The sequence below is a fragment of the Streptomyces sp. NPDC041108 genome, from assembly GCF_055592645.1.
This window is the reverse complement of sequence record NZ_JBVIYK010000006.1, coordinates 360762-416216: the sequence shown is the minus strand read 5'-3', so window position 1 is coordinate 416216 and position 55455 is coordinate 360762. Positions and strand designations below refer to the sequence as shown.

The 55455-nt window shown below is 72.3% G+C and carries 54 protein-coding genes and 1 pseudogene (2 of these 55 running past the window's edge); 18 read left to right on the top strand and 37 right to left on the bottom strand.

Going from position 1 to position 55455, the window contains the following annotated elements:
• Positions 1–1092, bottom strand: partial view of a S9 family peptidase gene (locus ACZ6BB_RS20035; protein WP_471616500.1) — the 5' portion only. It extends 735 nt beyond the left edge of the window; only the first 1092 of its 1827 coding nucleotides appear in the window; its start codon is at positions 1090–1092; the stop codon falls past the left edge of the window.
• A 130-nt stretch (positions 1093–1222) separates the two neighbouring features.
• On the opposite strand from ACZ6BB_RS20035, the gene ACZ6BB_RS20030 reads away from it, so the two are divergent.
• Together ACZ6BB_RS20030 and ACZ6BB_RS20025 are read left to right on the top strand one after the other, a co-directional pair.
• Positions 1223–1615 carry a nuclear transport factor 2 family protein gene (locus ACZ6BB_RS20030; RefSeq protein ID WP_471616499.1) on the top strand — a complete coding sequence of 131 codons (393 nt, stop codon included), beginning with the start codon at positions 1223–1225 and terminating at the stop codon, positions 1613–1615.
• Between the two features lie 75 nt (positions 1616–1690).
• Positions 1691–2515, top strand: a complete 825-nt coding sequence (locus ACZ6BB_RS20025; protein WP_471616498.1) for an SURF1 family protein — start codon at positions 1691–1693, stop codon at positions 2513–2515.
• A 124-nt stretch (positions 2516–2639) separates the two neighbouring features.
• Here the strand turns inward: ACZ6BB_RS20025 and ACZ6BB_RS20020 are convergent, their stop codons facing one another.
• The 4 genes from ACZ6BB_RS20020 to ACZ6BB_RS20005 form a co-directional block, all read right to left on the bottom strand.
• Positions 2640–3764, bottom strand: coding sequence for a hypothetical protein (locus ACZ6BB_RS20020; RefSeq protein ID WP_471616497.1), 1125 nt, complete (start codon positions 3762–3764; stop codon positions 2640–2642).
• A 635-nt stretch (positions 3765–4399) separates the two neighbouring features.
• Positions 4400–5077: a SigE family RNA polymerase sigma factor gene (locus ACZ6BB_RS20015; protein WP_471616496.1), complete on the bottom strand. Its 678-nt coding sequence runs from the start codon at positions 5075–5077 to the stop codon at positions 4400–4402.
• Between the two features lie 442 nt (positions 5078–5519).
• Positions 5520–6596 (bottom strand): aspartate-semialdehyde dehydrogenase, encoded by a 1077-nt coding sequence (locus tag ACZ6BB_RS20010; protein WP_471616495.1) that lies wholly within the window; start codon positions 6594–6596, stop codon positions 5520–5522.
• Between the two features lie 191 nt (positions 6597–6787).
• Positions 6788–8068 (bottom strand): aspartate kinase, encoded by a 1281-nt coding sequence (locus ACZ6BB_RS20005; RefSeq protein ID WP_005483785.1) that lies wholly within the window; start codon positions 8066–8068, stop codon positions 6788–6790.
• A 354-nt stretch (positions 8069–8422) separates the two neighbouring features.
• Between ACZ6BB_RS20005 and ACZ6BB_RS20000 the strand changes: the two genes are divergently transcribed.
• Together ACZ6BB_RS20000 and ACZ6BB_RS19995 are read left to right on the top strand one after the other, a co-directional pair.
• On the top strand, positions 8423–9136 hold the full coding sequence (locus ACZ6BB_RS20000; RefSeq protein WP_471616494.1) for a response regulator transcription factor: 714 nt from the start codon (positions 8423–8425) through the stop codon (positions 9134–9136).
• Positions 9133–10521 carry a sensor histidine kinase gene (locus tag ACZ6BB_RS19995; RefSeq protein WP_471616493.1) on the top strand — a complete coding sequence of 463 codons (1389 nt, stop codon included), beginning with the start codon at positions 9133–9135 and terminating at the stop codon, positions 10519–10521. Before ACZ6BB_RS20000 ends, ACZ6BB_RS19995 begins: the two co-directional genes overlap by 4 nt.
• Positions 10522–10602: 81 nt before the next feature.
• Here the strand turns inward: ACZ6BB_RS19995 and ACZ6BB_RS19990 are convergent, their stop codons facing one another.
• Both ACZ6BB_RS19990 and ACZ6BB_RS19985 read right to left on the bottom strand, forming a co-directional pair.
• Entirely contained in the window at positions 10603–11103 is a 501-nt protein-coding gene (locus ACZ6BB_RS19990) for an SgcJ/EcaC family oxidoreductase (protein WP_471616492.1), read from the bottom strand.
• A gap of 27 nt (positions 11104–11130) precedes the next feature.
• Positions 11131–11535 carry a hypothetical protein gene (locus ACZ6BB_RS19985; protein WP_471616491.1) on the bottom strand — a complete coding sequence of 135 codons (405 nt, stop codon included), beginning with the start codon at positions 11533–11535 and terminating at the stop codon, positions 11131–11133.
• Between ACZ6BB_RS19985 and ACZ6BB_RS19980 the strand changes: the two genes are divergently transcribed.
• Positions 11489–11938: a hypothetical protein gene (locus tag ACZ6BB_RS19980; protein ID WP_471616490.1), complete on the top strand. Its 450-nt coding sequence runs from the start codon at positions 11489–11491 to the stop codon at positions 11936–11938. The genes ACZ6BB_RS19985 and ACZ6BB_RS19980 overlap by 47 nt on opposite strands.
• The gene (locus tag ACZ6BB_RS19975) at positions 11916–12761 is read left to right on the top strand and encodes an alpha/beta fold hydrolase (RefSeq protein ID WP_471616489.1); all 846 of its coding nucleotides are present in this window, start codon (positions 11916–11918) and stop codon (positions 12759–12761) included. The genes ACZ6BB_RS19980 and ACZ6BB_RS19975 overlap by 23 nt, the downstream gene beginning before the upstream one ends.
• Here ACZ6BB_RS19975 and ACZ6BB_RS19970 read toward each other — a convergent pair.
• The 4 genes from ACZ6BB_RS19970 to ACZ6BB_RS19955 form a co-directional block, all read right to left on the bottom strand.
• Positions 12758–13693, bottom strand: a complete 936-nt coding sequence (locus ACZ6BB_RS19970) for a M56 family metallopeptidase (RefSeq protein WP_471616488.1) — start codon at positions 13691–13693, stop codon at positions 12758–12760. The genes ACZ6BB_RS19975 and ACZ6BB_RS19970 overlap by 4 nt on opposite strands.
• A 157-nt stretch (positions 13694–13850) precedes the next feature.
• Entirely contained in the window at positions 13851–14516 is a 666-nt protein-coding gene (locus ACZ6BB_RS19965) for a DUF5063 domain-containing protein (RefSeq protein WP_471616487.1), read from the bottom strand.
• A complete protein-coding gene (gene recR / locus ACZ6BB_RS19960; protein ID WP_471616486.1) occupies positions 14509–15108 on the bottom strand; it encodes a recombination mediator RecR in 600 nt (199 codons plus the stop codon). Before recR ends, ACZ6BB_RS19965 begins: the two co-directional genes overlap by 8 nt.
• Before the next feature lie 110 nt (positions 15109–15218).
• The gene (locus ACZ6BB_RS19955; protein ID WP_079082087.1) at positions 15219–15566 is read right to left on the bottom strand and encodes a YbaB/EbfC family nucleoid-associated protein; all 348 of its coding nucleotides are present in this window, start codon (positions 15564–15566) and stop codon (positions 15219–15221) included.
• Between the two features lie 275 nt (positions 15567–15841).
• Here ACZ6BB_RS19955 and ACZ6BB_RS19950 point away from each other — a divergent pair, with 275 nt between their 5' ends.
• Entirely contained in the window at positions 15842–16609 is a 768-nt protein-coding gene (locus ACZ6BB_RS19950; RefSeq protein WP_471616485.1) for an SLATT domain-containing protein, read from the top strand.
• Positions 16610–16837: 228 nt separating this feature from the next.
• On the opposite strand, the gene ACZ6BB_RS19945 is transcribed toward ACZ6BB_RS19950, so the two are convergent.
• From ACZ6BB_RS19945 to ACZ6BB_RS19935, 3 genes are all read right to left on the bottom strand, one after another.
• The gene (locus tag ACZ6BB_RS19945) at positions 16838–18985 is read right to left on the bottom strand and encodes a serine/threonine-protein kinase (protein WP_471616484.1); all 2148 of its coding nucleotides are present in this window, start codon (positions 18983–18985) and stop codon (positions 16838–16840) included.
• Between the two features lie 116 nt (positions 18986–19101).
• A complete protein-coding gene (locus ACZ6BB_RS19940; RefSeq protein ID WP_471616483.1) occupies positions 19102–19587 on the bottom strand; it encodes a MarR family winged helix-turn-helix transcriptional regulator in 486 nt (161 codons plus the stop codon).
• Positions 19584–20189: a DJ-1/PfpI family protein gene (locus ACZ6BB_RS19935; RefSeq protein ID WP_471616482.1), complete on the bottom strand. Its 606-nt coding sequence runs from the start codon at positions 20187–20189 to the stop codon at positions 19584–19586. The genes ACZ6BB_RS19940 and ACZ6BB_RS19935 overlap by 4 nt, the downstream gene beginning before the upstream one ends.
• 227 nt (positions 20190–20416) lie before the next feature.
• Between ACZ6BB_RS19935 and ACZ6BB_RS19930 the strand changes: the two genes are divergently transcribed.
• The 4 genes from ACZ6BB_RS19930 (at position 20417) to ACZ6BB_RS19915 (ending at position 25828) form a co-directional block, all read left to right on the top strand.
• Positions 20417–21772 (top strand): aminotransferase class III-fold pyridoxal phosphate-dependent enzyme, encoded by a 1356-nt coding sequence (locus ACZ6BB_RS19930; protein WP_471616481.1) that lies wholly within the window; start codon positions 20417–20419, stop codon positions 21770–21772.
• A 152-nt stretch (positions 21773–21924) separates the two neighbouring features.
• Entirely contained in the window at positions 21925–22629 is a 705-nt protein-coding gene (locus ACZ6BB_RS19925) for a GntR family transcriptional regulator (protein ID WP_471616480.1), read from the top strand.
• Entirely contained in the window at positions 22626–25079 is a 2454-nt protein-coding gene (locus ACZ6BB_RS19920; RefSeq protein WP_471616479.1) for a dolichyl-phosphate beta-glucosyltransferase, read from the top strand. Before ACZ6BB_RS19925 ends, ACZ6BB_RS19920 begins: the two co-directional genes overlap by 4 nt.
• A 98-nt stretch (positions 25080–25177) precedes the next feature.
• Entirely contained in the window at positions 25178–25828 is a 651-nt protein-coding gene (locus tag ACZ6BB_RS19915) for a hypothetical protein (RefSeq protein WP_013001876.1), read from the top strand.
• Between the two features lie 18 nt (positions 25829–25846).
• Here ACZ6BB_RS19915 and ACZ6BB_RS19910 read toward each other — a convergent pair whose 3' ends face one another.
• Positions 25847–26140 carry a DUF3303 family protein gene (locus ACZ6BB_RS19910; protein WP_471616478.1) on the bottom strand — a complete coding sequence of 98 codons (294 nt, stop codon included), beginning with the start codon at positions 26138–26140 and terminating at the stop codon, positions 25847–25849.
• A gap of 166 nt (positions 26141–26306) precedes the next feature.
• The gene (locus ACZ6BB_RS19905; protein ID WP_383884772.1) at positions 26307–27590 is read right to left on the bottom strand and encodes an adenylosuccinate synthase; all 1284 of its coding nucleotides are present in this window, start codon (positions 27588–27590) and stop codon (positions 26307–26309) included.
• 197 nt (positions 27591–27787) lie between these two features.
• Between ACZ6BB_RS19905 and ACZ6BB_RS19900 the strand changes: the two genes are divergently transcribed.
• A complete protein-coding gene (locus ACZ6BB_RS19900; protein WP_471616477.1) occupies positions 27788–28864 on the top strand; it encodes a diacylglycerol kinase family protein in 1077 nt (358 codons plus the stop codon).
• 122 nt (positions 28865–28986) lie between these two features.
• Here the strand turns inward: ACZ6BB_RS19900 and ACZ6BB_RS19895 are convergent, their stop codons facing one another.
• From ACZ6BB_RS19895 to ACZ6BB_RS19885, 3 genes are read right to left on the bottom strand one after another with little or no spacing between them, the layout of a single operon-like run.
• Complete coding sequence (locus ACZ6BB_RS19895) at positions 28987–29358, bottom strand: peptidase inhibitor family I36 protein (RefSeq protein WP_037702706.1); 372 nt, start codon at positions 29356–29358, stop codon at positions 28987–28989.
• Positions 29355–29936 (bottom strand): hypothetical protein, encoded by a 582-nt coding sequence (locus ACZ6BB_RS19890; RefSeq protein WP_471616476.1) that lies wholly within the window; start codon positions 29934–29936, stop codon positions 29355–29357. Before ACZ6BB_RS19890 ends, ACZ6BB_RS19895 begins: the two co-directional genes overlap by 4 nt.
• A 3-nt stretch (positions 29937–29939) precedes the next feature.
• On the bottom strand, positions 29940–30323 hold the full coding sequence (locus ACZ6BB_RS19885; protein ID WP_471616475.1) for a hypothetical protein: 384 nt from the start codon (positions 30321–30323) through the stop codon (positions 29940–29942).
• 599 nt (positions 30324–30922) lie between these two features.
• Here ACZ6BB_RS19885 and ACZ6BB_RS19880 point away from each other — a divergent pair.
• The 3 genes and pseudogenes from ACZ6BB_RS19880 to ACZ6BB_RS19870 all read left to right on the top strand — a co-directional run bounded on the left by ACZ6BB_RS19880 (position 30923) and on the right by ACZ6BB_RS19870 (position 32645).
• Positions 30923–31489, top strand: coding sequence for a hypothetical protein (locus ACZ6BB_RS19880; protein ID WP_471616474.1), 567 nt, complete (start codon positions 30923–30925; stop codon positions 31487–31489).
• Between the two features lie 196 nt (positions 31490–31685).
• Positions 31686–32062 (top strand): annotated as a pseudogene (locus ACZ6BB_RS19875) (YciI family protein); the annotation flags it as partial.
• Positions 32063–32192: 130 nt separating this feature from the next.
• Positions 32193–32645, top strand: a complete 453-nt coding sequence (locus tag ACZ6BB_RS19870) for a DNA-binding protein (RefSeq protein WP_471616473.1) — start codon at positions 32193–32195, stop codon at positions 32643–32645.
• 65 nt (positions 32646–32710) lie between these two features.
• On the opposite strand, the gene ACZ6BB_RS19865 is transcribed toward ACZ6BB_RS19870, so the two are convergent.
• Positions 32711–33292, bottom strand: a complete 582-nt coding sequence (locus ACZ6BB_RS19865) for a GbsR/MarR family transcriptional regulator (RefSeq protein WP_471616472.1) — start codon at positions 33290–33292, stop codon at positions 32711–32713.
• A 140-nt stretch (positions 33293–33432) separates the two neighbouring features.
• Between ACZ6BB_RS19865 and ACZ6BB_RS19860 the strand changes: the two genes are divergently transcribed.
• From ACZ6BB_RS19860 to ACZ6BB_RS19850, 3 genes are all read left to right on the top strand, one after another.
• Entirely contained in the window at positions 33433–34353 is a 921-nt protein-coding gene (locus tag ACZ6BB_RS19860; protein WP_471616471.1) for an ABC transporter ATP-binding protein, read from the top strand.
• Positions 34350–36065: an ABC transporter permease gene (locus ACZ6BB_RS19855; protein WP_471616470.1), complete on the top strand. Its 1716-nt coding sequence runs from the start codon at positions 34350–34352 to the stop codon at positions 36063–36065. Before ACZ6BB_RS19860 ends, ACZ6BB_RS19855 begins: the two co-directional genes overlap by 4 nt.
• A 296-nt stretch (positions 36066–36361) precedes the next feature.
• A complete protein-coding gene (locus ACZ6BB_RS19850) occupies positions 36362–36673 on the top strand; it encodes a hypothetical protein (protein WP_471616469.1) in 312 nt (103 codons plus the stop codon).
• Here ACZ6BB_RS19850 and ACZ6BB_RS19845 read toward each other — a convergent pair.
• The 17 genes from ACZ6BB_RS19845 to ACZ6BB_RS19765 all read right to left on the bottom strand — a co-directional run.
• Positions 36656–37873 (bottom strand): cytochrome P450, encoded by a 1218-nt coding sequence (locus tag ACZ6BB_RS19845; protein ID WP_471616468.1) that lies wholly within the window; start codon positions 37871–37873, stop codon positions 36656–36658. The genes ACZ6BB_RS19850 and ACZ6BB_RS19845 overlap by 18 nt on opposite strands.
• 81 nt (positions 37874–37954) lie before the next feature.
• Complete coding sequence (locus ACZ6BB_RS19840; RefSeq protein ID WP_471616467.1) at positions 37955–38620, bottom strand: response regulator; 666 nt, start codon at positions 38618–38620, stop codon at positions 37955–37957.
• Positions 38617–39969, bottom strand: a complete 1353-nt coding sequence (locus ACZ6BB_RS19835; protein WP_471616466.1) for a sensor histidine kinase — start codon at positions 39967–39969, stop codon at positions 38617–38619. Before ACZ6BB_RS19835 ends, ACZ6BB_RS19840 begins: the two co-directional genes overlap by 4 nt.
• A 125-nt stretch (positions 39970–40094) precedes the next feature.
• The gene (locus ACZ6BB_RS19830; protein ID WP_471616465.1) at positions 40095–40769 is read right to left on the bottom strand and encodes a response regulator; all 675 of its coding nucleotides are present in this window, start codon (positions 40767–40769) and stop codon (positions 40095–40097) included.
• Complete coding sequence (locus ACZ6BB_RS19825) at positions 40766–42130, bottom strand: sensor histidine kinase (RefSeq protein ID WP_471616464.1); 1365 nt, start codon at positions 42128–42130, stop codon at positions 40766–40768. The genes ACZ6BB_RS19830 and ACZ6BB_RS19825 overlap by 4 nt, the downstream gene beginning before the upstream one ends.
• A 10-nt stretch (positions 42131–42140) precedes the next feature.
• On the bottom strand, positions 42141–43466 hold the full coding sequence (locus ACZ6BB_RS19820; protein WP_471616463.1) for an acyltransferase family protein: 1326 nt from the start codon (positions 43464–43466) through the stop codon (positions 42141–42143).
• A complete protein-coding gene (locus tag ACZ6BB_RS19815) occupies positions 43459–44487 on the bottom strand; it encodes an alpha/beta hydrolase (protein WP_471616462.1) in 1029 nt (342 codons plus the stop codon). The genes ACZ6BB_RS19820 and ACZ6BB_RS19815 overlap by 8 nt, the downstream gene beginning before the upstream one ends.
• A 369-nt stretch (positions 44488–44856) precedes the next feature.
• Positions 44857–45798, bottom strand: coding sequence for an alpha/beta hydrolase (locus ACZ6BB_RS19810; protein WP_471616461.1), 942 nt, complete (start codon positions 45796–45798; stop codon positions 44857–44859).
• A gap of 577 nt (positions 45799–46375) precedes the next feature.
• On the bottom strand, positions 46376–47638 hold the full coding sequence (gene kynU, locus ACZ6BB_RS19805; protein WP_471616460.1) for a kynureninase: 1263 nt from the start codon (positions 47636–47638) through the stop codon (positions 46376–46378).
• Complete coding sequence (locus tag ACZ6BB_RS19800; RefSeq protein WP_471616459.1) at positions 47631–48476, bottom strand: tryptophan 2,3-dioxygenase family protein; 846 nt, start codon at positions 48474–48476, stop codon at positions 47631–47633. The genes kynU and ACZ6BB_RS19800 overlap by 8 nt, the downstream gene beginning before the upstream one ends.
• Before the next feature lie 232 nt (positions 48477–48708).
• Positions 48709–49122, bottom strand: coding sequence for a DUF3151 domain-containing protein (locus ACZ6BB_RS19795; protein ID WP_471616458.1), 414 nt, complete (start codon positions 49120–49122; stop codon positions 48709–48711).
• A gap of 238 nt (positions 49123–49360) precedes the next feature.
• Positions 49361–50833 (bottom strand): MFS transporter, encoded by a 1473-nt coding sequence (locus tag ACZ6BB_RS19790; protein ID WP_471616457.1) that lies wholly within the window; start codon positions 50831–50833, stop codon positions 49361–49363.
• A 221-nt stretch (positions 50834–51054) separates the two neighbouring features.
• Positions 51055–52077 carry a class II fructose-bisphosphate aldolase gene (gene fbaA / locus ACZ6BB_RS19785; RefSeq protein WP_319366426.1) on the bottom strand — a complete coding sequence of 341 codons (1023 nt, stop codon included), beginning with the start codon at positions 52075–52077 and terminating at the stop codon, positions 51055–51057.
• 167 nt (positions 52078–52244) lie between these two features.
• On the bottom strand, positions 52245–52799 hold the full coding sequence (gene pyrE, locus ACZ6BB_RS19780) for an orotate phosphoribosyltransferase (protein WP_013001905.1): 555 nt from the start codon (positions 52797–52799) through the stop codon (positions 52245–52247).
• A 94-nt stretch (positions 52800–52893) separates the two neighbouring features.
• The gene (locus tag ACZ6BB_RS19775) at positions 52894–53688 is read right to left on the bottom strand and encodes an aldose epimerase family protein (RefSeq protein WP_471616456.1); all 795 of its coding nucleotides are present in this window, start codon (positions 53686–53688) and stop codon (positions 52894–52896) included.
• Between the two features lie 56 nt (positions 53689–53744).
• A complete protein-coding gene (locus ACZ6BB_RS19770) occupies positions 53745–54617 on the bottom strand; it encodes an SRPBCC family protein (protein ID WP_471616455.1) in 873 nt (290 codons plus the stop codon).
• 169 nt (positions 54618–54786) lie between these two features.
• On the bottom strand, positions 54787–55455 hold the end of the coding sequence (locus ACZ6BB_RS19765) for a polyamine aminopropyltransferase (protein WP_471616454.1). 966 nt of this gene lie beyond the right edge of the window; 669 of the gene's 1635 nt are visible here — the last part of the coding sequence; the start codon falls outside the window, past its right edge; the stop codon is at positions 54787–54789.

Genomic DNA, 55455 nt, shown 5'->3' with positions numbered 1-55455 from the left:
GCCCGGTGTGTCCACCCAGACGTCCTCCACCGGCACCGAGCCGGGGGACTTCAGCCCCGGCGGGTCGAGGACGACCTCGCCCGTGGTGGAGCGGACGACCGGCGGCTCGGCGGCCGAGGACCACAGGTACTCGATGCTGCCGTCGGGGCGGGCCGTGGCCCCGGAGACGCTGCCGCGCGGCGTGTCCACCCGCTCCAGGGCACGGGACGCCAGGTCGTAGCGGAACAGCTCGCTGCGGGCCTCGAAGCTGTGGGCGACGAGCAGGGCGGAGCCGTCCGGATACCACTCGGCGCTCAGGTCGCCCTCCAGCCGGCCGGAGAGTCCGAGGTCGCTCTCCTCACCGGAGGCCACGTCCCAGACGAGGGGCTCCCAGCGGCCGACCCGCTGGTGGCCGATGAGCAGCCGGGTGTCACCGACCACGGGCGCGAAGCCCAGCACCTCCAGGCCCAGCTCGATCGTGCCGCCCTTGGTGTCGTCCAGCTCGGCGACCGTCGTGCCGTCCGGCCGGACCACGCGCAGTGCCGAGTGCATCGCGTCACCGTGCTCGGTGTGCTCGATCGCGATCAGCGAGCCGTCGTGCGAGAGGTCGCCGACACCGGCCGACTCGCGGTGGCGGTAGATCTCGACCGGGGCCTCTCCCTGCCGGGAGAGATGGATCGTGGAGCCGTCCTCGTCGGTGGAGCGGCCGACGACGGCCGTCCGGCCGTCGCGGCCGAGGGCCAGGCCCGCCGGGTACGACGGGTCCAGGCCCGGGGCACCCTCTTCGTCCGGGCCGCCGTGGAACGGCTGACGGCGCCAGACCCCGAACTCGTCGCCGTCCTTGTCGTCGAACCACCAGATCCACTCGCCGTCGGGCGAGAGCACGCCGTCCGTCGTGCCGTTGGCCCGGTTCGTGGCCTGGCGCTGCTCGCCGGTGGCGCGGTCCCACGCGTACAACTCGTACGTGCCCGTGGCGTTGGAGACGAACAGCGAGCGGTGTGGTGCGTCCTCCGCCCAGTCCGGAAGGGACACCCTCGGCGCCCGGAACCTCTTCTCCCAGTCGGGCATGGATCCGCTCTGCTGCTGCGGGGTGGCCCCGTTGCTCTCAGTCATGGCCCCATATTGCCCCGCCCGCACGACAATGTGCGGCCGAGGTCCCCAGCCTGTGGATAACTTCGCCCGCGGCCACGTGCGGCGGGGCTCGTCCGGGCCGGCTGTCAGTGGCCGGGTGCAGACTCGCCCCATGACCTCAACGACAGATGGTGCCGATCTCCGCCGGACCGTGGAGCGTTTCTGGGCCGCGGCCGAGGGCCGGGACTGGGCCGCGTTCGCCGGGACACTGGCCGAGGACGTGGTGTACGAGCTGCCTCAGACGCAGGAACGGATACGCGGCAGGGAGCGGTACGTGCGGTTCAACCGGGAGTATCCGGGCGACTGGCACGCGAGGATCGAGCGGATCGTCGCGGAGCCGGGGCAGGTCGTCAGCCGGGTGCACGTCACGGTCGGGCTGGAGGAGATGTACGCGATCTCCTTCTTCACCGGGGACGGTGACGGCCGGATAGCGGCCGTCACCGACTTCTGGCCCGAGCCGTACGAGCCGCCGGCCGGCCGTGAGCACCTCGTCGAGCGGTACTGAGGCCGGAGGACACAGGGCCCACGGGGGCCGACCCCGCAGCCGGGCGACCGGCGCGGGCACCGTACGGTGGAAGGCGTGTACCGGTTTCTGCTGACGCCCCGATGGTGGGGGATCAACGTCTTCGTGCTGCTCGCCATCCCCTTCTGCGTGTTCATGGGGTCGTGGCAGCTGAGCCGCTTCGAGGACCGGATGCAGGACCATCGTGCGGCGACCGAGCGGATCGACCCGGCGGACCGGGCCCCGGCGCGCCCGCTGGACGAGCTGCTGCCGGTGGACAAGGAGACCTCGGGCGAACTGGCCACCGTCACCGGACGGTACGGCGGGGAGCTCCTCGTGCCGAACCGCGAACTGGACGGCCGGAACGGCTTCTACGTGCTGACGCTGCTGCGCACCGACGACGGCAGGACGCTGCCCGTCGTACGGGGCTGGCTGCCCGGCACCGCGCGGGCCGACCGCGCCCCGGCGGCACCGTCCGGCGAGGTCACCGTCACCGGTTCGCTGCAGGCGTCCGAGACCCCGGGGTCGAACGGGGTGCCCCTCCAGGGCGGGCTTCCGGCCGGGCAGACGTCGGCGATCAGCGCGGCGACGCTGGTGAACCTCGTGCCGGACGACCTGTACGACGCCTGGATCACGCTGGACAAGGCCGACTCGGGGATGAAGGCCGTGCCCGCGACCGCCCCGCAGGGCACCGGCCTCGACCTCAAGGCATTCCAGAACCTCGGTTACACCGGCGAGTGGTTCGTCTTCGCCGGCTTCGTCGTCTTCATGTGGTTCCGTCTGGTCCGCCGCGAGGTCGAGTTCATCCGGGACGCGGAGCTGGGCCTGGTCCCGGACGCCGACCGGACGGGCGGGAGCGGGACGGACGAAGCCCTCGCCCGGGAAGCCGAGCCGGCCAAGTAGGGCCGGCGCCGCCCGTCACCCCGCACACCCGCCACCGGCCGACGAGCACCGCGCGGATCGGCGGTGCTCACCCGGTGCCGGTGCCTGCCGGCCCCTTCCCGTGACCGCGGCCGTGACCGCTCGGTCAGGCGCCTGCCATCAGGCCCGTGCGGTAGACCACGCCCGCGCAGGCGTTGCCGACGCCCGTGCTGAAGGTGGCGACGCCGCCCTCGGCGGTGTGCGAGACGAGGACGCTGCCGTCGACGACGCCGTCCTCGGTGAACAGCTGGGTGGAGACGGAGTTGGAGCCGCCGGTGGTCGTGCCCGGGGTCTCCTCCCCCGTGGGCGTCGGGTCGGTTGACGGATCCGTGCCACCGGTACCGCCGCCGTCGGTCGTGCCGCCACTGCTGGTGGGGCAGGGCTCCGAAGGCACCCAGGCGAAACGCACCTCGTACGCCGCGCCCGGCGCCAGCACCAGCTGCGTCACGGACAGCGACGGGTCGGGCAGTCCGGTGGCCGCGTCCCCCGTGAAATGGTTCGCCACGGTGAGCTTCGCCCCGTCCGCCGCGCCCTGCGGAGAGACGCTCACACCGCCCGGGCCGCTGACCGTACAGCTCGTGCCGGAGATGTTGGAGACGCGGAACGAGCCGTAGACGGCGCCGCTGGAGTCCGGTGCGCCCACGCTGCCACCACCGCCGAGCTGGGCCGACGTGCACAGGCCGGAGGCAGCGGTCGTGGGCGTCGGCTGAGCGCCGCCCGCGGCGCCGCTGTTCCCGCCCTTGCCCTTGTCGCCCTTGCCCTTGTCGCCCTTGCCCTTGCCGGAGTCCTTCGAGCCCCCGGAGCCACCGCCCGAGGCATCGTGTCCGCCGGTCTGCCCCTTGGACCCGCCGCCGCTGCCCTGCGTCTGCGAGCCGTTGCCCGTGATGGAGGTGTGGAGGTCGGAGCCGGTGGAGTTGGAGACGTGGACGAGCGCGGGGATCGCCGTGCCGATGAAGAGCGCGGCGGCTGCCAAGCCGACGACGGCCTGCCGCTTGCGCGCCCGCCTCGCCGGTACCGCCCGCCGCAGATGCTCCAGCGTGCCGTCCCTGGGCTCGATCTCCGACACCGCCTGGTGCAGCAGGTTCCGCAGCACCAGCTCGTCGTCCGGCTCGAACCCGCCGGTCTCCTTCGGTCCCGAGCCGTTCGACCCCGAGCCGTTCGACCCCGAGCCGTTCAGCCCCGGCATACCGGAACCCAGGCCGCCGGACCGCAGCGCGTTCAAGAACGACACGTCGGCATCGTCGCCCGCAGGCACGCCGTCCGAAGGCCGGTCGCCCGCAGGCACGCCGCCCGAAGCCGGCTCACCCGGCAGCGAGCCCCCGGACAGCGAGCCCCCCGAAGGCAGATCCGCGGCCCTCGAACCCGCGGAACCCTCCGGCTGCGAGCCCTCCGGCTTCGAGCACTCCGACGGCGAGTCCTCCGGCTTCGAACCCTCCGACGGCGAGTCCTTCGACTGCGAGCCCTCAGGCAGCGGCTCCTTCGACGGCGCGACCTCCGACGGCGGCTCCTGCGACAGCGCGCCGGTCGACTGCGCGCCCTTCGACAGCGCGACCTCCGACGGCGGGTCGTCCGGAGTGCGGCCTTCGAGAGGCTGGCCCGTGGGGCGGGGGCCTTGTTCTTCGGGGCCGTGATTCACAGTTCCGTTCCCAGCGTGCGATTGCGTTTCTTCGTGCTCTTCGAGCCCGCGCCCCCCGACGCGCCCGTCCGGCCCGCGCTCGTCCGCGCGTGCTTCCCCGCGCTCCTCAGCGCGTTCGTCGTCGTCCCGGCGTCCCCAGGAGGCGCGCCTGTGGGCTCCGCGTTCGTCCCGTCCGCCGCGACCGTCCTGCCCGTCGCGCCGGTCGGGCCCGTCGCCCTTGCCGTGCGTACTCATGCCGGCGCCTCCATGGCGACGCGCAGTGCCGCGATGCCCCGGGAGCCGTACGCCTTGACCGAGCCGAGCGAGATGCCGAGGGTCTCGGCGACCTGGGCCTCGGTCATGTCGGCGAAGTAGCGCAGCACGAGGACCTCGCGCTGGCGGCGCTGCAACCCCTTCATCGCCTTGATGAGGGAGTCGCGCTCCAGCAGGTCGTACGCGCCCTCCTCCGCGCTGGCCATGTCGGGCATCGGCTTCGAGAGCAGCTTCAGACCGAGGATGCGGCGGCGCAGGGCGGAGCGCGAGAGGTTCACGACCGTCTGGCGCAGATAGGCGAGCGTCTTCTCCGGCTCACGGACACGCTTGCGCGCCGAGTGCACGCGGATGAACGCCTCCTGGACGACGTCCTCGCAGGAGGCGGTGTCGTCGAGGAGGAGCGCCGCGAGCCCGAGAAGCGAGCGGTAGTGGGCGCGATAGGTCTCGGTGAGATGATCCACCGTCGTGCCGGAGGCCGGCAGCGTCGACGTGTCGTCCGCGCCGTCGCGCTGATTGGGTATGCGGGTCGGCCGCGCCGCGGGCATCGGCGCGATCACCGGCATGCCGCCGGCCGAACCGGGCAAGCGGGGACGGCGGGGTGGACGAAGGGCGGCGCCCCTCGTCTGTGCCGCGGTGAATTCGAGTACCTCTGCCACGCCTGTTGGACCCGCGACCCCCCGTCGGGGTTGTACGTGGCAGCCATCTCTTTTACGTCAGATCGCACACGTGTCCCCATGACACCTGCGCGGGCCGGCGCGGCAGACGCGCCCGACGGCACGCCGCGCTCAGCTGTCGGTACGGCCCGCCGAACACCGGACAGCACGTCGAACGCCCTCATGCGTACCAGCTCTTCCCCTAAGCCCCGAGTGTTGGCGCCCAGCCCCGCCGAAGGGCGCCCGTGAAAGACGCTCCCCGCCCGCCGCGCGGTTGCGGCGGACGGGGAGGAAAAATCCTCGGTCGCCGGGAGGCCTGAATCAACCCGGAGACCCGACGACGGCGCGGCCGGAAATCCTCCGTCCGCCGAACCGTCGACTCGAAGAACTTACACGCCGCCACCGACAAGGGCTCACGTGTTCGGGATGAAGCGGGCTCAGCCCCCTATGCGCCCTTCACCACCAGCTCGGCGATCTGCGCGGCGTTCAGGGCGGAGCCCTTGCGCAGGTTGTCGCCGCAGACGAACAGCTCCAGGGCCGTCGGATCGTCCAGGGCCCGGCGTACGCGCCCGACCCAGGTCGGGTCCGTACCGACCACGTCGGCGGGGGTGGGGAACTCCCCCGCGCCCGGATCGTCGTAGAGGACGACCCCGGGGGCCGTGGCGAGGATCTCACGGGCCTTGGCGACCGTGACCTCGCTCTCGAAGCGGGCGTGCAGGGTGAGGGAGTGCGCGGTGAGGACCGGCACCCGTACACAGGTCACGGCGACCGGCAGCTTCGGCAGGCCGAGGATCTTGCGGGACTCGTCGCGGACCTTCATCTCCTCCGAGGACCAGCCGTCCGCGCGGAGCGACCCGGCCCAGGGCACCACGTTCAGCGCGACGGGCTCGGGGAAGGGCCCGGTGTCGTCGCCGACCGCCCGCCGTACGTCACCGGGGGTGGTCCCCAGTTCCGTACCGGCGACCAGGGCGATCTGCTGCCGCAGGGTCTGCACACCGGCCCGGCCGGCGCCGCTGACCGCCTGGTACGAGGAGGCCACCAGCTCGCGCAGCCCGAACTCGGCGTGCAGCGCGCCGAGCGCCACGATCATGGAGAGGGTGGTGCAGTTGGGGTTGGCGATGATCCCGCGCGGCCGGACGCGGGCGGCGTGCGCGTTGACCTCGGGGACGACGAGGGGCACCTCCGGGTCCATCCGGAAGGCGCCCGAGTTGTCCACCACGACCGCGCCCTTGGCGGCGGCGATCGGCGCCCAGTGCGCGGCGACCTCGTCAGGTACGTCGAACAGGGCGACGTCGACCCCGTCGAGGACCTCCTCGGCGCCCTCGGTCAGCGCCACCACCTCGACCTGCTCCCCGCGCACGGCCAGCTTGCGGCCGGCCGAGCGCGGGGAGGCGATCAGACGGATCTCGCCCCAGATGTCGGCCCGGTGGGACAGGATCTGGAGCATGACGGTGCCGACGGCACCGGTCGCGCCCACGACCGCGAGCGTCGGCCGGCCCGCCCGCCCGGCGTCGACGGCCATCACGGACCGCCGCCTTCGTGCAGGACGGCCGTCACGGACCGCCGCCCTTCGCGCGGGACGGCCGTCGGAGACGGCCGCCTTCGTGAATGACGCCCACCGGGGCCGCCGCCTTCGCGCAGGACAGTCATCAGCGACCGCCCGCTTCCTGGATGACGGTCATCGGCGACCGTCATCTCCGTGGACGACGGTCATCAACGACCCGTACCCCCGTAGACGACCGCCTCGTCGCTGTCGGAGTCGAGTCCGAAGGCGGTGTGCACGGCGCGCACGGCCTCCGGCACGTCGTCGGCGCGGGTGACGACCGAGATACGGATCTCGGAGGTCGAGATGAGCTCGATGTTCACGCCGGCGTCGCTCAGGGCCTCGAAGAAGGAGGCGGTGACGCCCGGGTTGGTCTTCATACCAGCGCCGACCAGGGAGATCTTGCCGATCTGGTCGTCGTAGCGCAGCGAGTCGAAGCCGATGCCCGCCTTGTTCTTCTCCAGGGCGTCGATGGCCTTGCGGCCCTCGGTCTTGGGAAGGGTGAAGGAGATGTCGGTCAGACCGGTCGTCACGGCGGACACGTTCTGCACGACCATGTCGATGTTGACCTCGGCGTCCGCGATGGCGCGGAAGATCGCGGCGGCCTCGCCCGGCTTGTCCGGGACGCCGACGACCGTGACCTTGGCCTCGGAGACGTCGTGGGCGACTCCGGAGATGATGGCGTGCTCCACCTTGTGGTCCCCTTGCGACTCTGGCTTCTCGTTGCTGACCCAGGTGCCCGGCAGTCCGGAGAAGGACGAGCGGACGTGGATCGGGATGTTGTAGCGGCGGGCGTACTCGACACAGCGGTGGAGCAGCACCTTCGAACCGGACGCCGCCAGTTCGAGCATGTCCTCGGAGGAGATCCAGTCGATCTTCTTCGCCTTCTTCACGACCCGCGGGTCGGCGGTGAAGACGCCGTCGACGTCGGTGTAGATCTCACAGACCTCGGCCTCCAGCGCGGCGGCCAGCGCGACGGCGGTCGTGTCCGACCCGCCGCGACCGAGGGTGGTGATGTCCTTCTTGTCGGCGCTGACGCCCTGGAAACCGGCGACGATGGCGATGTTGCCCTCGTCCAGCGCGGTCCGGATGCGCCCCGGCGTGACGTCGATGATCCGGGCTTTGTTGTGGACCGAGTCGGTGATGACGCCTGCCTGGCTGCCGGTGAACGACTGGGCCTCGTGGCCCAGGTTTTTGATCGCCATGGCCAGCAGTGCCATGGAGATACGCTCTCCGGCGGTCAGCAGCATGTCGAACTCACGCCCGGCAGGCATCGGTGACACCTGCTCGGCGAGATCGATCAGCTCGTCCGTCGTGTCGCCCATCGCGGAAACGACGACGACCACCTGGTGGCCGTTCTTCTTCGCTTCCACGATCCGCTTGGCGACGCGCTTGATGCCCTCGGCATCGGCTACGGAGGAGCCTCCGTACTTCTGCACGACAAGGCCCACGTGCGCTCCTCGCTCCGTTTCAGTCCCTAATTTCCGCACATACACACGCACTCGTACGTTGTTCATACGTCGTCGAGCGTGCTGCGGCGGTCGGCTCAGTCTAACGAGCGGCCGAATATCCCTTCCCTGGTATCGCATGGTGAGATGTCCCGCTCACCCTTTGATCACCTGGGTTTTCTCCGGGCCTTCCACCGGTTTCACCCTGGCTTCTCGCCCGGACCTTCGGCCGCTCCGGGAACGTCCCTGCCCAGGCCGGAGCCGAACAGTCGGCGCGGACGGGGAAAAGTGCCTGGAGTCACACCGAGGGGCCCCGCGACGAGGGAACGCAAACTTTCAAGCACTAAGGTCGTGGCCGTGCGCGTACTTCTGGTGGAAGACGACGAGCCGGTCGCCGAGTCCCTGCGACGTGGACTCCTGCGATACGGCTTCGAGGTGGAGTGGGTCAACACGGGCGGGGCGGCGCTGTCGTACGGCGGACCGTACGACGTCGTCCTCCTGGACCTCGGTCTGCCCGACACCGACGGCCTCGATGTGTGCAAGGCCCTGCGGGACCGCAGCCAGGTGCCGATCATCGTGATCAGCGCCCGCAGCGACGAGACGGACCGCGTGGTCGGGCTGGAGCTGGGCGCCGACGACTACGTCTCCAAGCCGTTCGGCGTCCGCGAGGTGATCGCCCGTATAAGGGCGGTGATGCGCCGGGTGCAGCCGCGCGCCGCCGACGCGCCCGCCGCCGGCCCCGACCGCTACGGCCCGCGCCTCACCGTCGACCGCAAGGCCGCACGCGTCCACCTCGACGGTACGGAGGTGGGGCTCGCCCCCAAGGAGTACGACCTGCTGGCCTTCCTCACCGAGGAGCCGGGCGCGCTGATGTCGCGCGAGCAGATCATGGAAGCCGTCTGGGACGCGAACTGGTTCGGCCCGACGAAGACGCTGGACGTCCACGTGGCGGCACTGCGGCGCAAGCTCGCCGGGGCGATCACCATCGAGGCGGTGCGGGGCGTGGGGTTCCGGCTCATCGTGAACGAGGGCACGGGCGCCGACGGCAGTGAGGGCTCCGGCGCGTCATGATCCGTCAGCTCATCCGCAGCTATGTGCTCCTCGTGGCGGTGGCGATCGCCCTGTTCACGGTGCCGGTGGCGTTCACGCTCACCGACCAGCTGCGCGGGGACACCGGCCGGGCCCTCACGCGCGAGGCCACGACCATGGCCCAACTGCTGGGCGCCGGCGACACCGCGTCCTGCGCGGCCCTGGCGAAGATGGCCGGGGCCTATCCGTCCGACGAGGAGGAGGTCGAGGTCACCGCGACCAACCGGTGTGCGCGGGAGGGGCTGAAGGAGCCGACGGCGGACGCGGCGCTGACCGCGGCCCTGGACCACGGCAGGAGCACCGTCGACTGGGGCTCCGACTTCATCTGGGGTGACAACCTCGTGGTCACCGTCCCCGCCTTCGAGCACTCGCCGGACGGCGGGACCGGGACGGACGACGTCGTCGGCGCGGTCCGTATCAAGTTCTCCACCGACGACCTCACGGCCCGGCTCCGGCAGATCTGGGGTTTCCGGGCGGGGCTGGCGGTCCTGGTGCTCCTGGCCGCCGCGATCATCGGCGTCTACGCCGCCCGGCGCCTGACCGCGCCGCTGCGCCAGCTCAACGAGATGGCGAGCAAGATGAGCGACGGGGACCTGACGGCCCGCTCCCCCGTGACGGGCCCCCAGGAGACACAGACCCTGGCGCGCACGCTGAACCAGGCGGGCGAACGCCTGGACACGCTGATCGCCTCGCAGCGCATCTTCGTGGCCGACGCCTCGCATCAACTCCGCACCCCGCTCACGGCGTTGCGGCTGTCCCTGGACAACATCGCGGACGGCACGGACGACGAGTTCGTACGGGAGGACGTGGAGCAGGCCACCGCCGAGGTGGTCCGGATGAGCCGCCTCGTCAACGGCCTGCTGGTGCTGGCGCGGGCGGAGGCGAAGGTGACGGCGGCGGAACCGCTGTCCCTCAGGGAGATCATCCAGGAACGTCTCGACGTGTGGAGACCGGCCGCCGACGAGCGCGGAGTCACCATCACGCTCAGGGGGAGTGCCGACGGCCGGCCGCTTGTGCTGGCCAGTCCCGGTCATCTGGACCAGGTCCTGGACAACGTGCTTTCGAACGCCTTGGAGGTCTCGCCGGACGGTGCGACCATCACGGTCCTGGTGGAGACCCGGGGCGACGAGGTGGTGCTGTCGGTGCTGGACGAGGGGCCCGGTATGTCGGACGCCGAGAAGTCCCGCGCCTTCGACCGCTTCTGGCGCGGTCAGGGCCTCACCGGGAAGTCCGGTTCGGGCCTCGGTCTCGCCGTCGTCAAGCAACTCGTCACCGACGACAACGGGACCGTGGCCCTCAAGGACGCCCCCGGGGGCGGGTTGTGCGTCGCGCTCACGTTGCGTGCGGCGCGGCACGGGGGTGGCTGAGCCGGGAGAGGTGGCTCAGCCGGTCCGGAGTGGCTGGGCCGGGGGGTCTGGCCCAGCCACGACTGGGGGGCCGGCTGCGGATCAGCCCTCGGGCATCATCGACGAGTGGTGGTTCACGATCTTCCACACGCCGTTGCGCTTCTCGTACTCGTAGGTGTAGCGGGCGTCCACGCGCCGCTTCTCGCCGGTCTTGGGGTCGGTGAGGATGAAGTAGTACGAGCCGGTGTCGATGGCCGAGTTGGCGTCCAGGACGTTGATGATCGTCTTGGTCTTCTTGCCGACCGGCTTGTTCTCCAGGAAGTGGTTGAAGTAGTCGACGATCTCGGCGCGGTCGGTGCGGATCTTGTTGGAGACCGTCGGCAGGAGCACCGCGTCCTTCGCGTAACGGTCCGCCACCTTCTTGGAGTCGCCGGTCCTCAACGTCTTGTTCCAGCCGTCGAAGAGCGCCGCGATCTCCTTCTTGGACGGCTTCTTCGGCGCGGCCTCGGCCCCGGCGATGCTGACCCCGGCGGTGACCGTGCCGGCGGTGACGAGTGCGGTGGCGGTGACGATGGCGGCGCGTATGCGGCTCTTGCGGGTCATCGCGATCTCCTGTGCGAAGTTGGGGTGTTACTGCCTCCGCTTCGTGTGCGGTGGAAGTGACTCCAGATTCGCGTGACGCCGGTTAGGGGCCGTGTAGGAGACGTACAGGGGGCGGCCAGGGCTCACCCAAAGCACGGAGGGTGACGGGTCGGTGACGGGGCGAAGGTGATTCTCCGTCGGTCCACGTACTCGTCGAGGTTCTCGGTGTCCGAGGTGATGTTCACCGGGTCGGGCAGCTCGACCATGCCACGGAAGGCGAACTTCTCTAAGCCGCTCGCTCACGCGACCGACAATGCTGGGATCGGCAGACAGTTCGCTGACGAACGGCCCTTCCGTGAAGGCGAACCGCTCGTGGTCGCGGGTCTCCAGCAGCACCATCGGCCCGATGAGGGCGTCGCTGATGACGCGCTCGAAGGGCAGCACCTGCACCATGACGTTGCGCAGGCGGGACACCGTGCACTTCGACGCCGTACGGATCGAGGGCCGGCGCGGGGAACTGGTCGCGGACAGGCTGGCCGAGGTGACCGAGGGGGACGCCGGGCCGGTCGTACGCGAACAGGTGGGGTTCCGGTGGGTGTACTTCCTGCTGCGGCCGGGGACGGTGCACGGACACGCATGGCTGCCGGGCGTCCGGCGGTTCGGGTTGAACTACGCGAACATGCGCAGGGTCACGTACGTCGGCATCCCGGCCCTCGACGGCAACACGTATCCGCTGCGCCGGTACTCCGAGCCGACGCCTCACACTCCTTACGTGGAACCGGAGTCACTGCTCGCCGCAGTGACGACGGCGTTCCAGGGGGTAACAGACAGCCATGAGCGAAGTGCTGCTGACTGAGACGTTCCGTAGTGCGTCGGGGGCCGTGCGGTGGGGCACGATCGGGGAGGCCGGGCAGGAACCGGTCGTGCTCTGTCACGGCACCCCTTTCTCCTCCTACGTGTGGCGCGGCATCGCCCAGGCGCTGGCCGACACCGACCGGTACCAGGTGTTCGTGTGGGACATGCCCGGGTACGGGGAGTCGGACATGCACACCGGTCAGGACGTGTCGCTGGCCGCGCAGGGGTGGGTCTTCGCCGAGCTGTTGGCGCACTGGGGGCTGGAGGAGCCGTTCGTGGTCGCGCACGACTTCGGCGGGGCCACAGCCCTGCGGGCCCACCTGCTGCACGGCGCCCGCTACCGCGCACTCGCCCTCGTCGACCCCGTGGCGCTCGCCCCGTGGGGTACGCCCTCCTTCCGGCTGCTCGGCCGCCACGCGGACGTCTTCGAGCAGCTGCCGCCCGCACTGCACCGGGCCCTGGTGCGGGAGTACGTCGGTTCCGCCGGCGGTCCCGGCCTGCACCCCACCGTCCTCGACCGGCTCGTGCAGCCGTGGCTGGGCGAACACGGGCAGCCCGCCTTCTACCGGCAGATCGCCCAGGCGGACCAGGCCCACACGGACGAGATACAGGACCGGTACGGGGAGATCGGCATCCCTGCCCTGGTGTGCTGGGGCGAGGAGGACGGGTGGATCCCGCTGGCGAAGGGGCGGGAGCTGGCGAGTCTCGTCCCCGGCGCGCGGTTCGAGCCGATCGCCGGTGCGGGGCACCTCGTCCAGGAGGACGCCCCCGCCGAACTCACGGCCGTGCTCCTGGACTTCCTCCAGGAGCAGCAGCCCGACTAGAGCGTTCCGAGCGCCGGCGCGAACGCGATGAGGAGCGGGAGGAGGGCGAGGAGCGCGGCGGCCGTGGTGGTGGCCGCGCGGCGGGTGCGGTCCAGGCGGGGCGGGGGCTCCAGCAGCCTCTCGACCCGGTCACCCAGCAGGCGGCGGGTGTTGGAGCAGCTCAACACGCCCCGGTGCTGGTTGAGTTCGATGAGAGCCAGGGCCGTGGTCAGGTGGCCGCAACGGCGGGAGGCCGTGTCGTCGGCGGCGAGTTCGACGAGGCGGTGGGTCTGGTCGGCGAAGTGGGCGAAGAGGGGGACGCGCGGGAAGCCCGTGGCGAGGGCGGTGGAGAGGTGGAGCAGCCAGTCGTGGCGGGCGCGGGCGTGACCGAGTTCGTGGGCGAGCACGGCGTCCAGCTGACGGTCGCTCAGCTTGCCCAACGCGCCGGTGGTGACGACCAGTTGGGGTGGCGCGCCCGGCATCAGCCACGCGTCCGGGTACTCGTCCTCCAGGACCAGCAGTGGACCCTTCGTCTGCGGCAGCCCGGCCGGGAGGTCGGGGGCGCGCTCGCGCAGGTGCGCCCGCCGCAGCTGCCGGCGGCGGCGGGCCTCGACCAGCTCCCGGGCCAGCATCGCCCCGCTCCAGGCCGCGCCCAGGGCCAGCGCCAGCGTCAGCACGGCCGTCCAGGGCGGCGCGGCCGTGAGGTCGTACGCGGCGGTCACGGCCGGGGGCGCGGGCGCGAAGGCGCGCGTGCGGACCGTCTCGAACACCGCCGCCGCGCCCAGCACGAGCGCCGCGAGGCAGCTCAGCAGCGCCGCCGCCACCAGGCACTGCCACGCCCACAGCGCGACCACGGGTTCCCGCTCGGGCCACCTCGCCTTGAGCAGGGTGCGGGGGCCCAGCACCGCGGCGGTCACGGCCACGGCGGCGAGAAGGAGCAGGACAACGGTCACGTCACTGGGTCCGGTTCCTGTCGGGAGGGCGCGAAAGGGAGACGTACGACGACGGTTCCTACGCTACCGCCGGTGGTCACACGTGCAGAAGTCCTGCCACCGGCACGCCGGACGTGATCCGGTCCCGTCCGGCGCGGGACGGGACTCGGTCTCCGAGCTACTTGACCTTCCTGCCCAGCCCCAGCGGCCCCGCGATCTCCTCCGCCATGACCTGGCCCGCCTCGAACTCCAGGGTCTCGTCGCCCATCAGTTCCTGGTCGGTGTCGAGGCCGTCCAGTTCGGCGAGAGGCTGGTTGAGGCGGACGTGGGCGACCAGGGACTGGAGGGCGCGGAGCGTCGCCGAAGCTGTGGAGCCCCAGTTGGAGAAGTAGGAGAACTGCCACCACCACAGGGCCTCGCTGGTGCGGCCGGCGCGGTAGTGGGCCATGCCGTGGCGGAGGTCGGCGACGACGTCGGCGAGGTCGTCGGAGATCCGGGCGGGGACCGGCGCCTTGCGGGGCTCGTAGGGGTCGAAGACCTCGGAGTAGACGTCGACCGGCTCCAGCATCAGGGCGAGGCGTTCGCGCAGTTCGTCGACGTCCGTCTCGGGGCCCGGGTCCGGCTCGTAGCGCTCGTCCGGGACGATGTCCTCGTGCGCGCCGAGACGGCCGCCGGCCAGCAGCAGCTGGGACACCTCCAGGAGGAGGAAGGGGACGGCCGAGTCGGGCTCGTCGCCCTTGGCCACCTCGGTGACGGCGACCAGGAAGCTCTCGATCTGGTCCGCGATCTGGACCGCGAAGTCGTCCGGGTTCAGGTCCGTCGCGTGCAGCGTGGCGTCAGACATCCAGCAATCGTCTCCCCTCGAAGGCGCGGCCGAGGGTCACCTCGTCCGCGTATTCCAGGTCGCCGCCCACCGGGAGGCCGCTGGCCAGGCGGGTGACCTTGAGGCCCATGGGTTTGATCATGCGGGCGAGGTACGTGGCCGTGGCCTCGCCTTCGAGATTCGGGTCCGTGGCCAGGATCAGCTCGGTGACCGTGCCGTCGGCCAGGCGGGCCAGCAGTTCCCGTATGCGCAGGTCGTCGGGGCCGACGCCCTCGATCGGGCTGATCGCGCCGCCGAGGACGTGGTACTTGCCCCGGAACTCGCGAGTGCGTTCGATCGCCACGACGTCCTTCGGCTCCTCCACGACACAGATGACCGTGGTGTCACGGCGGGAGTCGCGGCAGATCCCGCACAGCTCCTCCTGCGCGACGTTGCCGCAGGTCGCGCAGAAGCGGACCTTCGCCTTCACTTCGAGGAGCGCGTGCGCCAGCCGCCGTACGTCCGTCGGCTCCGCCTGCAGGATGTGGAAGGCGATCCGCTGCGCGCTCTTGGGACCGACGCCGGGCAGCCGCCCCAGCTCGTCGATGAGGTCCTGGACCACGCCTTCGTACACGGACTGCCGTCCTTCCTGGTGTCATTCAGTACGTACCGTAGTCGGCCCCCACCGCTCCGAGGAAGGCGGTACGGGGCACGGATGGGGTCGGACAGGGGTCGCGGAGGCGCTCAGAAGGGCAGGCCGGGAATACCCGCGCCACCGCCGCCGAGGCCCTGGGCGAGGGGGCCCAGTTTCTGCTGCTGGAGGGTCTGGGCGTTCTCGTTGGCCGCCTGGACGGCCGCGACGACCAGGTCGGCGAGGGTCTCGGTGTCCTCCGGGTCCACCGCCTTGGGGTCGATCTTCAGCGCGCGCAGTTCGCCGGAGCCGGTGACGGTGGCGCGCACCAGGCCGCCGCCCGCCTGACCGTCGACCTCCGTCCGCGCGAGCTCCTCCTGCGCCCTCGCCAGGTCCTGCTGCATCTTCTGGGCCTGCTGGAGCAGCTGCTGCATGTTGGGCTGGCCACCACCGGGGATCACGTTCAGCTCCCTCGCACGAGTACAGACGGGCGTCACCGTCCACCGACGGGCGTCACCGTTCACGTTCTTACGGTCGCCACGAGCCTACGTGGTCGGCCGGGCCCGTGCCGCGCCACTCTTTCGAGTGAGTCAGCGGGGATTCGTATATCTGATCAAGGGCATCTTCCAGGGGAAAAGCGGTGAAAACACCATCTTCGCCACCCATTGGGCGGTAGGAAGGGGTCCGGCCGCGTCAGGGTGGTGCGTGAGCGCCGTACGTACGTAGGGAGTGCCGGGTGAGCCAGCCGGAGATGCAGCCCGAGGGGGGACCCCAGGACGGGCGGGGTGAGGGGTCCGGGCTGTGGGCGGAGCCGTGGTCGTCGGCGGCCGGGCCGTGGGTGGGGGATCTGGCCGGGCGGCCGTTTCCGCAGGGGGACTGGGGGGCGCCGGCGGAGCGGCTGGAGGAGTTGTACCACTGGGTCGAGCGGGCGGCTCTGGAGACGGCTGCGTGGTATCTCGCGGACCGGGTGTGGAAACGGGTGACGGCTCGGGTGCTGCGCATCGGGGCGGCGGCGGGGGCGCTCACCGGGGCGGCGCTGCCGCTGCTCGACCTCACGGGGGCGGTGGGCGGGGCGGCGCCCTGGGGGTATCTCGCGCTGTTGACCTGCGTGGCGTGTGTCGGGGTGGACCGTTTCTTCGGCGTCACCTCCGGATGGATGCGGGACGTCGCCACGGCCCAGGCGGTGCAGCGGCGGCTCCAGATGCTGCGGTTCGACTGGGCGTCCGAGAGCGCGCGGGAGGTGCTGGGTCCGGCGGAGGGGACGGCCGGGGAGGCCGCGGAGCGGTGTCTCGGGGTGCTCCGGCGGTTCTCCGAGGACGTGACGGAGCTGGTGCGGGCGGAGACGGCGGACTGGATGGTGGAGTTCCGGACGGGTCCGGCTCCGCTCGGGGTGCACGCCGGGGGCGCCGTCGTACGGCCCGAGGTGAACGGCAACGGGCGGGTGCCGATGCCGCCGGGGGCGCGGCCGAACATGCCTCGGCAGCGGCCGCCGGAGGCACGGTAGCGGAGCCTGGTGTGCGGGTGGGGCGGGGCGGCCGAGTGCGTTCTCGGGTGCGGGTCCGGTGGGGCTTCTCGCGCAGTTCCCCGCGCCCCTGGGAAGCAGGGCTGCGCCCGCTGCTTTCCAGGCCCCGCGGAGCCGTCGCATCCAGGCTCGCGGGACCGTCGCATGCGGGCCCGTGAATCCGTCGCTCTCACCCGGCTCACGCACCCGCCGGAAGCCGTCCGCGTCCGCTCAGTCCGACTTCGTGTAGGTCACCGACTTGCCCGCCGTGTCGACGCGCCGTAGCCGGCCGTCGGGGAGGAGGGTGACCGTGGTGGCGGCGCCCGGGGAGCAGGATGCGGCCGGTTCACCGGTGGTGACGGTCGAGGGGCCGATGTCGAGTGGGCCGTCGTCGGCGGGTTCGTCCGTCAGCGCCGCCTCGAACACACAGTGGTACGTGCCGCCGCCTTCGAGTGGGCCGTCCGCCGTCAGGGAGAGCACCGTGTCGCCGACCTCGCCCTGCTGAATGATCAAGCGGCGGGTGTCGGAGCCGGGCAACGTGGCGCTCCAGGTGCCGAGGAAGCCCTCCGGGACCGTGCCGGCGTCGGGCGACTCGGTGGTCTCCTGCGGGGAGGTCCCCGGATCCGTCGGCTCGGGCGACGTCGGTCCCGGCGTCTCCGGCGCGCTCGTCGTCGCCCCGCCCTTCGCGTCGTCCTCCTTGCCCCCGCCCCCGCCCTTGTTCATCAACGCGTACACCGAGCCGCCCGCACCGAGCGCGACGACCAGCGCGACGGCGACGAGGAGCACGGAGGAGCGCCGGCTGCCGCGCGGCGGCTCGGGCTGTCCGCCGGGAGTCGCCCCGGGGCCGAGCCCGTGGACGGGATGGGGGCCGTAGGGCGGGGTCGGGCCGAGCCCCGCCCCGGGAGCGGCACCGGCCCCCGGCCCACCGCCGTACGCCCCCTGCCCGTACGCGCCGTACGGCGCGCTCTGCGGGTAGCCGTACCCGGGGGCGGCGGGCTGCTGCCCGTATCCGCCGGCGGGCTGCTGGGTGTAGTGCTGCGGGAAGCCGTACCCGGCGGGCGCGGGGCCCGGCGGGGCGCTGGGCGGAGGCGGCTGCGCACCGGCCCCCGCTCCCGCGATCTGCGTCGGCGTCCGGTCCAGGGGCGCGGCGCCCGGCGAGGGCGGTGCGTCCGCCTCGGGCACGGCGGCCGGGTGTCCGGCCGGGGTCGCCGCCCCACCGGCGCCTGGGGGCGCGGCGGCACCGGACCCGCCGTACGGAGCGTCGGGTGCGCCCAGCGGGTACACGGGCGGAGCCGACGGCGCGAGCGCGGGAGCGGCCGGTGCCGGGGAGGGCGCCCCGGACGGCTGCCCGGCGGGAGCGGACGCCCCCGGGGCACCGCTGTCCGCCGGCCCTGCCGACTCGCCCTCGGCCGCCGTGTCCCCGGGCGCCCCCGCCCCTCCCGTACCGTCCGCCGACTCCTCCGGATCCTCCGCGTCCAGCAACTGCACCGCGTGACGCCCCAGTTGGGCCACCAGGGCACTCGGCAGCCAGGGGTCCCGGGACCGGCCCGCGAAGACCGTGTCCTCGGCGCCGGTGCGCTGGAGGATCTGGGCCAGGGTCGGACGGGCGGCGGGGTCCTTGCGCAGGCACTCGCGGACGACGTCGTACAGGCCCTCCGGCAGCCCCTCCAGATCCGGTTCCTCCTCGGCGATGCGGAACATCAGGGCGTGGACACCGGAGTTGGCGGCGCCGAAGGGGAGGTTGCCGGTGGCCGCGTAGGAGAGGACGGAGCCGAGGCAGAAGACGTCGCAGGCGGGGGTGATCCGGTCGCCGCGCACCTGTTCGGGGGCCATGAAACCGGGCGAACCGACGAGCGCGCCGGTGCGCGTGAGCCCGCCGTCCGTGACGGTCTCCAGCGCCCGCGCGATGCCGAAGTCGATGACGCGCGGCCCGTCGATGGTCACCAGCACGTTGGACGGCTTGAGGTCGCGGTGGATGAGGCCCGCCGCGTGGATGTCCTCCAGCGCGTGCGCGAGGCCCGCCGCGAGGATCCGTACGGACCGCTCGGGCAGCGCCCCGTGATCCCGCCCGACCACGGACTGCAGGGACGGCCCGGCGACGTACCCGGTGGCGACCCACGGGATGCCCGCCTCGGTGTCCGCGTCCAGGACCGGCGCGGTCCAGTACCCGCCCACCTGCCGTGCGGCCTGCACCTCCTGACGGAACCGGGCCCGGAACTCCTCCTGTTCCGCCAGCTCCTGCCGGACCAGCTTCACGGCGACGGTACGGCCGCGCTCGGAGCGGGCCAGGTACACGTTCCCCATACCGCCCGACCCCAGCCGCGCCAGCAGCCGGTACGCCCCGATGCGCTGCGGATCCCCAGGCCCGAGTTTCTCCATGGCCACCGTCCCCCGTCTCCCCCTGCATATGTGTACGCGTACGTACGGGTACGTCGCGTACGTGCGCAACGGACCGATCGTAGTGCGGCCGCACGGGGAGGCGGATGGAGCGGTGTCTACGGTTCCGTAACAGCGGCCGGGGCCGCGTCGGCCCCCGGTGACGTGGCGAGACGGTCGAGGACACCCGACAGTCGCTCGATCACCCGTACGGTCTCCGCGAACTCTTCCTCCCCCAGCTCGCGCGCGAGGCGGGCGGCCAGGGCCGCGTGGCCGGGTTCGACCAGCTCGATCGCGGCGCGGCCGGCCGGGGTGGGGGCGAGGAGTTTGGCCCGGCGGTGGGCCGGGTTCGGCACGTATTCGGCGAGCCCCCGGCCGACGAGGAGATCGGCGACCCGCTGGACGCCCTGCCGGGTGACGCCCATGGCCCTGGCGACCCCGGCGACCGGCAGCGGCTCCGGCAGCACCGCGCCCAGCACCTGCCACCAGGCCGCCGTCAGCCCGGCCGGGCGCGTCAACTCGTCGGCCACGGAGAGGAACTGGCCGTTCAGCCGGAAGACCCCGACGGCCGTGCGGCTGAGCAGGTCCTGCTGGTCGCGGCTCACCGTCCCGCCGCCTCCAGGACGGCGTACGCCTCCGCGTCCGAGTCGTGGAAGAGGCGGTACCAGGCGTCGAGGACCTCGCCCTCGTAGACGCCGAGGAGACGGAAGACCTCACGGGCGAGGGCGACGGGTTCGGTGGGGCCCGCGGTGACGAGGAGCCCGTCGGTGACGGCGTCCGCCTCCACGTACCGCTCGCCGCCCTTGTAGCCGGTGGCGGCCAGGTAGAACGGGGCCGCGCCGGTGTGGGCCCGGTCGTCCAGCAGCCCCTCTCGCGCGAGCCCGGCGGTCGCCCCGCAGATCGCCGCGACCGGCACGCCGGCCGCCAGGAACTCCCGCGCCTTGCGGGCGAACGGCGCCAGGTCGTCGCCGGCGTCCCACAGGTCCGCGCCGGTGAGGATCAGCAACGAGCTGTCCTCGGGCCGCAGTTCGCCGAGGACTTCGTCGGGCTGGATGCGTACGCCCGCGATCGTCCGCACGGGTTCGGGGGTCGGCCCGACCGTACGGATCCGCCGTCCGGCACGGGCGAGCCAGGCGGTCGTGTGGCCGGTCTCCCAGTCGGCGTAGGTGTCGTACACGGCGAGATGAACGGGCTTGTGATCGGTCATGGCTCCTCCTGAAGCACCTCGGCCCCTTGATGACAACATGTTGTCATTTCGACAGTGTGTTGTCAATGAGTTGGTTGTGGAGTGGGCGGGGTGCCGACCGCGGGCCCGGTGGGGCTTCCCGCGCACGAGGGCCGGCGCGGAGGGCGACACTGTGTCGTGCGGCGGCAGCCCGCCCCATACACGTCGCCGATGTCCCCTCCCCGTCCCCGCCGCCTACCCTCGCCCTCATGACCCCTCAGCCGAACCCCCAGGCCGGCGCCGCGGTGAAGGCCGCGGACCGTGCGCACGTCTTCCACTCCTGGTCCGCGCAGGAACTCATCGACCCGCTCGCCGTCGCCGGTGCGGAGGGCTCGTACTTCTGGGACTACGACGGCAGGCGCTACCTCGACTTCACCAGCGGCCTCGTCTACACGAACATCGGCTACCAGCACCCGAAGGTCGTCGCGGCGATCCAGGAGCAGGCCGCGACGATGACGACCTTCGCCCCGGCGTTCGCCGTCGAGGCCCGCTCGGAGGCGGCCCGGCTGATCGCCGAGCGCACCCCCGGCGACCTGGACAAGATCTTCTTCACCAACGGCGGCGCCGACGCCGTCGAGCACGCCGTCCGCATGGCCCGGCTGCACACCGGCCGCCCCAAGGTGCTGGCCGCCTACCGCTCGTACCACGGCGGCACCCAGCAGGCCGTGAACCTCACGGGCGACCCGCGCCGCTGGGCCTGCGACACCGGCACGGCGGGGGTCGTGCACTTCTGGGCTCCGTTCCTCTACCGGTCCCGTTTCCACGCGGAGACGCAGGAGCAGGAGTGCGCGCGGGCGCTCGAGCACCTGGAGACGACGATCACCTTCGAGGGGCCGTCGACCATCGCCGCGATCATCCTGGAGACGATCCCGGGCACGGCCGGGATCATGGTCCCGCCGCCGGGCTATCTGGCCGGTGTCCGGGAGCTGTGCGACAAGTACGGGATCGTGTTCGTCCTGGACGAGGTCATGGCGGGCTTCGGGCGCACGGGCACCTGGTTCGCCGCCGACCTCTTCGACGTCGTCCCCGATCTGATGACCTTCGCCAAGGGCGTGAACTCCGGTTACGTCCCCCTCGGCGGCGTCGCCATCTCCCCCGCGATCGCCGAGACGTTCGCCCGGCGCCCCTACCCCGGCGGTCTCACGTACTCGGGGCACCCCCTGGCCTGCGCCGCCGCCGTCGCGACGATCAACGTCATGGAGGAGGAGGGCGTGGTCACCCACGCGGCCCGCCTCGGCGCCTCGGTCGTGGAGCCCGCCCTGCGCGAACTCGCCGAGCGCCACCCCTCGGTCGGCGAGGTACGCGGCACCGGCATGTTCTGGGCGCTGGAACTGGTGAAGAACGAGGAGACCCGCGAACCCCTCGTCCCCTACAACGCGGCCGGCGAGGCCAACGCCCCCATGCTCGCCTTCGGCGCCGCCGCCAAGGCGAACGGTCTGTGGCCCTTCATCAACATGAACCGCACCCATGTCGTCCCCCCGTGCAACATCACGGAGACCGAGTTCAAGGAGGGTCTCGCCGCCCTCGACGCGGCCCTGTCCGTGGCGGACGAGCACACGGGGTGAGACCGCCGTCCTCCCCGGTGCCGGACGGAGTGTGAGAGGAAGGGCTGAAACTCCTCCCCAGAACCCGAACGCGTAAGGTGACGTGCTCGTAAGAGACTCAGAGAGCACGCACAGAATGCGTACGCGTACGCGGATGGGGGACGCAGACCACGATGCCCGGCACCGGCACCGGCGGCGGCAATGGCGCCGTGACCCGTAGCACCCTGCGGCAGCAGCTCGCGGACGCGCTCCGTGACGAGGTGCTGGCCGGACGGCTGAAGCCGGGGCAGGAGTTCACGGTCAAGGAGATCGCCGAGCAGTACGGGGTGTCGGCGACCCCCGTGCGCGAGGCGCTGGTGGACCTGTCCGCGCAGGGGCTGCTGGACGCCGTGCAGCACCGGGGCTTCGAGGTCCACGCGTACTCCGTGAGCGACTACCGGAACATGGTCGAGGCCCGCATCCTGGTCACCGAGGGCATGTTCCGGCGGCTCGGCCACCGCGAGGTCGATGCCCGTACGGCCGCCGCGCTCGCCGGGGTCCGGCGGCGCGGCGAGGAGGCGCGGCGGGCCGCGACCGCCGGGGACCTGGACATCCTGATCGGCTACGACCTGCGGTTCTGGCGCGAGCTGAGCGCCCTGTTCGGCAACCCCTACCTCACCGACTTCCTGCACCGGCTGCGCGTCCAGGCCTGGGTGTGCGCGGTCCAGCACCTGCGCCAGGGAAGCGACTGGACGGACGATCTCAAGGGCCGGCTGTGGGCCGACCACCCCGACCTCGTCGACGCCCTCACCCGCCGCGACGCACAGACCGCGCAGGAGATCATCGCCGGGTACGACGAGCGGTCCCTGACGCTGGTGGAACGCCTGGCGGACGGATGAGCACGACCCCGAAGACGGGCGGCGGCCAGACGAGCGTCGACCTCTCCGTCGTCGTCCCCGCCTACAACGAGGAGGGCCGCCTCGCCCCCACCCTCGACGCGATCATCGCCCACCTCGCGGCCACCGAGGCCGCGGCCCGCTGGGAGGTCATCGTCGTCGACGACGGGTCGACGGACGGTACGACCGAGGTCGTGGCCGCCGTCACCGCCCGCGACGCCCGGGTCCAGCTCGTCTCCGGCGGCCCCCGCAACCGGGGCAAGGGCCACGCCCTGCGGCTCGGCGTCCTCGCCTCGCACGGCCGCCGGGTCCTGCTCACGGACGCCGACCTCGCCGCACCCATCGACGAACTGGAGCGGCTCGACAAGGCGCTCTCCGACGGGTGCACGGCCGCGATCGGCTCGCGCGAGGCGCCCGGCGCGACCATCGAGCGCCATCAGCACCGGCTGCGCGAGGCGCTCGGACGCGCCGGCAACCTGCTCATACGCGGGATCGCGGTGCCCGGCATCCGCGACACCCAGTGCGGTTTCAAGCTGTTCGACGGCGACCGCGCCCGCGAGGCGTTCGCCGCGTCCCGGCTCGACGGGTTCGGCATCGACGTGGAGATCCTGCGGTACTTCCGCCGCAGCGGCTGGCCCGTCGCCGAGGTCCCCGTCCGCTGGTCCCACCAGCCCGGTTCGAAGATCCGGCCGGGCGACTACGCCCGGGTCCTCGGTGAACTCGCCGTCCTGCGGGCCCGTTCCGTCCGCCGGGCCGACATCCTCGCCGTCACCCTCTTCCTGATGATGGCGGTGGCCCTCCACATCGGCCGCTGGCTCGGCCCGGACAGCCGCTATCTGCCCGACTCCCTCCAGGACCAGAACCAGTGGGAGTGGTTCTTCGCGGTCACGGCCGACAACCTCCTCCATCTGCGCAACCCCCTCTTCACCACCTTCCAGGGCTTCCCCGACGGCGTGAACCTGATGGCCAACACGGTCATGCTGGGCCTGTCGGTCCCCCTCGCCCCCGTCACCCTCGCCCTGGGGCCGGCGGTCACGCTGGCCCTGGTGATGACCGTGGGCCTGGCCGCCACGGCCACCTCCTGGTACTGGCTGATCGTCAAACGGGTCGAACGGCACCGGGGCGCGGCCTTCGCCGGAGCGGCCCTCGCCGCCTTCGCGCCGCCGATGGTCAGCCACGCCAACGCGCACCCGAACTTCGTCGTCCTGTTCATGATCCCGCTGATCATCGACCGGGCGCTGCGCCTGTGCACGGGCGCCCGGACCCAGCGGGACGGGATCGTCCTCGGCCTGATGGCGGCCTACCAGATCTTCCTCGGCGAGGAGGCCCTCCTCCTGGCCGCGATGGGCATGCTGCTGTTCGCCGTCGCGTACGGGCTCGTACGGCGGGACGTGGCCCGCGACGCCTGGCGGCCGCTGCTGAAGGGACTGGGCATCGCGGTCCTGGTCGTGCTCCCCCTCGTCACCCTCCCGCTCAGCTGGCAGTTCTTCGGCCCGCAGAGCTACGGGAACATCGCGCACGGAAACAACTCCGGCAACAGCCCGCTCGCCCTCCTCTCCTTCGCCGAACGCTCCCTGGCGGGCGACCGGGAACGGGCCGAGGCGCTCTCCCTCAACCCCACCGAGCAGAACGCCTTCTACGGCTGGCCGCTGGCCCTGCTGGCCCTCGGCATCGTCGTACGCCTGTGGGAGCGCGCCCTGGTGAAGGCGCTGGCCTGCACGGCGGTCGCCGCCGCCGTGCTCTCCCTCGGCCCCGAGATCCGCCTCCCGCGCACGGACCTCGTCCTGCCCGGCCCGTGGGCGCTGCTCGCCGAGAAGCCGCTGCTGGAGTCGGTCATCGAGGGCCGGGTGGCGATGATCTGCGCCCCGGTCCTCGGCATGCTGCTGGCCCTGGCCTGGGCGCGGCTCGCCGCCGCCCCGGGCCTCGGCACCCGGTACGCGGGGTTCATGGCGATCACCCTGGCCCTGCTCCCGATCGTCCCGGCCCCGCTGCGGTCCGAGGCCCGCCCCGAGGTCCCGGCGTTCATCGCCGACGGCACCTGGGCGTCGTACGTCGACACCGGGGCCGGCGAGACCCTGGTGCCCGTACCGCTGCCCGACCCGGGCAACGCGGAGGCCCTGCGCTGGCAGAGCACGGCCCGCTTCGGCTTCCGGATGCCCGGCGGCTACTTCAACGGCCCCTTCGGCGAGGACCGCGTCGGCATCTACGGCGCGGCCCCCCGCCACACCTCCAACCTGCTGCGTGACGTCCGCTACACCGGCAAGGTCCCGGTGATCGGCGAGAACTGGCGGGCGCAGGCTCGGAAGGACTTCGCGTACTGGCACGCCGGAGCCCTGGTCCTGCGTCCGCAGCCGTACGACGAACAGTTGCGCGAGGCCGTGGACAAGCTCGTCGGGCGGCCGGGTAAGTGGGCGGGCGGAGTGTGGGTATGGGACCTGCACGCAGGGGACTGAAGCCGCGTTCAGCGACTACGCTTCCCTGACCACTGTGCGCCGTACGCGAACAGGTCTTCACCGTCCGTGTGCGTGCCGGATGACCGAGGAGTTCTCTTTTGGCCTGTGACCTCTGGTTGGTCCCGCTCGTCGACGTGCTGTGCCACACGCCCGACAACCCCTTCGCCGAGGAACTCGCGCTCTACAACAGGCTGCTGGGCGAGTCCGGGCTGCCGCCGGTCCCGGTGTACCAGTACATGCCCGGGCTGACCGGGGAGGTCGCCCCGGTCGCGGGCTTCGACTACGACGCGCTGCACTTCCTGCGCCGGGCCTATCTGCTCCAGGTCTGCGGCCTGGAGGTGACCCCGGTGGACGCGCTGGGCGGTGACTACGAGCAGTTGCTGGAGATGTTCGAGACCACGGCCCAGCAGTCCCACCTGGTCTGGCACTACGACCACGCCGGCGCCTATGTCCCGGTCGACTTCCCGCAGCCCCTGTCCAGCGACGAACTCCTCGCCGGAGGCGGCCCCCTGGGCTCGTCCCAGGGTCTGCTGCGGGAACTGGAGTTCGTGGCCGCGGCCATCGGCATCGACCCGGCGAACCCGCCGGCACGCCCCGAGGCACCGCTCGCACCCACGGAGTTGGAGGAGCCGGCCGTTCCGGCGCCCTACGATCCCAGCCCGTTCGCCCGCGAACGGCACGTCTGGCTGGGCCTGCACGCGGCGGCGACCCGAAGTCTGGCGCAGGGATCGATGATCGTCTTCAGCTGAGGCCTGGCAGCCGATGGCTCAGCGGCCCAGCGCCGACAGGCCCTTCTGCAGGTCCTCGGGGTTCATGACCGGGGTGTACGTGACCTCGGCGCCCATGTCGAGGAAGAACGGCTCGGCGATCGCCGGCATCGCGGAGCTGTCCTGCATGTCGAAGACCATGTAGCAGGTGCGCTGCCCGTTGTCGGTGGTGAAGTAGGCCGCCTCCGGCTTGACCTGCTCCATGGAGGCCTGCATCAGCTTCCCGAGGGTGCCGTTGCGGATGGCCTCGTTCGACTTCTCGGTGTCGAAGCGTGCCTTGAAGAGTATGCGCATCGCACTCGCCTTCCTTCCGGCCGTGTGACATGCGCGGATCGCCCGCCTTCTCAGGATATGCCCGGTACGTGCGCGGGGCCCTGCCGGGGAAGGCAGCGGGCCGGGCACGCAGTCGCGTGCCCGGCCCGAGGTGCGTCGCCCGTGGGTCGCCGGCCCACGGGAACCGCTAGATGAACGAGTTGATCTCGATCGTCTCGTCGCGGCCCGGACCGACACCGATCGCGGAGATCGGCGCGCCGGACATCTCCTCCAGCGCCTTCACGTACGCCTGGGCGTTCTTCGGGAGGTCGGAGAAGGACTTCGCCGAGGAGATGTCCTCGGACCAGCCCGGCAGGTTCTCGTAGATCGGCTTCGCGTGGTGGAAGTCGGACTGCGAGTACGGGAGTTCCTCGACGCGCTTGCCGTCGATCTCGTACGCGACGCAGACCGGGATCTGCTCCCAGCCGGTGAGGACGTCGAGCTTGGTGAGGAAGAAGTCCGTCAGACCGTTCACCCGGGTCGCGTAGCGGGCGATCACCGCGTCGAACCAGCCGCAGCGGCGGTCGCGGCCCGTGGTCACGCCCCGCTCGCCGCCGATGCGGCGCAGCGCCTCGCCGTCCTCGTCGAACAGCTCGGTCGGGAACGGGCCCGCGCCGACCCGGGTCGTGTACGCCTTGAGGATGCCGATGACCCGGCTGATCTTCGTCGGCCCGACACCCGTACCCGTGCAGGCGCCGCCCGCGGTGGGGTTGGACGACGTGACGAAGGGATACGTCCCGTGGTCGATGTCGAGGAGGGTGCCCTGCCCGCCCTCGAAGAGGACGACCTTGTTCTCCTCCAGGGCCTGGTTGAGGACCAGGACCGTGTCGGTGACGTACGGGGCGAGCTTGTCCGCGTAGACGAGCAGTTCCTCGACGACCTGGTCGGTGGAGATGGCCCGGCGGTTGAAGAGCTTGGTGAGGACCTGGTTCTTGACGTCGAGGGCCGCCTCGACCTTCTGCGTCAGGATCGACTCGTCGTAGAGGTCCTGGACGCGGATACCGACGCGGTTGATCTTGTCCGCGTAGGTCGGGCCGATGCCCCGCCCCGTCGTGCCGATCTTGCGCTTGCCGAGGAAGCGCTCGGTGACCTTGTCGAGGGTCACGTTGTACGGCGTGATGATGTGGGCGTTGCCGCTGAGCAGGAGCTTGGACGTGTCGACGCCGCGCTCGTTCAGACCGCTCAGCTCGGAGAGCAGGACCGACGGGTCGACGACGACACCGTTGCCGATGACCGGAGTGCACTCCGGAGTGAGGATCCCGGAAGGGAGGAGGTGGAGGGCGTACTTCTGGTCACCCACGACTACCGTGTGGCCGGCGTTGTTGCCGCCCTGGTAGCGCACCACATAGTCGACCGACCCACCTAGCAGGTCCGTCGCCTTTCCCTTGCCTTCGTCACCCCACTGAGCACCGAGCAGCACAAGTGCGGGCACGCGCGTACACCCCTTCCGGGCGGGGCATGTCCAAGGTCGGGGGCGTACGCGGTGGCTCATATCCATCGCGTGCGCCGCGACCGTCGTTGGTCGCACCTGTCGGACCCGGATGCCCCGGAATAGACGAAGCCCCTGGCGCAATAGCGCAAGGGGCTCTTGCACAAAGATGCTACCCGAGGAAGCGAGGCAGGACCGAGGTGGCGACTCCCGACCAGCTCCTCGTGGTCATCGACCCCCTCGCCCGTCGCACGGACGGCGAGGCCGTACGGATCGCGAAAGACGTGCTCAGCGCGGGTGCGGCGAGTACGAAAGTGTGTCTTCCCGAAGGGCCGGAGGAATTCGCGCGGGCGCTGGTCCGACGCGGTTCACGACGGCCGGTGGTGGTCGGCGACGACCGCGCGCTGCTGCGGGCGGTGGCGCTGCTGCACCGCCGACGGGAGCTGGGCGCGTGCGCCCTCTCCCTGGTCCCCGTCGGCTCCGCGCTGGGGCTGGCCCACTCCCTCGGCGTGCCCACCGGCGCGGTCGCGGCGGCCCGCGCCGCCCTGGACGGCGTCGAGCGGCGGCTGGATCTGCTCGTCGACGACAGCGACGGGGTGGTGCTGGGCACGCTGTGCATCCCGGTCCTGCCGGGCGCGTCCTCTCCCCACCGGACGGAGAGCGCGGAGGGGAGAGAGGGAACCCCGGCCGGGGACACGGGACCGGGTGCCGGGACGGGGACGGGCAAGGGGCGTTCGGGGCGGCCGGGGCGTCCGGGCGGAGGAGCGGGCCCGAGGACGGGCGCCGGCGCGGGTACGGGAGCGGGAGCGGACCGGGGCCCTGAGGCGGAAGACGGGCCGGGGGACGACGGTTCCCCGCCCGGCCCTCACCACTGGTTGCGCGCCTGGCCGCAGTCCCTCGCCCGTACGTTGTCGACGCGGCCGGCGCGGTCTCCCCGGCTGTCCCGTCCGCTGCGGCCGGCCCGCATACGGGTGGCCGCCGGGAGCGGTGCCGGGCCCTCGCGGCTGCGGGTGGAGGTGGACGGCGTCCTGCTCGTCGACCTCGACCAGCCCGTGGAGACCGTGTCGATCACGCCCGGCACGGACGGCAGCGCCGATGTCGAGATCCGGCCGGTGTCGGTGGGCGCCGAGGCGTCCCCGCTGCACGCGGTCGGCCACCGGGTGACCGTGTCGGGCCCGGACTTCCGCTACCGGGCGGACTCCCTGGTGGCGGGGCCGGTGCGGACGCGGACGTGGACGGTACGGGAGGGCGCCTGGGGGCTGACGCTGCCGGGGTGAGGGCGCGGGTGCGGGCGACTCGGGAGGAGGGGGACAGGTCGGGGGTAGGCGGCGCGGGGCGGGGGTGGGCGGCGCGGGGCGGGGGCGCCCGGTGAGTGCCGGGCGCCCCCTGGCTGACAGGGTCAGCAGCTCGCGGCCCAGGTGTGGGAGTCGCCGTCGTCGTTGGCGGCGCCGTTGTAGCCGACCTCCTGGCCTGGGGTGAGGCAGATGGTCATGTGGCCGCCGAGGTTGCCGCTGGAGTACACCTTGACGTGGTCCTTGATGCCCGCGCCGGAGATGCCGTGGTTGGCCCAGGAGGAGTCCTCGTCGGCGATGTTGCTCTCCCACCAGTGGTCGTCGCCCGGCCACTCGATCTTCATGCCGGAGAAGTTGGCGTCCGTCCAGACGCAGAAGTTGCCGCTGCCGCAGGCCGCGGCCTGAGCGGAGCCCGACGACGCGAGGACCACTCCGGCGGAGAGGAGTACCGCGGAGAACAGGGCGGTGAAGCGCTTCACTGTGCTGTTTTTCCCTTCAGGGGTGGGGGGTTGCCATGGCCGATCAGAGAGGTGGCTTCGGTGAGGGCACGGTCCCGCAGCCGCTCCCACTCGGCGAGTTCCGTACGGTGTGCCGCGCGGACCTCGGCGAGGGTGCGGTCGGTGTGGGCGGCCTCGGGCCGGAGGTTGTTGACGATCGTCGACGTACGGAACCAGCGGCCCTGGTCGCCGTAGAGCCTGCGCTGGGCCGCGGCCAGACAGCCGTCGGTGTGGGCACGGACGACGTATCCGGTCGGCAGCTTCAACGACAGCTCCCTGCCCCCGGCCCCGAACATCGCCTCGGCGACCCGCGCCCGCTCGGCGTCCGGGGGCTCGCTCCGTCCCGGGCGCGGCGGAGTGAGCCCCCGGCCGGCCAGGCAGGCGTCGGTCAGCCGCTGCGTCGCGGCCTTGATGACGTCGTCCGGGGAGAGCCGGGGCGGGGCCGGGGGCGCCGAACACGCGGTGCCGGCGGTGAGGAGCAGGCCGTGGACGAGGAGCGCGGCGAGGGCCGTTCGGCGGCGAGGGTTCGTCGCGGGCTCCGTCCGCTCGGCGGTTCCCATCGGTCAGCCCGCCTCGCAGCCCATCCGTGTGTCGCTGACGCCGTCGAACTTCGTCGCCCACTCGCTCCAGTCGTCGTCGTAGTCGTCGGGGCGGATCTCGCGGTAGAGGCAGCCGCCGCCTGACCTGTAGTGGATGGCGAAGACGCTGACGGGAGCGTGCGAGTCGAAGGAGTACGCGTGGCGCTTCACACGGGCGTCGGCCTCGCGGTAGCCGGGCGGTGCGTAGTCCCAGGCACCGCCCGGACCCATCTGACCGCGCTCGGGCCAGAAGTACACATGCCCCGGCGGTACGGCGGCGGGGGCGGTCGGCGCGGTGGCCGGGAGCGCCGGGGAGGCGGCGGGGAAGAGGGCGGCGAAGGCCGCGGACAGGACGGCGAGTTGGCGCATGGGCGGATTCCCGGGAACGGTGGACGGACGGCAGGGGCCAGCCACAGCTGACACGGCGACCTGCCCAGCGCTCAGGGCGATATGCCCGCATCCACCCCTTCAGGCGAGCGCGCGGGGGGCGTGCGTCGCCGACACCGCGACCCTCGACACAGGGACGGTCACGATAGGCACAGAAATGACCCTGCGGGTGCGCGACACGCCGTTGCGATGATGAATCGGCCGCGAATTCACGCAAGGGAACGAAAGGCCATTTCCCCGCACCCCGAGGGTTTCTGAGAGTGCGTCAGCGACGCCACCCGACGGCAAGTCTGACGGATGCTCAGAGGCATGGGCCCCCGCCGCACCCCCAACAGAGTGACGATGCGTCAGCGTGTTCCCGAGAGACGCTCCGCTCGGATCAAAACACCAGCTCATTGCCATATTTTGATGCGGTGTCAGGCGCGCCGACCGTCACCCTCCGGGGCGACAATTCATACGGCCGCCCAGCCCAATTTTCACACTGCGCCGGATCTCCTCGACATGACAGCGGAAATGGCCGTCATTACGTTCGTTCTCGTCGGCAGGTCCTGTCGACGAGAACGAAGAGAAGGGGAAGTGCATTGCGCACTCGTAAAGTCACAGTGATCGCCGCCTCCGTCGGCGTGGCAGTCGCGGCCGCCACCGGTGTCACGTACGCCAGCTCCGCTCTGGAGTCCGCCCCGAAGACCACCTCGCTCGTCCAGGACGCGGCCCCCGTCGCCCCCCGCGGCGGCAACGGCACCGGCACCGAGGCCGGCTCGAACGCCTCCTCCGACCCCGGGGGCAAGGAGAGCTGGGGCGGCAAGAGGGGCGAGGGCCGGAGCGAGGGCCGAGGTGAGGGCCGGGGTGAGGGCCGGGGCGGCAACCACCGGGACGGCCAGATCCAGATCAACGAGCGCGTGTACGGCGCCGAGCCGGGCTCCTGCATCGCGGTGGTCAACGTGCGCACCGGCCAGGAGGGCGCCACCAGCTTCAACATCCGGAACGACAGTGACAGGACCGTCGAATTCTTCGGCGGGATCACCTGCGACAACGGGGCCCCCATCGCCACCGTCGGCCCGCACAGCTCCAGCAGCGCGGTCGAAGGGGACCAGGCGGGAAATCTCCTCGTAGGTAGCTTCCGCGTCTTCGGACACGACCACTCCTGACACCGGAGAGCGAAAGCGCTCACCCCAGCATTCCCAGTATCGGAAACCCCGGCTCGCCGTAATCGAGCCGGGGTTCCGGCACTTGGCCACCCGCTGGGAGATGACCGCTCCATATTAGTCCGTGCGGACCATTCGCAGTTCCTGTTGTTACTCCTGCCGGGTCGCATTCCGCCCTCGCCCCTTTTCTCACCCTCACCGCTCGGCCGCGTTCGACGAGCCCAACCGACAGGCCGGCGTGTTCCGGGGCGTGCTGCTGCGGCGGTGGCGGAATCTGCCGGGCCGCACGATGCGGGACTTCCCGGGCGGTCGGAGCGGGGCGACCGGTACCTGGTGCTCGGCCTCGGTCCCGATGCCGGCCCCGGTTCGGAAGGTGCGGCGGATCTCGTCGTACCGGCCGCGTGGCGGGACGAGCTGCTCGCGTACGGGCCGCTGCTGTCCGACGACGGCACGGACTGACTGGGTACGGCCGCGCCGGCCCGGGCCGAGGACGCGGACGCTGCGTGCGCGGTACTGGCCGGGGAGCGGTACGCGGACGTCGAGGTGCACCTGTGGGAGTTCGGCGGGCGGCGCTGACGCGTGCGCGGGGAGGAGAAGGAGGGGGAAGGCAGGGGACGGGCAGGGAGCAGAAGGGTGAGACGGGCGCGGCGATCGCACCGGACAATAATCCGTTGACAACAAGTTGTTTGCATTGCAGACTGCTCGCATGCCGTCGACACCTCCGCAGTCCAGCGACCCCTTCTCACCCCCGAGCGCGGACGAGGCGCGGGCCCGACGCGTCCACACCTCCCTGTTCCGCATCGCCGAGCGGCACGCGGCCACGGACGAGCAGCGCCGTCGCCAGGTCCACCCGCATGTCCTCCATCCACAGGAGGCGATCAGGCTGGTCTCGTACCTGCTCAGCGGGGCCGCCCTTCTCGAGGACGGCGAAGCCGAGGTCGACCGTGCCGACATCACCGCCGCGCTGACCCTCATCCCCCTCGCCCGTGGCGAGATGGACGAGCTGGAGGTCGGCCTTCTCGACATGGCCCGGGGGCGCGGCATGACCTGGCCGGAGATCGCCTTCGGCCTCGGCCTCCAGACCCCCCAGGCGGCGAGGCAGCGCTACGAGCGTCTGGCGAGCCGTACGGAGACGGGCCCGGAGAAGACGGCCGGGTAGCAGCTCTCCCCCGGCCGCAGCTTCCCGGCCGCAACTTCCCGGCCGCAGTTTGCCGGCCGAGCCGGTCAGCCTCGGGGGAACAGCTCGTCGCGGCGGGTGCGCCAGCGCCGCATCATGGCCTCGACCTCGACCTCGACGAACTCGAAGAACGCGAGGGTCTCGGCGAGCCGGCGCCCCGCCGGGGTGTCGGCGCCCAGGCCGGCCACGCCCTCGCGCAAGGACTCCTCCCAGCGCTTGATGATGGCCTCGCGGTTGGTGAGGGCCTCGTACCACTGGTCGCTGTGGACGCGGTAGCGCTCGCGGCGCGAACCGGGCTCGCGCTCACGTGACACCAGGTGCACCTGGGCGAGATAGCGGACGGCGCCGGAGACGGCCGCCGGGCTGATCCGCAGCTGTTCGCCCAGCTCGACGGAGGTCAGCGCGCCGGTGTCGGAGGCGAGGAGCGCGGCGAAGACCCGGGCCGGCATACGCGGGACCCCGGCCTCGACGAGTTGGGCCGCGAAGTTCTCGACGAAGCGGGAGACCGACTCGGCGTCGCGCCCCGCGACCGCCGCCCCGGCTTCCATCCCGGCTTCCTCTCCGACCGCCGCTCCGGGCTCCGCCACGGGCTCGATCCCGGCCTTCGCCCCGGCCTCCGGGTCCGTCATCCCTGATCACTCCCTCGCCCGTCGTCCTGAGGCCCTCGGCCAGCCCGCATACTCCCTGGTCAGGCCCCGTCGCCAGCCTACCGGCAGTTCACACCCTTCCTTAACTTCACAAATTTCTGAATTACGCGTACGTTCTGAACATGACGCAGGCCATCACCGTCTCCGGACTCCACAAGTCCTTCGGACGAACCCACGCGCTGGACGGCCTCGACCTGACGGTCGCATCCGGCGAGGTCCACGGCTTCCTCGGCCCCAACGGCGCCGGGAAGTCCACCGCGATCCGCGTCCTGCTCGGTCTGCTCCGCGCCGACTCGGGCGCCGCGCAGGTCCTGGGCCACGACCCGTGGACGGACGCGGTGGAGGTGCACCGCCGCATCGCGTACGTCCCCGGCGACGTGACCCTGTGGCGGAACCTCTCCGGCGGCGAGGTCATCGACCTCTACGGCCGTCTCCGGGGCGGGCTGGACGCGAGGCGCCGCGCGGAGCTGGTCGAGCGGTTCGAACTGGACCCGACCAAGAAGGGCCGTACCTACTCCAAGGGCAACCGTCAGAAGGTCGCCCTCGTCGCCGCCTTCGCCTCCGACGTGGACCTCCTCATCCTGGACGAGCCGACCTCGGGCCTGGACCCGCTGATGGAGGAGGTCTTCCAGCGGTGCGTACGGGAGGAGCGTGACCGGGGCCGCACGGTTCTGCTGTCGTCCCACATCCTCAGCGAGGTCGAGGAGTTGTGCGACCGGGTGAGCATCATCCGCAAGGGCGTCACCGTCGAGAGCGGCTCCCTCACCGAACTGCGCCACCTCACGCGCACCACCGTCACCGCCGAACTCGCCGGGCCGCCCAACGGTCTGACCGGTCTCCCCGGCGTCCACGACCTCGACGTCCAGGGCAACCGCGTCCACCTCCAGGTCGACACCGACAAGCTCAACGCCGTACTCCGCTCCCTCACCGACTCCGGCGTACGGTCCCTGACGTCCACTCCCCCGACCCTGGAGGAGCTGTTCCTGCGGCACTACCAGGACGACGTCGTGCGGGACACCCGGGAAGCGGCGGTCACGCGATGACCGCCTCCACCACCGGATCAGCCGAGTCCACCCCCTCAGCCGGATCGGCCGGCTCGACCGGACGGACAGGATCCACGGGACCCACCGGATCCACCGGATCCACCGGCTCGACCCATCCGTTCGCCGTCCGGTCCGGCGGTGCCCGCCAACTGGCCGGTACGGGGACCCTGTTGCGGTTCGCCCTGCGTCGCGACCGCGTGATGGTTCCGGTCTGGGTCGCGGTGACCGGGCTGATGGTCCTGTCCATGCCGAACAGCCTGCGCAGCCTGTACGGCACCGCCGCCGAACGCGCCGACCTCATGCGCCAGATGACCACGAACGCGTCGCTGCGCGCCTTGGTCGGTCCCGTCTTCGACGACTCCCTCGGCGCCCTGACCGCCTGGCGCGTCGGCGTCTACGCCGGACTGCTCGCCGCGATCATGAGCCTCCTCGTCGTCATCCGCCACACCCGCGACGAGGAGGAGAGCGGCCGCCAGGAGCTGATCGCGTCGGGCACGGTCGGCCGCCGGGCACCGCTGACGGCCGCCCTGCTCACCGCGGCTGTCGCGAACGGCGGCCTGGGAGCGCTCGTCACGCTCGGACTGGCCGGACAGGGAGCGGCGGGCGCGGCAGCCTTCGGGCTGGGCATCGCGGGCGTCGGAATGGTGTTCGCGACGATGGCGGCGGTCGTGGCACAGCTGACGGAGAGCGCCCGGCTGGCGCGGGGGATGACGGCGGGGGCGCTGGGCCTGGCGTTCGTGCTGCGGGCGGCGGGGGACGCTTCCGCGAACGAAGGTTCGTCTTTTTTGACGTGGGTGTCGCCGCTGGGGTGGCTGGAAAACGAGCGTTCGTTCGCGGACGAGCGGTGGTGGGTGCTGTCCCTGTTCGTGGCAGCGACCCTGCTCCAGGGCGCGGCGGCGTACCGACTCACCGGGCGCCGCGACGTCGGCATGAGCTTCCTGCCGACCCGGCCGGGACCCGCGACCGGCCGGCTGGGTACGGCCGGTGCGCTCGCCTGGCGGTTGCAGCGCGGCAGCGTCCTCGGCTGGAGCATCGGATTCTTCCTCGCCGGGCTCGTCTACGGCGGGCTGACCGAGGGCACGGCCGAATTCGTCGGTGACAACGAAGGTGCCCGCGAGATCTTCGAGCGCATGGGCGGCCGGTCCGGCCTGACCGACGCGTTCCTCGCCTCGATGATCGGCATGCTCGGTCTGATCGCCGCGCTGTACGTCGTCGCCACCGTGCTGCGTCTGCACGGCGAGGAGACCTCCGGCCGCGCCGAACCGCTCCTGGCCAACTCGGTGGGCCGCATCCGCTGGGCCGCCGGACACCTGGCCGTCGCCTTCGGCGGAGCCGTGTGGATCATGCTCCTCGCCGGTCTCGGCTTCACCCTCGGCTACGGCAAGGAGGCCGGCCCCATCCTGGCCGGGTGCCTCGTCCAGGTCGCCGGGGTGTGGGTCATCGGCGGCAGCGCCGTCCTGCTGTACGGGCTCACCCCCCGTGCGGCGCCGGCGGCCTGGGGTCTCGCCGGTGCCGTCCTCCTCATCGGCTGGGTCGGCCCCGCGCTCGACGCCCCCCGGGCCGTCCTCGACCTCTCCCCCTTCGGTCACCTGCCGAAGCTGCCGGGCGGCGAGATGGAGTGGACGCCGGTACTGGTACTGACCGGGATCGCGGTGCTGCTGGTGGCGGGCGGCCTCGCCGGGCTGCGCCGACGGGATCTCAGCAGCAGCTGAGGGCGCGTTTCCTGGGGGCGTGCACCGTCCGGCACCGTGACACGCGCGCCCGGGCCGGGAGAACCGCGGCGGAAGAGGGCGCGTCCCTCCCGTCGTGGACCGACCGGCCGGTGCGCCCCGGAGCGGCGGGGCGTGCGGGACGGTCTACGGGCGGAGGGGCGACGGGCAGGCGGGCAGGCGGGCAGGCGGGCAGGCGGGCAGGCGGGCAGGCGGACTGTCAGGCGGGCGGGGGAGTCGGGTTGGACCGGGAGAGCCTTTCGGGGTGTGGAGGGTGTGCGCTGTCGGCGGCGGGCACGGTGGCCGCGACGCTCCTCTGGAGCACCTCCGACCGCACCCGGCGCCACCTCCGGGGCGGCTTCGAGGGCGAGGGCATGGACTACACCGTCCTCGCCACCGAACTCCCCTTCGTCGCCCTGGCCGGAGCGGCCGTACCGGCCGCCGTCTGCCTGCTGATCGCGTCACTGTGGGCTCGGCGCCGGCGCTCGGGTGCCGGACCGGAGTCGCGGCCAGGTCCTGAGCGAGGGGCGGGGCCGGGGCCTGAATCGGAGCCGGGGCCGGGGTGGGGGTCCGGGTCGGGCGGTGGAGGGGGCTCAGATCTCGACGGCTAGGCCGTCCAGCCCTCGGATCACGAAGTTCGGCTTCCGGGTCGGCTCGGTGGCCAGCGCCAGTGTCGGGGCCTTCGTCAGGAGGGCCGTCATCGAGGCGGCCAGTTCGATACGGGCGAGGGGGGCGCCGATGCAGTAGTGGATGCCCGCGCTGAAGGAGATGTGCGGGTTCTCCGCCCGGGTGAGGTCCAGCTTCTCGGGGGCGGCGAACACGGACGGGTCATGGTTGGCCGAGCCGAACAGCATCGCGATCTCCGCCCCGCGCGGAACCGTCGTCCCGTCGATCTCGATGTCGTCCAGCACCCACCGCTCGAACAGCTGCAGCGGGGTGTCGTACCGCATCAGCTCCTCCACCGCCGCGGGCACCAGCGAGTGGTCCGCGCGCAGGGCCGCCAACTGCTCCGGGTTCCGGAACAACGCCCACCAGCCGTTCACGGTGGCGTTCACCGTCGCCTCGTGGCCCGCGTTCAGCAACAGCACACAGGTGGAGATCATCTCCTGCTCGGTGAGGCGGTCGCCCTCGTCATAGGCGGCGATCAGGCCCGAGATCAGGTCCTCGCCCGGTTCCACCCTGCGGTGCGCGATCAGCTCCCGCAGAAACTCCGAGAACTCCACCGACGCCCGCACCGCCCGCTTCGCCGTCTCCTCCGACGGGCTCAGCTCGTACATCCCGCAGATGTCCGCCGACCAGGGCCGCAACTGAGCCCGGTCGGACTCGGGGATGCCGAGCATCTCGGCGATCACCGCCACCGGCAGCGGCTCCGCGACGTCCGTCAGCAGGTCTCCCCCGCCGGCCTCGACCAGCCCGGCGACCAGCTCACCGGCCAGCCCCTCCACATACGGCTTCAGCTGCTCCACCGTGCGCGGTGTGAACGCCTTCGACACCAGCCTCCGGATCCGGGTGTGGTCCGGAGGCTCCAGGTCGAGCATGCCGTGGTCGTTGAGCGTGTGGAACGGCTCGTGCTCCGTCGGCGGCGCGACCCGGCCGAAGTCCTCGTGCGTGAACCGGTGCTGGTACGTCCGCCCGAGCCTGCGGTCCCGCAGCAGCGCCGAGACATCCGCGTGGTGCGGGACGAGCCACTGGTTCGTGGGCTCGAAGTACTGCACCCTGCCCCGGGCCCGCAGCTCCGCGTACGCCGGGTACGGGTCGGCCACGAAGTCGGGGTCCCACGGGTCGAAAGCGAGGTCGGAAGCAGCTGCCATGACCGGACGCTAACCCGCGAGCGGGCCCCATGACCAGGGGGAACCGACGCGTCACCTCGAAGAAGCCGCTCCCCGGCCCCGTCAGCCCGGAGTGACCAGCCGCGCCTCGTAGGCGAACACCGCCGCCTGGGTGCGGTCCCGCAGACCCAGCTTCACCAGGACCCGGCTCACATGGGTCTTGATCGTGGACTCGGCGACCACCAGGCGCTCGGCGATCTCCGAGTTGGACAGGCCCTGGGCGATGAGAACCAGCACCTCGGTCTCCCGGTCGGTGAGTTCGCCGTACGCCAGCTGGGTGGCCGCCGAGGGGCGGGGGGCCTGGACCAGCTTGGAGAACTCCGTGATCAGCCGCTTGGTGACGGACGGGGCGAGCAGCGCCTCCCCGGCGGCCACCACCCTCACCCCGTCGGCCAGTTGGCGGGCCGAGGCGTCCTTGAGGAGGAAGCCGGACGCTCCCGCCCGCAGTGCCTGGTAGACGTACTCGTCGAGGTCGAACGTGGTCAGGACCAGCACCTTCGCCCCGCCGTCCGACGCCACGATCTCCCGGGTGGCCTCGATGCCGTTCAGCTCGGGCATCCGGATGTCCATCAGGACGACGTCCGGCGACAGCTCCCGGACCCGTTGGACCGCCTCCCGGCCGTTCACCGCCTCGCCGACCACCTCGATGTCCGGCATCGCGTTGAGCAGCACGGAGAAACCCTCGCGGACCATCATCTGGTCGTCGGCGATCAGCACGCGGATCGTCATGCGTCGGCCTCGCTCACGCTGGACACGACGGGCAGGAACACCGTCACCTCGTAGCCTCCGTCCTCCGTCTCGCCCGTGGTCATCTCACCGTTCAGCATCGCGACGCGCTCGCGCATGCCGGTGAGGCCGTGCCCCGTGCCGTGGGTGGACTTCACCAGGGTCACCTCCTGGGACGGTCCGTTGACCACGCGCAGGCCGAGCCCGCCGAGGACGTAGCCGATCTCCACGCGGGCCGAGGCGCCCGGCGCGTGCCGCAGGGTGTTGCTGAGGGCCTCCTGCACGATGCGGTACGCCGACAGCTCCACGCCCTGCGGCAGCTCACGGACCGCTCCGGTGACCGCCTTGTCGACCGTGAGCCCTGCCTCCCGGACGTTGGCGAGCAGGCCGTCGAGGTCGGCGAGGGTGGGCTGCGGGGCGTCCGGGGCCTCGTAGTCCTCGGCGCGGACCACACCGAGGACACGGCGCAGCTCGGTGAGGGCGGCCACCGCGTTCTCCCGGATGGTGGCGAAGGCCTGCTCCAGCTCCGGCGGCGGATTCTCCACCCGGTAGGGCGCGGCCTCGGCCTGGATGGCGACCACCGACATGTGGTGGGCCACCACGTCGTGCAGTTCCCGGGCGATGGTGGTGCGCTCCTCCAGGAGGGTGCGCCGGGAGCGCTCGTGCTCGGTCACCGTCTGCTGGGCGGTCACCTCGCGCTGGGCGGTGCGGCGTATGGTCAGGGCGGAGGCTGCCAGCAGGGTCAGGGCGCTGACGAAGAGCAGCGGGACCGAGTTGTTCGACGCGTAGTGGCTGCCGCCGATGGTGCCCTCCAGGACCGCCCCGTACGCGGCGGTCAGGAACCACATCCAGGCGGCTATGCGCGGCCGTGTGCGCAGCGCCACGACCGTCATCACCACGAGGTGGGTCGCGAAGCTGCCGGCCGTCCACGGCCAGTCGTCCCACAGACCGGCGCCCACCGCGGTCACGGGGGCCCCGATCATGGATGCCCAGAACGCCGCCACGGGCCTGATCATGGTGAGCAGGACCGGGCCCAGGGCGAACCCGGCGGCCAGGACGGTGTCGAGCCCGCTTCCGTCTCCGGCGGAGGCGGCGATGGTCATCGAGAGCAGGGCGGCCGCCACCACGGCCGCGTGCGGGGCCCAGGCCACGTACTCGCGGACGCGGCCGGAGAGCTGGCCGGTGAACGCGCCGTCCATCTTCATCGGGGGCATCGGCCGGTAGGCGAACCCGTCGTGGAACAGGTCCTGGCGCAGCCTGCGCCATGCGTCCATGGCCATCCGGAACTCCGGGCTGCTCGGCTTGGTCCCGCCTCGCAAGGGCATCGTCTGGGTCTGGGTCGTCTCCGTCACGTGGAAAACGGTAGGCGGAGGGGGAGTCCTGCGTCGTCACCAGTGAGGAGGGTCTGTCCAGGTCCGTCTCAGGTACTACGGGTACCGCCCGGCCGGCGTCGCGTGTCCCCCGGGGTGTCGTCCGCTCAGTAGCCCCTGGGGCGGACCAGGCCCGATTCGTAGGCGAAGACCGCTGCCTGGGTGCGGTCGCGGAGGCCCAGTTTGACCAGGATGCGGCCCACGTGGGTCTTCACCGTCTGCTCGGCGACGACGAGGCGCTGGGCGATCTCGGCGTTGGACAGACCCTGCGCGATCAGGGAGAGCACCTCGGTCTCCCGCTCGGTCAGGTCGCCGACACGGTCCTTGAGCGGGGCGCGGGGAGTGGTGCCGAGGCGGGAGAACTCGGCGATGAGGCGGCGGGTGACACCGGGCGCGAGCAGGGCGTCGCCCGCCGCGACGACCCGTACCGCCTCGGCGAGCTGGTCGGCGGACGCGTCCTTGAGGAGGAAACCGGACGCGCCGGCGCGCAGCGCCTCGTACACGTACTCGTCGAGGTCGAAGGTGGTGAGGACGAGGACTCTGATGTGCGGGCGCTCGGTGGTGATGCGCCGGGTCGCCTCGATGCCGCCCAGCTCGGGCATGCGGATGTCCATCAGGACGACGTCCGGGGCGAGTTCGGCGACCTTGTCGATCGCGTCGAGGCCGTGCACCGCCTGGCCGACCACGTCGATGTCGGGCTGGACGTCGAGCAGCACCGAGAAGCCCTGCCGGACCATCTGCTGGTCGTCGGCGATCAGTACGCGGATGGCGCTGCTCGTCATGGACTCGTTTCTCCTGTCGTGTCCGGTGCGAGCCGGAGCTCGCCGCCGGGGTCGCCGTCGCGGGGGAGGAAGGCCACGACGGCGAAGCCGCCGTGGGAGGTCTCGGTCGCCATGAGGGTGCCACCGAGCATCGCGGCGCGCTCGCGCATGCCGAGCAGCCCGTGGCCGGCGCCGGGGGACGGTGGGGCCTCGCGGGCCGGGCGGGAGTTGATGACCCGCACCTGCAGACCGCGCGGGAAGTGGGCGAGCTCCACGCGGACGGTCGACCCCGGCGCGTGCCGCAGGGCGTTGCTGAGCGCCTCCTGAACGATGCGATACGCCGACAGTTCCACGCCGGGCGGCAGCGGGCGCACCTCTCCGTGGATCTCGGTGACGACCGCGAGACCCGCCGCGCGGGTGTTGTCGACGAGCGCGTCGAGGCGGTCCAGGGTGGGCTGCGGGGCGTGCGGGGCGGTGCCCTCGGTGACGCCCGCTATCGCCTGCGGGTCGTCGGGGCCGGCGTCCGGTGGGTACTCGGAGCGCAGTACGCCGAGGACGCGGCGGAGTTCGGTGAGGGCCTCCAGCGCGTTCTGCCGGATGCCGTGGAGGTTCTCCTTCAGCTCCTCGGACGGGTTCTCCACCAGGTACGGGGCGACCTGGGCCTGGATGGAGATCACCGACATGTGGTGGGCGACCACGTCGTGCAGCTCGCGCGCGATACGGCTGCGCTCCTCCAGGACGGTGCGGCGGGCGCGCTCCTCGGCGGTGATGTTCGTCTGTCTGACGAGTTGGGTGCGGGCCTCGCGGCGGCCGCGCAGGGCGCCGCCGAGGATGGTGACGCCCGTGAACATCGCCAGCGCCAGCGTGCCCGACGGCTCGTGGTTCGAACTGCCGACGAATGTCTGGAGGACGTACGTGAGCAGCGCGGTGAGGGCCAGCACCTCGGCGGACACGCGCGTGGGCAGGCGGAGCGCGAGCAGGAACAGCACCATGGAGTGCGCGAAGATCCCAGGTCCGCTCCACGGCCAGAAGGGCTGGTTGTCCGACATCGGATTGAGGGTCAGGTAGGCGCGGGCGCCGACGGCCGCCACGGCCATGACCGTGGTCGAGAGCCACCACGCCGGAACCGGCCACCACAGCGCGAGCGACACGGCCACGCCCTGCGCGGCCGCGCACAGCAGGCCGTACTCCGGGCCCAGTCCGTATCTGTCGGCCATGAGATCGGCGCCGGCCAGCGTGGTCCCGAACGCGACCAGGAGGACCAGGCCGTGCGGCAGCCAGCGGAGCCAGACCGACGGGGGCAGGGGGTGGGACGTGCTGCTCCACAGGTCCTGGCGCAGCACTCGCAGGCCCGTGGTCAACCGCTTCTCCACCCCGTTCATCCGCACAACCCTAGGCATGTCGCACCGCCCCGGTCTCCGTTCCGCTCTCCGTCCAGGCCTCTTCGGTTGCTTTCCCGGGCGCTGTCCTGGTCTCGCCCTTCGTCCCCGTCTCGCTCCCCGTCCGCTGCGGCTGCCACGTCGTCAGGGGTGGCGGCCGCCGCTGGACGCGCACCACGGGGGAGCCCTCGCGGGTACGCGGGCGGCGGTTCTCGTGACGGTGGAAGGCCGCCCGGCAGAGCAGGAGTGCCAGGGCGAACACCGGCAGCCAGGCAAGACGCGCGGCCACCCAGGCGAGGTCGTCGGGGAGGGTGTGCAGGCCGGGGAGACGGCCTGCCGTCAGACCGGTGGCGGTCGTCGCCATCATCGCCGTCTGGTGCCAGAGGAACACGGTCATCGCCGACAGGTTGACGACCGCCACGGCCGCCCAGGCCAGTGGCCGGCGTCGCAGGACGCGGCGGAGAGGATCGCGCAGCAGGAGCGCCGGACCGCACTGGGCCAGGCCGAAGGTGACGGCGGCCAGGGTCGGCGGGTTCAGGTTGGAGATCCGTGCGCCGGGGACGCCGACCATCGACGCGGGGTAGCCGGCCCAGATGACCAGGCCCGCCGTCGCCGCCGTGCCGGACAGCAGCAGGGTCCAGCCCGCGCGCGGGCGCTCCAGTTCACCTCGGGTCCAGGCCGCGCCCAGCGTGTACGGGACCAGCCAGCCCGCGGCCAGGTTGATCCAGCCGAGGCCCTGGGGGCCGCCGAGGCCGAAACGGATGAGGTCCACGTGGAGGACGACGGCCAGGGGCCAGAGCGGGTTGAGACGGGTCAGCAGGGGGGTCGCCGCCGTGAGGGCGGCGAAGACGAGAAGGAACCACAGCGGGGACAGGGCCAGCTTCACCAGGGTGTGGACCGTGTCGACGCGGGTGCCTGTGGCCAGGAGGGCGATCGTGACCGCCGTCCACAGGGTCAGGAGTGCCACGACCGGGCGGAACAGACGTGTCAGCCGGGCGCGGAGCCAGGGGAGGTACGTGACGCCGCGTGCCCGGGCCGTGGAGTGGCTCCTGGTGGCCACGTGGCCGCCTGCCAGGAAGAAGACGGCGAGGGTCTGGAAGAGCCAGGAGACGGGGGCCAGTTGGGGCAGGTGCTGGAGGGGGCTGGTGGTGTGGAGCGTGCCGCTGTCCGCGACCAGGGCGGTGACCAGCCAGTGGCCCAGGATGACGCCGAGTACGGCGAGGGCCCGGAGGGCGTCCACCGCGCGGTCCCGGTGGGGTGGGGTGGCGGCCTCGATGTGCCGGACGGCCCGGCGGGCGGCCGTACGGACGGCAGTGGGCCTGAGGGTGTGGTCACGCATCGGTGACCTCCGCACGGGCGCCCAGGGTGATGCGGGCCAGGTTGTCGAGGGAGGCGGAGCCGGGGGCGAAGTAGTCGCTGTGGCCGGCCGCGCCCGCGGTGAAGACACGGGCGCCGAAGGAGGGGGACGTGGGATCGGGGCCGAAGCCGACGGTCGTGCCGAAGAGGTCGGTCCGGGTGTGGGGAACCGTGCCGATCCAGTCGTCCGCGCCTCGGGCCGCCCATACGCGTGCCGAGGTGCGCAGGGCGGCCGCGCTGTCCGCGCCCGTGCCGGGGCTGCCGATCAGGGCCATGTCGTCGACAACGTCGAGACCGGTGACGGCGTGGGCGCAGACGACCGTGCCGTAGGAGTGGCAGATGAGGGTGAGGTCGGCGGAGTCGCCCACCAGGGCGCGTAGTTCGCGCAGGAACGAGCGCAGGTGGGGGGCCGCCTGCTCGGCTCGGGTGGGGGTGAGGACCGTCGTGCTGATCGTTCCCGGGGTTTCGTAGCCGAGCCAGGCGATCACCGCCGTGTCCGGGCCCGTGCGGTCGTACAGGGACTGTGCGGCTCTGTGGAAGCGGTCGTAGGTGTCCAGGCTCGTGTCCGAGCCCGGGACCAGGACCGCTGTGTGGTCGGCGTTCAGCAGGTCGCCCAGGACCTCCACTGCCTGGCCGGGGCCTCGGCCGTCGAACCTCAGGAGCCTGCGGGTGGGTGCCGCCAGCCACCGGTCGGTCGCGGCTCTGCCGCGGTCCCCGTGGGCGTCGGCCGTACGGGCCGCCTCCGCGGCGTTCGCGCGGTTGGCCTCGTACGTCGACCGGAGCGTCGTCGGGGTCGGCGGGGCGAGTGATGCCGGGGGCGGGGCCGGGATCCGCGGTCTGGCGGCGGCGGAGACGGGGGCGACGACGGCCGTCGCCACCAAGAGGGCGAGCAGCGTCCGGCGCAGCCGGGCCACCCAGGGCTGCCGGAGCCAGGAGCGCTGCCGGAGCCAGGAGGTGGGACGCCGGCGGCCCGTCGGTGTGAGGGACGGCCGCGGTGGTCGCACCGTGGGGCGTGGTTCGGTGGATGGCCGGAGATCTACCTCCGGCCGGGTCGCGACCCCCATGTCTCCCGCCCCTTCCCTGCCGTCCTGCTCGACCACCACGGCCCGTCATCGGGCCGCTCTGGCAAGGAAGTTAGGGAAAGGAGGCCGTCGTCGGCGTCCCGCCAGGGAGCTCACCTGGGATGTAGCTCTCAGGTATTACGGGTATCAGCGGGGAGGGGCTGGGACGGTGCCCCCGGGCCGGGGCATGGCCGTGGCGGACGCCGCGATGACAGGCCCCGCCGTGAGGGACGGGACCGTGACGGACGACACCGTGACGGACACCGCCAAGGCGGACACCACCCTGGCGGACACCCCCCTGACGGACCCCGTTCACCAGGCCAGTTGGGCGATCTCCTCGACCACCACCGCGCACGCGTCCGCCGCCGGGTCGATGAGCGGGAAGTGACCCACGTCCTCCAGCAGCGTGAGGCCCACGACCTCGCCCGCCCTGGCCGCGGCGTCGGCGTACGCCTCGGCGACGGCCTGCGGGACGACGATGTCGGAGCGGCCCTGTACGAGGGTGGTGGCGATGCCGGTCGGGAGGAGGAGCGCGGGGTCGGCGTAGGGCCGACGCTCGGTGAACTTCCCTTGGCCGCCGAGTAGTTGACCGGCCGCGCCGCCGCAGACCTCCAGCTTCTCGGCCACGGCGAAGTCGGCGATCGGGGCCAGGGCGACGACTCCGCGGAGAGGGGCGGGGCGGGAGGTGCGCCAGGGCGTGTCGGGCGGGAGTACGTGGCGGGCGGCCGCCCACAGGGCGAGGTGGCCGCCGGCGGAGTGACCGGTGACGACCGTACGGCGGGGGTCCGCCTGCGGGAGGGCCGCGCGGACGAGGTCCGGCAGGGCGTCGAGGGCGGCGGCGATGTCGTCGAACGTCTCCGGCCAGCGGCCGGCGGTCGGACCAGGGGTGCCGTTGAGGCCGCTCTGGGCGGGGATCGAGCTTCCTCGCCGGTACTCGATGTTGGCCACCGCGAAGCCGTGGCGGGCGAGGAAGTCCGCGAAGGGGGTGATGTGGTGCCGGTCGTACGGGGCTCGCCAGGCGCCGCCGTGCAGGACCGCGATCACGGGGGCCCCGGAGGGCGCGCCCGCCCCGGCGCTCGCTCCCGCGTCCGCGCCCGCGCCCTCAGCCGCGGCGGATGTGCGGGGGGCGTAGAAGTCGATCACCTGGTCGGGGTGGTCGCCGTAGGCGGCCGTGGCGTCCGGGGCGACCGGCGGGTGCGAGAAGGCGGATGCCTCTTCGGCGGCATCGCGGGCTGCGGCGTCGTCGTCCGGCATGCGCCAACCTCTCGGGTGAAACGGATTTGGAAGGGTTTGGGCGGGCGCATGCTTGGGAAAGGGGGCGCCTGCCGTTGGCGGGGACGGTATCAGGCCCGTGACGTGCGTCGACACCGGGATGTGACGCCGGGTCAGGAGCCCTGGGCGGGGCGGCGCGGGCTGCAGAGAGGCCCACGCCGAGGGCTGGGCGGAACTGCGAGGGAGGGCCGGGGCATGAGGGTCGGGGGGCCAGGGGCATGAGGGTCGGGGGGCCAGGGGCATGAGGGTCGGGGGGCCGGGGGCATGAGGGTCGGGGGGCTGGAGGGCCGTGGGGTTCACTCACCCCGGCGCCGCCGAGCCCACCCGCCGCACACCTCACGGCCCGACTGCCCCCCACCAGGACGATCCCCGGCCCCTCGGCAGCGGATCTCTCGGCGCCCCGGCAGCGGATCCCCCGACGTTCCGGCAGCGGATCCTCCGATGTTCCGGCAGCGGATCCCCCGCCGCCCCGACAGCGAGTCCCCCGACGTTCCGGCGGCAGCGGACCCCCGCCGCCGGAACGACCGAACCCCCCCCTCGGACAGCAGGGCCGCCCCCGCTACCCCGCCTCCCCCAGCGTCTCCGCCAGCACGCGCGCCGCCCGTTCCACGTCCGCGAAGGTGACGTAGAGCGGGGTGAAGCCGAAGCGGAGGACGTCGGGGTGGCGGAAGTCGCCGATGACACCCCGGTGGATGAGGCGTTTCATGACGTCACCGGCGTCGTCGCAGCGCAGGGCGATCTGGCTGCCGCGCTCCGCGTGGGCGACCGGGGTGAGGGACTCGACCCGGCCCTCGGGGACGTACGCCGCCACACAGCGCAGGAAGAAGTCCGTCAAAGCGAGGGACTTGGCGCGGACCGCGTCGATCGTCTCCCCGGCCGCGGCGCAGCCGCCGTCGCCGCCCTCGTACCAGACGTCGAGCGCCGCCTCCAGGGCCAGCATCGACAGGATGTCGGGCGTGCCGACCCGGCCCCGGGGAGCCCCTGCCGCGGCCTCGTAGGCCGGGCGCATGGCGAAGGGGGCGGCGTGGGAGGTCCAGCCGGGGAGGGGTGAGTCGAAACGGGGCTGCAGGTCCCGGCGGACGTAGAGGTAGGCCGGGGAGCCGGGGCCGCCGTTCAGATACTTGTAGGTGCAGCCGATCGCGAGGTCGACCCCGTGTTCGTCCAGGCCCACGGGCAGGGCGCCCGCGCTGTGGCAGAGGTCCCAGACGGCGTACGCGCCGACCTCGTGGACCGCCGCCGTCAGGGCGGGGAGGTCGTGGAGGCGGCCAGTGCGGTAGTCGACGTGGTTGAGCAGGACGGCGGCCGTACGGTCGCTCAGGGCGGCCGGGACCTCCGCCGGGGTCACCGGGCGCAGGGTACGGCCGGTCATCCGGGCCGCCGACTCGGCTATGTAGCCGTCCGTCGGGAACGTCGTCGCGTCGACCAGGATCTCGTCGCGGCCGCCGGCGGAGGCGGAGTCCTCGTCCGCCATCCGTACCGCCGCCACGACCGCCTTGAAGACGTTGACGCTCGTGGAGTCGCCGACCACGATCTGGCCCGCCGCGGCGCCCACCAGCGGGGCGATACGGTCGCCGATCCGCTCGGGCGCGGTCCACCAGCCGCTCTCGTCCCAGGAGCGGATGCGCAGTTCGCCCCACTCGCGGTGGACGACGTCCATGAGCCGTCCGGGGACCGCCGCCGGCAGCGCGCCGAGCGAGTTGCCGTCGAGGTAGACGGCGTCGTCGAGGACGAAGCGGGAACGCCGGCCGGACAGTGCGTCGGCCGCGTCCAACTCCTTTGCCCGTGCGATCAGTTCAGTGCTGGATGCGGTGATGTCAGACATGGGAGCGCGCCGTCCACAGCTCGGGGAAGACGTTCTTCCGGGCGCGCTTCTCCAGCCAGGCCACACCGGCGGAGCCGCCCGTGCCGGCCTTGGAGCCCATCGCACGGCGGGTGGCGACGAGGTGGTCGTTGCGCCAGCGCCAGACGAGTTCGGCGACGTCGGTCAACGCCTCGCCGAGGCGGGCGAGTTCGTGGTCCGGATCGCCGGAGTACAGCTCGGTCCACACCGCCTCGACCTCGGGGGACGGCTCGTAGCGCTGGGAGACGTCACGGCGTACGACGGACTCGGGGATCGCGTGGCCGCGGCGGGCCAGCAGCCGCAGGACCTCGTCGTAGAGGCTCGGCTCGTGCAGCGCCTTCTCCAGCTCGGCGTGGACGCGGGGGGCGCCCCGGTGCGGGACGAGCATCGAGGCGGACTTCTCGCCGAGCAGGAACTCCATCCGGCGGTACATCGCCGACTGGAAGCCGGAGCCCTCGCCGAGGGCGGCCCGGTAGGAGTTGAACTGGGCCGGGGTGAGCTGGCCGAGGGGCTTCCAGGAGGCGGTCAGGGCCTCCAGCTCGCGGACGGAACGCTTCAGGGCGTCCTTCGCCCTGGCCACGTCGTCGTCACGGATCGCGGCGGTCGCGGTCTCCCACTCGTGGACGATGACGGTGAACCACAGCTCCATGACCTGGGTGGTGACCAGGAAGACCATCTCGCCGGGGTCGTCGGAGAGGGGGTGCTGGAGGTGGGTGAGGACGTCCGCCTGGACGTAGTCCTCGTACGGGGTCGTGCCCTGGAAGTCGAGATGCGGGGTCTCGGGCTCCGAAGCCTCGTGGGGCTGAGCCGTGAGGGACATCGCTGTCTCCTGATGTGTGCTCCGGGTAGCGGTCCGCCCCTGCCGAATTCCGACACGGGGGCCCCGGTCCCCACCGGCATGTTCGGTGATACCACCCCCGCACCGCAAGGTCCGCCTGGTCACACCAGGCGGACCTGCCCGAACAATCCTTCGATCGGCTCAGTGGCTCAGCTCGGCGACTCGGCTCAGCCACTCGGCCTGGCGGCTCAGCTCAGCCACTCGGCCCGGCGGCTCAGCCCAGCGTCTGCGCCGCCGTCGGGGAGGAGTCCTTCAGGAACTGGGAGCAGCGCTCGTACTCCTCCTGCTCGCCGATGTCACCCGCGGCGCGGGCCAGGGCGTGCAGGGCGCGCAGGAAGCCGCGGTTCGGCTCGTGCTCCCAGGGGACGGGCCCGTGGCCCTTCCAGCCGCTGCGGCGCAGGGCGTCCAGGCCCCGGTGGTAGCCCGTACGGGCGTAGGCGTACGACTCCACGACGCTGCCCCGCTCGTACGCCTCGTCGGCGAGCTGGGCCCAGGCGAGGGAGGAGGTGGGGTACTTGGCGGCGACGTCGGCCGGGGGCGTGCCGTTGGCGAGGAGCTCGCGGGGTTCCGGGGCGTCGGGGAGGTGCGTCGGGGGTGGGCCGCCGAGAAGGTTTTCGTGAATCGTCATGGGTTCCAGTCTGGCCCATGCCGGGGGTCGGGTTCGTCGGGTGGGGGCAGATCTCGCGCCCCGAGCGGGTGTCCCGCACCCGGCCGGGGCGGTCTCGCCGCACCCGGCCGGGGCAGTCTCCCCGCACCCTCGGGGCCGTGCCCCGTACCCCCTCGGGGCCGCGCCCCGGGCCGCCGTCGGGGCCGCGCCCCCCACGGCCCTTCTGACGGATCTCCGCGGCGTCCACGGAGATCCGTCACTAGGCCTCCCGCGTCTCCCCGTTCGGCGTGCCCTCCAGCGGGGGCGTCGTCACGCAGCCGTGGGTGCGGCATTCGGGGTGGTGGCAGTCGGGGGTGGGGCGGCGGACCGTGGCGAAGGCGAGGGCCGAGGCGGCCAGGAGGGCCAGGGCGCAGGCGAGCATGGCCTTGTCGAACGCGCTGTCGAACTGGGTGGGTGAGCGGTATGCCTCCGGGCCCATCCCGGCGATCAGCGGCAGCGCCGCCACGGCCAGCAGGCCCGCGGCCCGGGCGGCGGCGTTGTTGATACCGCTGGCGACACCGGCGTGGTCGGTGGAGACCGAGGCGAGGACGGTGGCGGTCAGCGGGGCCACGAGGGTGACCATGCCGAGGCCCATGACCAGCAGGGCGGGGAGCACGTCGGTGGCGTACACGGCGTCGGGGCCCACGCGCAGCATCAGCAGCACACCCGCCGTGCACAGCAGGGGGCCGACGGTGAGGGGGATGCGGGGGCCGATGCGTTCGCCGAGGGCACCCGCGCGGGCGGAGAGCAGCAGCATCAGGACGGTGATGGGGAGCAGGGCCGTGCCGGCGCCCAGGGCGGAGTATCCGGAGACCACCTGGAGCTGCAGGGCGGCGAGGAAGAAGAATCCGCCGAAGGCCGCGTACACGAACAGGGTGACGATGTTGACCGCCGTGAACTGGCGGGACGCGAACATCTCCGGCGGCATCATGGGGTCGGGGCGGTGACGTTCGACGCGGACGAAGGCCACGGCCGTCGCCACGCCGGCGAGCGCCGTGACCGCGACCGCGAGCGTGCCCGCCCTGGCCTCGATCAGCGCGTAGGTGATGAACGCGAGCGACGCGGCGCCGAGCACCGCCCCCAGGATGTCGAAGCCCCGGTCGTGGCTGCGGCTGTCCGCCGACTCCGGTACGTGGCGGACGGCGATCGGGACGCAGAGGAGGGCCAGGGGGACGTTCAGGAGGAAGACCCAGCGCCAGCCGGGGCCGTCGACCAGCCAGCCGCCCAGGAACGGGCCGACGGCCGCGCCGATGCCGCCGAAGCCGGACCACAGGCCGACCGCCTTCGCCCGGTCCTCGCGGTGGAACGACGCCTGGATGAGCGCGAGCGACCCGGGGGTGAGCAGGGCGCCGCCGACGCCCTGGAGGGCTCGGGCGGCGATCAGCACCCCGCCGTTCGGGGCGATGCCGCACAGCAGCGAGGCCGCGGCGAACCACACGACGCCCACGACGAACACCTTGCGACGGCCGAAACGGTCGCCCAGCGCGCCGCCGAGAAGGATCAGACCGGCGAGGGTCAGCATGTACGCGTTGACGGTCCACTGGAGGGCCGCGAGGTCGGCGTCCAGGTCGAGGCCGATGCGCGGAAGGGCCACGTTGACGACCGTCGAGTCCAGCATGGCCATGCTGGAGCCGAGCACCGTGGTCAGCAGGATCCACTTGCCCTGGGCGGAGGCAAGACGTACATCGGCCATGGTCCGCATCATGCCGCGCGCCGGGCGTCCGGGCCAGGTACGGGAGCGGTACGGGAGCGGTATGGGGACGGTACGGGAGCGGAGTCGGCGCCGAAGAGGGAGGCGCAGACGCGCGGCGCGGGCATGGACACGCCCCTGCCCGCAGTCGCGTGCGCGGCTGCGGGCAGGGGCGGTGGTACGCGGCCCGAGCCGGGGCCCGGGTCGGTCCGGGCCCGGTCGGGCTACTTGATCTTCGTGCCGGCGGAGCGCAGGTTGCCGCACGCCTCGACGACGCGGGCCGCCATCGACGCCTCCGCGAGCTTGCCCCAGGTGCGGGGGTCGTACGTCTTCTTGTTCCCGACCTCGCCGTCGACCTTCAGGACGCCGTCGTAGTTCTGGAACATGTGGGCGGCGACCGGACGCGTGAAGGCGTACTGGGTGTCGGTGTCGATGTTCATCTTGACGACGCCGTTCTCCAGGGCGGTGCGGATCTCCTCCTCCGTCGAACCCGAGCCGCCGTGGAAGACGAAGTCGAACGGGGACTCCTTGCCGAAGCGGGAGGCCACGCCCTCGTTCAGCTCCTTGAGGAGGTCGGGGCGCAGGACGACGTTGCCCGGCTTGTAGACACCGTGGACGTTGCCGAAGGACGCGGCCAGCAGGTAGCGGCCCTTCTCGCCCAGGCCCAGCGCCTCGGCCGTACGGATCGCGTCGTCGACCGTCGTGTAGAGGGAGTCGTTGATCTCGTGGGAGACGCCGTCCTCCTCGCCGCCGGTCGGGGTGATCTCGACCTCAAGGATGATCTTCGCGGCGGCGGCGCGGGCGAGCAGCTCCTGCGCGATGGAGAGGTTGTCGGCGAGGGTCTCGGCCGAGCCGTCCCACATGTGGGACTGGAACAGCGGGTTGCGGCCGGCCTTGACCCGCTCCTCCGACACCGCGATCAGCGGACGTACGTAGCCGTCCAGCTTGTCCTTCGGGCAGTGGTCCGTGTGCAGCGCGACCGTGACGGGGTACTTCTCGGCCACGATGTGCGCGAACTCGGCCAGGGCGACGGAGCCCGTCACCATGTCCTTGCTGTACTGGCCGCCCAGGAACTCGGCACCGCCGGTCGAGATCTGCACGATGCCGTCGCTCTCCGCCTCCGCGAAGCCCCGCAGCGCGGCGTGCAGCGTCTGGGTCGAGGTCACGTTGATGGCCGGGTAGGCGAACTTGCCTGCCTTCGCCCGGTCGAGCATCTCGTTGTAGACCTCGGGGGTTGCGATGGGCATGGTCCGCTCCTTGTATGTGCGGGTGGCGTTGTGCTTACGGTCCCTGACCTAGGGTTGCGACGTCATCGTCGGCCCCATCCTTCCAGACGGGACCCGATGCTCCGGTCAGGGCGTCCAGAACTCGTCGGTAACCCCTGACCTCGGGATTCCCCCCGGGCCGGCGGCCGTCAGTCCAGGCCCAGCTCGTCCTTGGAGAACGCGAAGAGGTACGGGACCCCGGCGCCCTTCTCGATCTTCTCGGCGGCGCCGGTCGCCCGGTCGACGATGGTGGCGACGGCGACGACCTCGGCCCCGGCCTCGCGCACGGCCTCGACGGCGGCCAGCGGGGAGCCGCCGGTGGTGGAGGTGTCCTCGACGACGAGGACGCGACGACCGCTGATCTCCGGGCCCTCCACGCGCCGCTGCAGCCCGTGGGCCTTGGCGGCCTTGCGGACGACGAACGCGTCCAGCCGGCGGCCCCGCGCGGCGGCCGCGTGCAGCATCGCGCCGGCGACGGGGTCGGCGCCCATCGTGAGCCCGCCGACCGCGTCGAAGTCCAGGTCGGCGGTCAGGTCGAGCAGCACCTGACCGACGAGCGGGGCGGCCTCGCCGTCGAGGGTGACGCGGCGCAGGTCGACGTAGTAGTCCGCCTCCAGACCCGACGACAGGGTCACCCTGCCGTGCACCACGGCCTTGTCCTTGATCTGCTGCAGCAAAGATCCACGTACGTCCACGTCAGTCATGGCAGCCAGCTTAAGGGGGGCCTGTACGCCCGCTATACGCCCCCGCGCGCCCCGCCCCCGCGTCCGCCTGCACGCCCCCGCACCCGTGGTCCGCTCACAGGCTCCGCCAGGTCCAGGTCGTCGTGGCTTCGAGGGGGTCGATGGGGGTGACCAGCCGGGGGTGGGTGTTGAGGCCGTCGGGCGGCCCGGTCTGGGGTTCGACGCACACGGCTTCCGCCTGCTCGTCGTAGATCACCACCCACTCCTCGCGGGAGGCGACCTTCAGTTCCAGCCGCTCCGGCCAGGTGAGGGTGACGTCCACGCCGCCGGGCATGCCGAAGCAGTCGTCCCAGGGGCCGGGCCGGGGGTCGAGGCGGTTGCCGGTGGGCAGATGGTCCGCGCCGCGCTCCTCCTGCCAGGCGGGCGTGAAGTCGACCGTGACGTCCTCGCCGTCGCCGTCCAGGCTCCGGTTGAACCAGGGGTGCCAGCCGATCTGGGCCGGGAAGGAGGAGTCGTACGCCTCGACGGACATGGTGAGGGTGAGGGCGTCCGGGGTGAGGGTCACCACCTGGGTGACGCGGCCGGGGTAGGGCCAGGGCTCGACGAGGTCGTAGGTGAGGACGGCCTCGGTGCCGTCGTGGCTCGCGACGCGCCAGGCTCCCTCGCGGGTGGTGCCGTGGATGGCGTGCGGCGGGGCGTTGAGGGGCATCTGCCGTACGGTGCCGCCGTCACGGAACCGTCCCTCGCGGATGCGTCCGCACCACGGCACCATCGGGAAGCACCCGAACCGCTCGCCCTGCCGCAGCAGTTCGGCCCCACCGACCCGCAGGCCCGCCACCCGGCCGCCGTTCGCTGGTGCGAGCACCACCTCCGCGTCACCCGCGGCCAACGTGATCTCTTCGCTACTCACCCCTCGACCCTACTGGCCGACCCCGCCGAGGAGTTGGCCACCCGGGGCCGGTGTCGTCAGCGGCGCCTGCGCAGAGCCCGGGTCACGATGATGGCGGAGGCCACGGCGAGGGCCGCCGCGGGCGCGGCCCAGCGGAGGGTGGCGCTCGCGGAGACGGGCTCGGGGGCCGGGACCGGGGCGTAGCGGCCGCGGGGCGGCGCGTGGTCCACCTCCTCCGCGCTCCGGCCGATCATCGTCCGGCGGGCGTGCGCGGCCTCCGCCGGCGGCTCGCCCCCGGCGACGAAGTCCTCCTCGTCGAAGGACTCCAGGGCGGAGGGCGGGACGTCGGTCTCGAAGACGGAGGCGGGGGGCTCGTCAGGGGTGTCAGAGGTGTCAGAGGTGTCAGAGGTGTCAGGGGTATCTGCGGTGTCTGCGAGTTCTGGGGCTGCTTCGGCCGTGGTGCCGGTGTCGCTGCCGGTGCCGGTCGCGGTGTCGGTGGCGCTGTCGGCCGCGGGCTTCGGTTCTGTCTCGGCCGTCGTCGCCAGGTTCTCCGCGAACCGTCCCAGCAGCCGTGTCGCCGCCGAGGACACCGAGTCGGCCGGGAGTTCGGTGATACGGCCGTCGGCGGTGGCCGTGCCCGCGCAGGTGAGGGTGGTGCCCTCGGGGGCCGGGGTGAGGCGGAGGGTCAGGGCGAGCTGCACGGTGCCCGTACCCCGGGCCTCGGTGGCGTCGCCCTCCACGGCGTAGGAACCGTCGTCCTGGGCGGTGACGCGGAGGGTGCCGCGATAGGTGATGGTGTGGCCGGCGACGCGCACCTTCATGCGGCCGGCGACGGGCGCGGTGCCCGCGTCCTGCTGGAGCCCGGGGACCGCTCGGGCCACCCGCTCGGGGTCGGACAGCGCCTCCCGGAGGCGACCGACGGGTACCGGAACGAACACCTCATGCTCCATGGAATCCGAGCCTACCCACGTGGCGCGGCACCGCACCCGTACATACGCGTTCTTGCTCGTATTCCGCCCCACCCGGCCCCATACGGCCCGAACGCCTCGCGCGCCTCGCGCACCCTCTCGCACCTCACCGACCTCACTCACCTCACCCACCCCTGTCGCCTCTCCCGGCTCAGCCGGTGTACCTCGGGTGCACCAGCGTCGACGGTGGCAGGCCCGGCATCCGGTCGGCGGCGTCGAGCCGGACGGCCCCGCTGCCGAGGTCCGGTGACGGGGGCCGACCCGCGCCGGGCCGGGTCGCCAGGACGAAGCCCCAGTCGTGGGGCGCGCGGGAGGTGTGGGCCGTGCGGTCGGGGCCGGTGACGAAGCCCGGGGCGACGACGGTGACCCGGTAGGGCGTGGTGCGCAGGCCGGTGGAGCGTACGGTCGCGTCGACCGTCCAGAAGATCCGCTGCCGGGACGAGACCGGGCCCGCGTGCACCACCATGCGGCCGTCAGGGGCCAGGACCTCACGGGCCAGGCCGTAGAACTCCCGCGAGTAGAGCTTCGTGCTCGCGGTGATGCCGGGATCGGGAAGGTCCGAGATCACGACGTCGTAAGGCCGGGCCGGACGGGCGCCGCGCAGCCAGGCGAAGGAGTCCTCGGTGACGACGCGGACGCGGGCGTCGGCGTAGGCGTGGCCGTTCAGGGCGGAGAGCGCGGGGTTCGTGCGGGCCAGACGCACCACGCCGGGGTCGAGTTCGACGATGTCCACCCGGCGGACGTCCTCGTGGCGGAGCACTTCGCGGGCGGCGAGGCCGTCGCCGCCGCCGAGGACGAGGACGCGGGCATGGGGTCCGGC

What these genes read in the sequence shown, in the direction of transcription:
- ACZ6BB_RS20030 (WP_471616499.1), top strand. Translation starts at nt 1,223, where the DNA reads ATGACCTCAACGACAGATGGTGCCGATCTCCGCCGGACCGTGGAGCGT.
- ACZ6BB_RS20010 (WP_471616495.1), bottom strand. Translation starts at nt 6,596, where the DNA reads ATGGCCGTCGACGCCGGGCGGGCGGGCCGGCCGACGCTCGCGGTCGTG.
- ACZ6BB_RS19995 (WP_471616493.1), top strand. Translation starts at nt 9,133, where the DNA reads ATGATCCGTCAGCTCATCCGCAGCTATGTGCTCCTCGTGGCGGTGGCG.
- ACZ6BB_RS19990 (WP_471616492.1), bottom strand. Translation starts at nt 11,103, where the DNA reads ATGACCCGCAAGAGCCGCATACGCGCCGCCATCGTCACCGCCACCGCA.
- ACZ6BB_RS19980 (WP_471616490.1), top strand. Translation starts at nt 11,489, where the DNA reads ATGAGGGCGTCGCTGATGACGCGCTCGAAGGGCAGCACCTGCACCATG.
- ACZ6BB_RS19985 (WP_471616491.1), bottom strand. Translation starts at nt 11,535, where the DNA reads ATGGTGCAGGTGCTGCCCTTCGAGCGCGTCATCAGCGACGCCCTCATC.
- ACZ6BB_RS19975 (WP_471616489.1), top strand. Translation starts at nt 11,916, where the DNA reads ATGAGCGAAGTGCTGCTGACTGAGACGTTCCGTAGTGCGTCGGGGGCC.
- ACZ6BB_RS19965 (WP_471616487.1), bottom strand. Translation starts at nt 14,516, where the DNA reads ATGTCTGACGCCACGCTGCACGCGACGGACCTGAACCCGGACGACTTC.
- ACZ6BB_RS19945 (WP_471616484.1), bottom strand. Translation starts at nt 18,985, where the DNA reads ATGGAGAAACTCGGGCCTGGGGATCCGCAGCGCATCGGGGCGTACCGG.
- ACZ6BB_RS19935 (WP_471616482.1), bottom strand. Translation starts at nt 20,189, where the DNA reads ATGACCGATCACAAGCCCGTTCATCTCGCCGTGTACGACACCTACGCC.
- ACZ6BB_RS19930 (WP_471616481.1), top strand. Translation starts at nt 20,417, where the DNA reads ATGACCCCTCAGCCGAACCCCCAGGCCGGCGCCGCGGTGAAGGCCGCG.
- ACZ6BB_RS19925 (WP_471616480.1), top strand. Translation starts at nt 21,925, where the DNA reads ATGCCCGGCACCGGCACCGGCGGCGGCAATGGCGCCGTGACCCGTAGC.
- ACZ6BB_RS19920 (WP_471616479.1), top strand. Translation starts at nt 22,626, where the DNA reads ATGAGCACGACCCCGAAGACGGGCGGCGGCCAGACGAGCGTCGACCTC.
- ACZ6BB_RS19910 (WP_471616478.1), bottom strand. Translation starts at nt 26,140, where the DNA reads ATGCGCATACTCTTCAAGGCACGCTTCGACACCGAGAAGTCGAACGAG.
- ACZ6BB_RS19890 (WP_471616476.1), bottom strand. Translation starts at nt 29,936, where the DNA reads ATGGGAACCGCCGAGCGGACGGAGCCCGCGACGAACCCTCGCCGCCGA.
- ACZ6BB_RS19885 (WP_471616475.1), bottom strand. Translation starts at nt 30,323, where the DNA reads ATGCGCCAACTCGCCGTCCTGTCCGCGGCCTTCGCCGCCCTCTTCCCC.
- ACZ6BB_RS19870 (WP_471616473.1), top strand. Translation starts at nt 32,193, where the DNA reads ATGCCGTCGACACCTCCGCAGTCCAGCGACCCCTTCTCACCCCCGAGC.
- ACZ6BB_RS19865 (WP_471616472.1), bottom strand. Translation starts at nt 33,292, where the DNA reads ATGACGGACCCGGAGGCCGGGGCGAAGGCCGGGATCGAGCCCGTGGCG.
- ACZ6BB_RS19860 (WP_471616471.1), top strand. Translation starts at nt 33,433, where the DNA reads ATGACGCAGGCCATCACCGTCTCCGGACTCCACAAGTCCTTCGGACGA.
- ACZ6BB_RS19855 (WP_471616470.1), top strand. Translation starts at nt 34,350, where the DNA reads ATGACCGCCTCCACCACCGGATCAGCCGAGTCCACCCCCTCAGCCGGA.
- ACZ6BB_RS19845 (WP_471616468.1), bottom strand. Translation starts at nt 37,873, where the DNA reads ATGGCAGCTGCTTCCGACCTCGCTTTCGACCCGTGGGACCCCGACTTC.
- ACZ6BB_RS19840 (WP_471616467.1), bottom strand. Translation starts at nt 38,620, where the DNA reads ATGACGATCCGCGTGCTGATCGCCGACGACCAGATGATGGTCCGCGAG.
- ACZ6BB_RS19830 (WP_471616465.1), bottom strand. Translation starts at nt 40,769, where the DNA reads ATGACGAGCAGCGCCATCCGCGTACTGATCGCCGACGACCAGCAGATG.
- ACZ6BB_RS19825 (WP_471616464.1), bottom strand. Translation starts at nt 42,130, where the DNA reads ATGAACGGGGTGGAGAAGCGGTTGACCACGGGCCTGCGAGTGCTGCGC.
- ACZ6BB_RS19820 (WP_471616463.1), bottom strand. Translation starts at nt 43,466, where the DNA reads ATGCGTGACCACACCCTCAGGCCCACTGCCGTCCGTACGGCCGCCCGC.
- ACZ6BB_RS19810 (WP_471616461.1), bottom strand. Translation starts at nt 45,798, where the DNA reads ATGCCGGACGACGACGCCGCAGCCCGCGATGCCGCCGAAGAGGCATCC.
- kynU (WP_471616460.1), bottom strand. Translation starts at nt 47,638, where the DNA reads ATGTCTGACATCACCGCATCCAGCACTGAACTGATCGCACGGGCAAAG.
- ACZ6BB_RS19800 (WP_471616459.1), bottom strand. Translation starts at nt 48,476, where the DNA reads ATGTCCCTCACGGCTCAGCCCCACGAGGCTTCGGAGCCCGAGACCCCG.
- ACZ6BB_RS19795 (WP_471616458.1), bottom strand. Translation starts at nt 49,122, where the DNA reads ATGACGATTCACGAAAACCTTCTCGGCGGCCCACCCCCGACGCACCTC.
- ACZ6BB_RS19790 (WP_471616457.1), bottom strand. Translation starts at nt 50,833, where the DNA reads ATGGCCGATGTACGTCTTGCCTCCGCCCAGGGCAAGTGGATCCTGCTG.
- fbaA (WP_319366426.1), bottom strand. Translation starts at nt 52,077, where the DNA reads ATGCCCATCGCAACCCCCGAGGTCTACAACGAGATGCTCGACCGGGCG.
- pyrE (WP_013001905.1), bottom strand. Translation starts at nt 52,799, where the DNA reads ATGACTGACGTGGACGTACGTGGATCTTTGCTGCAGCAGATCAAGGAC.
- ACZ6BB_RS19770 (WP_471616455.1), bottom strand. Translation starts at nt 54,617, where the DNA reads ATGGAGCATGAGGTGTTCGTTCCGGTACCCGTCGGTCGCCTCCGGGAG.